Source organism: Methylobacterium sp. 275MFSha3.1 (genome assembly GCF_900108435.1).
Classification (GTDB): Bacteria; Pseudomonadota; Alphaproteobacteria; order Rhizobiales; family Beijerinckiaceae; genus Methylobacterium.
Map to the genome: position 1 here is coordinate 56,353 of NZ_FNWP01000022.1, position 55,358 is coordinate 111,710.

Consider the following 55,358-nt stretch of genomic DNA (forward strand, 5'->3'; position numbering starts at 1 on the left):
GAGGTCGGCAGCCAGCGGCTCTACAACACCTCGCTCTACGAGTACCTGCCGATCCTGCGGCCCGACGCTGAGGGGACGCGGGCCGCCTACGGGGTCGCGCTCGCGGAGCTCGCCCTGTCGGGCGTCACCACCGTCTGCGACCTCGCCCTGCCGAGCGCGGGCTGGCTGGATCTCCTCGGCGCCTCGGGCCTGCGGGTCTGCATCGCCCCGATGTTCCGATCCGGGCGCTGGCTCACCCGCAACGGCCACAGCGTGGACTACGAGTGGGACGCGGCGGCGGGCCAGCGCGGCCTGGAGCAGGCCCTCGCCGAGATCGCGGCGGCGGAGGGGCACCCTAGCGGGCGCCTCTCCGGCATGCTCTGCCCGGCGCAGGTCGACACCTGCACGGCGGAGCTGCTGCGGGACGCCCATTCCGAGGCGGTCGCGCGCGACCTGCGCTTCCACACCCACGCGGCGCAGTCCCTGTCGGAATTCCACGAGATCACCCGCCGCACCGGGATGACGCCGATCGAGTGGCTCGACGATCTCGGCGTGCTCACCGAGCGGACCATCGTGGGCCACGGGATCTTCCTCGATGACCATCCCTGGACCCACTGGCACAGCCGGGGCTCGGACCTGCGCCGCCTGGCGGAGCGCGGCGCCACGGTCGCCCACTGCCCGACGGTCTTCGCCCGGCGCGGCATCGCGCTCCACCATTTCGGGCGCTACCTCCAGGCCGGAGTCAACATGGGGATCGGCACCGACGTCTACCCGCACAACATGCTCGACGAGATGCGCCTCGTCTCGTACCTCGCCCGGGTCGTCGCCGAGAATCCCCGCGACACCCGCGCGGCGGACGTGTTCCACGCCGCCACGGTGGGCGGCGCCAGGGCGCTCGGGCGCGAGGACATCGGCCGGCTCGAACCGGGCTGCAAGGCCGACTTCGTGCTCGTGGACTGCGGGCATCCGGCCATGCGCCCGTGCCGCGATCCCGTGCAGTCGCTGATCTACTCGGCCGGCGACCGCGCGGTTCGGCAGGTCTTCGTCGGCGGCCGCGAGATCGTCCGCGACGGGCGCGCCCTGACGATCGACTACGCCGCCGCCGCGGCCGCGCTGGAGGAGGCGCAGGGCCGCGCGCTCGCGCAGGTCCGGCAGCTCGACTGGGCCGGGCGCGGCCCCGACGCCATCGCGCCGCCGACCTTCCCGAGGCTGTGAGGCCCCGGAACTCGCCCCCTCAGGCGGGCCGGACGTTCCAGAACGTCGGGAACCCGTCGAGGATCCCGGTGAGGCGGGAGCGGTAGGCGGTCGGCTGCAGGTACTGGCCCAGCGGGTAGTAGGGCACGTCCTGCATCGCCTGGAGCTGGATGTCCCGGCACAGGGCGGCACGCGCCGCCTCGTCCGGGGCGGTGAGCCACGCGTCGCGCAGGGACTCGATCCGCGGGGTCGTGGCCCAGCCGGCGTAGCCGCTCTCGCCGGTGCCGCGCAGGGCGATGTAGCCCGCGGGGTTCAGCCAATCCATGCCGGACCAGTTGGTGACGAAGGCGCTCCAGCCGCCCTCCGAGACCGGCCCCTTTCGGTTGCGCCGCTGCAGCATCGCGTTGAACTCGACCGCGTAGACCTCCACCGTCATGCCGACCCGCTGCAGCAGGTCGGCCGCGACCTGGCCGAGCGCCAGCAGCGGCGCCGAGTTCGACGGCACCATCAGCAGCACGGTCTCGCCGCCGTAGCCGGCCGCCTTGAGATCGGCGCGCACCCGCGCCGGATCGCGCGGATCCGTGAGCGGCTGCAACCCGTCCGTCGAGGCCATCGGCGTGCCCGGGCAGAAGAAGCCGAGGGGCACGTGGAACAGGCCGGGATCCTCGACGCCGACGACCCCCTGCATGCACGCGGTCTGGTCGATCCCGCCCCAGAGAGCCCGCCGGATCGCCGGGTTGTTGAAGGGCGGCTGCAGGTGGTTGACCCGCAGCATGGTCACGAAGCCGGTCGGGTCGAGGACGCGGGTGCTCACGCCCTTGGCCGCCTGCAGGAGCGCGATCTGGTCGTGCGAGGCGTATTCCTGCCAGTCCGCCTCGCCGGCGATCAGCGCGGAGGTCGCCGTGGAGGTGTCGCCGATGACGCGCCACTCGACCCGGTCGAAATGGACGACCTTCGGACCCGAGGTCCAGGTCAGCGGGCCGTCCGGGCGCGGCACGTAGTCCTCGAAGCGGGTGTAGACGACGCGGTCGCCGGGCACCCGCTCGTCGGGCTTGAAGCGGAACGGTCCCGAGCCGATGAGCTCCGGCACCTGCTGGAACGGGTCGATGGCGGCGAGGCGCTCCGGCATCATGGCGCAGACCGGGACGGACGCCTTGCCCAGCGCGATTGGCAGCAGCGGGAACGGGTGTTTCAGGCGGAACCGGATCGTCCGGTCGTCGGGCGCGGAGAGTTCGTCGGTCGCCTCCATGAGGGAGCCGCCGAACGGGTCGCGCTTCGCCCAGCGCCGCAGCGACGCGACGCAGTCGCGGGCCAGCACCGGCGTCCCGTCGTGGAAGCGCAGGCCCGCCCGCAGGATCAAGTCCCAGCGGCGCCCGTCCGCCTCGACCCGATGGCCCTCGACCATCTGCGGCGTGGCGCGATAGGCCGCGTCCATGCCGTAGAGCGTGTCGAAGACCATGTAGCCGTGGTTGCGGGTGATGTACGCGAAGGTCGTCACGGGATCGAGGGTGACGAGATCCTGCTGCGGGATGAAGCGCAGGGTCCGGGCCGCCTCCGCGCGGACGAGGGCCGGCGCCGCGACGGCGCCGGCGACGAGGGCGCCGGCTCCCTGCAACAGCGTGCGTCGCTTCATCCGAGACCTCCCGCTCCGCTCCGGCACCACGCACCGGTGGGCCGGGTCCCCGCGGGAAGCCCGGCCCGGCATCGCTTGCAGGAATGGGGCCGGCTCCCGCTCGGCGTCGCCGACCAGTCCGCGACCGCGGGAGCGGTACGGCGGCCCGTCAGTTCAAGCTCCGCTTGTGAAAGCAACGCCTCACCGCACCGACAGGGTGCGCGGCAGGTCGGACAGGGGCTCGACCCCGTCTGCGGTGACGATGACGGTCTCCGAGGCGCCGACCGTCCAGGCGCCGTAGCGGCGCAGGGTGGCCGGCAGGTGGAAGACCATGCCGGGTTCGATCGGCCGGTCCTGTCCGGTGAACAGCGAGAGCAGGGCACCCTCTCCCCAGTCCGGCGCGAAGGCGACGCCCATCGAGTAGCCGATCCGCTTGCGGAAGGCCGGGCCGTAGCCCGCCGCGTCGATCACGGCCTGCGCCGCCGCGTGCGGGGCGGCGCAGGGATGGCCGGGGCGGATCGCGCCGAGCGCCGCGTCGAGGGCGCGCAGGGCGCAGTCCATCATCCGCTGCGCCTCGGCCGGCGGCGGGCCGATCCAGACGCTGCGCATCAGCGCCGCGTGGTAGCGGGCGTGGCTGCCGGCGAGCTCAAGGAAGACCGCGTCGCTCGGCTCCAGCCGGCGGCGCCGCCACGTCATGTGCGGCAGACCGCTGCGCGGTCCCGACGCGACCAGCGGCTCCATCGCCATGGCCTCGGATCCGGCGGCCGTTGCGGCCGCCAGCATGGCGGCGGCGACGGCGTTCTCGTCGGTGCCGGCCGCGCAGGCGTCGAGCCCCGCGGCGAGACCGGCCTGCGCGTACCGGGCGGCGGCCCGGATCGCCGCCAGTTCGGCCGACGACTTCACCGCCCGCAGGGGGGCGAGGAGGCCGGATCCGTCGGGCAGCGGGCCGCTTCCGAGGGCGGCGTCGATCCGCGCCGCGAGCGCCGGCGCGACGAACCAGCCGTCCCGCTCCAGGGCCGGCCGGGCGACCCCGCGCCCGCGCACGAGGGCCGCCAGGGCCGCGGCCGGGTCGGCGCCGTCCGGGTAGGCCCGGATGTCGTCGAGCCACGTGTTGGCGGCCGCGCCCGGCAGTTCGAGCTGCCGGACCAGGAGGGCCGGGTCGCCGTCCACGGGCACGAGGAGTGCCTGGAAGGCGAAGTAGCCCGCCGTCTGGCGGCCGGTCAGCCAGTAGATCGTCTCCGGGCCGGTCACCACGAGGGCGTCGTGGCCGGCACCCGCGATGGCGGCCCGGGCCGCCGCCTGCCGGGCGGCGAACTCCGCCTCCGGGAAGGCCGCCTCGCGGCCGCGCAGCTCCGTGAACTCGTGCATCGCGCCGCCCTCGTCCCAGACTTCGCTCAGACTTCGCTCAGACTTCGCTCAGGCGCTGGATGATGCCCTGCTTGAAATTCTCGAGATGGGCCGCGATCGCGTCCGCCGCCGCCGCCGCGTCCTTGGCCCGCAGGGCGGCGACCACCGCGAGGTGCTCGCGATGGACCGCCTCGAACCGCTCGGGCATCCGGCTTAGGTTGAACATCTGCGTCTTGAGCCGCAGGTCCTTGATCGTCTTGGCGAGGGTCGCGTTCTGGCTGTGCTCCGCGATCAGGTCGTGGAAGCGCCGGTCGACCTCCCAGTTGCCCGGCGCGTCCGGGTCGCCCGCCGCCAAGAGTGCCTCCATCTGACGCTGCAGGTCCGCCAGCACCGCGTCGGCGATGCGGCCGGTGGCCAGCGCGACGCTCTCCCGCTCCAGCAGGCGGCGGACATGCAGGATCTCGATCAGCTCGCGCAGGGAGAATTCCTTGACCACGAGCATCCCGCCGGGTTGCCGCTCGATCAACCCCTCGGTCTCCAGCCGCGACATCGCCTCGCGGGTCGGGGTCCTGGAGATGTCGAGCATCTCGGCGAGGCGGCGCTCGTGCAGCACGGTGCCGGCCGGAAGGTCGCGGCGGACGAGCATGTCGAGCAGGCGGTCGTAGGCCATCTGGCCGAGGCTCTGCTCGCGCCGTGCACTGAGCGCCGTCGTGTACGACGCGGCGTCGAGGGTCTTCATGGTGTCCTCCCGGAGCGGCCGGCTCAGCCGCTCCCCATTCTTGTTCTCGCGCGTCCGCCGTGCCCGCTCACATGGCGGGCGTGCGGATCGGCTCCTTCGGGGCCGGATCATAGCCGATCAGCGGGGTAACGAGCTTGGCGTAGGTACCGTCCGCGACCATCTCGCCGAGCGCCTTGTTGACGGCGGCGTGCAGGTTCGGCTTGCCCTTCTTGATGGCGAAGCCCTTCTGGACCGTGCTCAGCGGGGTCTCGATCATCACCAGGGGCAGCTTGCGCGCCTTGATGGCGTAGTTGCCGGCCACCGCGTCGTTGATCACCGCGTCGATGTTGCCGCCGACGAGGTCCTGCATGGCGTCCGCGGCCGTCTTGTAGCTCTTCAGGGTGGCGCCGTTCTCCTCGGCGAGCTTGCCGAAGGTCGAGGCCGAGAGGGCGCCGACGTTGCGGCCCTTGAGATCCGCCGGCCCCTTGATGCCGGTATCCTTGCGGGTGACGATCCGCGCGCCGGATTCGAGCCACCCGTCCGCGAAGGCGACCTGCTTCTGCCGGGCGGGGGTGATGTCCATCGACTCGCTGGTGATGTCGTACTGGTCGGCCATCAGGCCCACCAGCAGGGCGTCGAACTTGATGTTGACCGGGCTGTACTCGAGCCCGAGCCGGCGGCAGACCTCGCGCATGACCCGGACCTCCAGCCCGTCGAGCTCGCCGCTCGGCGTGCGCATGCTGAAGGGCGCGAAGGTGCTGTCCGTCGCCACGATCAGCTTGCCGGGCTCGATCAGCTCCAGCTTGCCCTCGGCCGCGCGGGTCGCGGGGGCGGCGAGGATCCCTGCGCCGAGGCTGGCGCAGAGGGCGGCGAGGGCGAGGACGTGGCGGCGGTTCATGGTGATCTCCGGTCTCGGGACGGGGCGGGAAGGATCGGCCGCGGCCCGTCCCGCGGCGGGGGGGCTCAGGACAGGCGGGCGTAGCGCCGCTCGAAATAGGCCGAGAGCTGCGACAGGATCGACGTGAGGCCGAGGTAGATCAGCGCCGCCGCGATGTAGAAATCGAACGGCCGGAAGGTCGTGGCGATCATGAGCTGCGCGTAGAGCGTCAGCTCCACCACCGTGATCGTCGACAGCAGCGAGGTATTCTTCACCGCCGAGATCGCCTCGTTGGTCAGCGACGGCAGGATCATGCGGAAGACCTGCGGCAGGACGATGCGCACCATCATGATCCGCGGGTTCATGCCGAGCGCCAGCGCCGACTCGACCTGACCCCGGGGGATCGCCGCGAGGCCGGCCCGGATCGTCTCGGCCACGTAGGCGCCGCTGCTGACACCCAGCGCGATGATGCCGGCGGTCACGGGCGAGAGCTTCACCCCGACCTGCGGCATGCCGAAATACACGATGAAGACCTGCACGAGGGTCGGCGTGCCGCGGATGAACCAGACGTAGAAGCTCGCCAGCGCCCGGAAGGGCGCGAAGGACGAGCGCTTGCCCAGCGCCCCGAGCAGGCCGCAGGCCCAGCTCACCAGGATGCTCGCCACCGTGACGCCGAGCACCACTAGGGTCGCCGAGAGGAAGCCGGGGCCGTAGGTGACGACCTCGTCCGAGAGGGTGAGCCACCACTCCTGCAACGCCGCGACGCTCATCGCTGTCCCTTCTCCCCGGTGATGGGCCGGCGCCTCACGCCGTCTGTCCCGGCGCGGCGGGCTGGTGCAGGACGCGCCGGAGGAACTGGCGCAGCCGCTCGCTCCGGGGCGCGCCGATGATGGCGTCGGGCGGCCCGTCCTCGGCGATCACGCCGCCGTCGAAGAACAGGGTGCGGGTGCCGACATCCCGGGCGAAGGCCATCTCGTGGGTGACGAGCAGCATCGTCATCCCGTCCGCCGCGAGGGAGCCCATCAGCGCCAGCACCTCGCCGACCAGCTCCGGATCGAGGGCCGAGGTCACCTCGTCGAACAGCATCACCTTGGGCGCCATCGCCAGGGCGCGCACGATCGCCACGCGCTGCTGCTGCCCGCCCGAGAGCTTCGACGGGTAGGCGTGCCGCTTCTCGTAGAGGCCGATGCGCTGGAGCAGCGCCTCCGCCTCCGCGACGGCCTGCCGGCGCGGCATCCGACGTACCCGGATCGGCGCCTCGATGACGTTCTCCAGCACGGTCATGTGCGGCCAGAGATTGTAGCTCTGGAAGACCATGCCGATCCGCGCCCGCAACTCGCAGAGCTGCTGCGGCGTCGGCTGGCGGCGGGCGCCCTGCTCGTAGTCGAAGGCGAAGCGCTCGAAATCCATGAAGCCGGAGGTCGGCGTCTCCATGAGGTTCAGGCAGCGCAGGAACGTGCTCTTGCCCGAGCCGCTCGCACCGATGATCGACACGACCTCGCCCTCTCGGATGTCGAGGGAGATGCCCTTCAGGACCTCGTTGGTGCCGTAGCTCTTGTGCAGCTTCCTGATCTTCAGGAGCGGGGGCGCGGCCGTCTCGGTCTGAGCCATCGTTAAACCTGATGTTTTGCAGTCGCTTCGCGGATCGATGCTTAGATCCGCACGCAGATCGCATTATGTTGCTGTTTTATCGTTCATAAAATCTCTCAATATAGAGATTTAATTTTCCATCCGCCGACGTTTTACATTGCCAAATCGGATGGGATGCCTTAGCAGAACCGGTATACCGCCGGCATTCAAGCGGTATTTTTGAGCATGGCTGCCTCCGACATGGTCATCGAACTTCCGGATCCCGGTATTCCCTTCGCGACTGCGCCGGGCGCGTGCCTCATTGTTCAGCCGATGGACCGGGTCGGACCCGCGCGGCAGCCGGCATGACCCGGCTCGCGATCGATCCGGATCTCTGCGCGGGCCTGTTCGCCGAGCTCCTGAGCTTCAGCGAGGACGCGCCGGGCGTGACGCGGGCGGCCTACGGCGTCGGCGAGGAGCGCGCCCACGCCCTGATGCGAGCCACCGGGCTGGCACTCGGGCTCGCCGCCGAGACCGACGCGGCCGGCAACCTGTTCCTGACGATGGCGGGCCGCGACCCGGCACTGGCGCCCTGGATGGTCGGCTCTCACGTCGACACGGTGCCCCACGGGGGCAATTTCGACGGGGCGGCGGGCGTGATCGGCGGCCTCGCGGCCGTGGAGGCCCTGCGCCGGGCTGGGATCGTGCCGGCGCGTCCCGTGACGGTGGCGGTGTTCCGGGCCGAGGAGAGCGTGTGGTTCCCGGCCTCCTACGTCGGCAGCCGGGCCGCGCTCGGCCTGCTGCCGCCGGAGGTGCTCGACCTGCCCCGCGCCGATACCGGCCGGAGCCTGCGCGACCACATGGCCGAACTCGGCCTGCGGCCGGGGGCGGTGGCGCGGGGCGAGCGGCTCCTCGATCCGGCGCGGATCCACGGCTTCGTCGAGATGCACATCGAGCAGGGCCCGGCGCTGGAGGCGGCCGGGCTCCCCGTGGGCTTCGTCACGGCGATCAGCGGCAGCTTCCGCTACCGCAAGGCGGCCTGCTTCGGCCGCTACGGCCATTCCGGCGCCGTGGCGCGGGGCGACCGCAGCGACGCCGTCTTCGCCCTCGCCGACCTGATCACCGGCCTGGACGCGCTCTGGGGCAGGCTGGAGGCGGAGGGCTGCCCGGCCACGATCACGCTGGGCGAGGTCGCCACCGACCCGGTTCAGCACGCCTTCGCCAAGATCCCCGGCGAAGTCCGCTTCTGCCTCGACGTGCGCAGCACCGAGCCGGCCGTTCTCGACCGGGTCGAGGCGGCGCTCGCCGAGCATATCGCCGCCATCGAGGCCGCCCGCTCGGTACGCTTCGTGCTGGGCGAGCGGACCGGCAGCACGCCGGCGCGGATGAGCGCCGCGCTGGTCGAGGCCCTGTCCGGCCACGCGCGCCGGCTCGGGACGCCGTTCCGCACGATGGCGAGCGGGGCGGGGCACGACACCGCGACGCTGGCCGGCCAGGGCGTGCCGAGCACGATGATCTTCATCCGCAACCAGAACGGCAGCCACAACCCGGACGAGGCGATGCGGATCGCGGATCTGTGCGCCGCCGCCACCCTGGTGGCCCACCTGGTCGCCGAAGCCTGACCCCGCGCGAGAGAAGGGATGCACCGATGATCGTCGATCTGAACTGCGACATGGGCGAGGGCTTCGGCGTCTACCGTCTGGGCGACGACGCCGAGATGCTGACCGTGGCGACCTCGGCCAACATCGCCTGCGGCTTCCACGCCGGCGACCCGCTGGTGATGCACGAGACCCTGAGCCGCGCCGCCGCGAACGGCGTGCAAGCGGGCGCCCACCCGAGCTTCCTCGACCTCTGGGGCTTCGGCCGGCGGCCGATCCACGGCGAGCGCCCCGCCGACATCGAGAAGGCGGTGCTCTACCAGGTCGGCGCGCTGCTGGCGCTGGCGCAGGATGCCGGCTGCCCGGTGCGCCACGTGAAGACCCACGGGGCCATGGGCAACATGGCCAACGAGGATGCCGACCTCGCTCTGGCGGTGGCCCGGGCGATCCGCACCCTCGACCGCGACCTGATCTTCGTGGTGATGCCCGGCCTGGAGACCGAGCGGGCCGGCGAGAAGCTCGGGCTGCCGATCGCGCGCGAGATCTACGCCGACCGCGCCTACGCGGATGACGGCACCCTGGTCTCGCGCAAGCTCCCCGGCGCCGTGCTGCACGATCCCGATTCCGTCTCGGAGCGCGTGGCGCGGATGCTGGAGGACGGGGCGATCACCTGCCTGTCCGGGCGGCGCATCCCGACGCGGATCGACACGGTCTGCGTCCACGGCGACACGCCCGGCGCGGTCGCCATGGCGCGCCGCCTGCGCGACGACTGCGCCGCCAAGGGGATCGCCCTGCGCCCGATGGCCGAGGTGCTCGGTGTCTGAGCCCGGCTACCGCCTCCTCGATAGCGGCGACCGGGCGCTCACGGTGGAGCTCGGCCGCGCGGTCGATCCCGCGATCAACGCGCGGGTCATCGCCCTCGACGCGGCGCTCCGTGGCGCCGGGCGCCCGGGCCTCTTGGAGACCGTGCCGACCTACCGCTCGCTCCTCGTCCTCTACGATCCGGACCTGCTGCCCCGGGCCGACCTCGCCGCGCTGATCGCCGCGCACTGGCCGCCGCCGGACGGGGCGGCGGGCTCGCTGCGCCGCTGGCGGGTGCCGGTCCATTACGGCGGCGCGCACGGCGCCGACCTCGACGACCTCGCCGCCGGGGCCGGGCTCAGCCCGGAGGCGGTGATCGCCCTTCATTCCGGCCGCGACTACCGCGTCTACATGATCGGCTTCGCCCCCGGCTTCGCCTATCTGGGCGGCCTCGATCCCCGGCTCTACGCGAGCCGGCGCACCGATCCCCGACCCAGGACCCCGGCGGGCAGCGTCTCGATCGGCGGGAACCAGACCGGCGTCTCGCCGCCCCTGGAGCTGCCGAGCGGCTGGCAGCTCATCGGCCGCACGCCCGCGCGCTCCTACGATCCGGGCCGGGCCGAGCCGTTCCTGTTCGCGGCCGGCGACCTGATCCGGTTCGAGCCGATCGACCGCGCCGCGTTCGACGGCCTCAGCGAGGCCGCCCGCGCCGGCGAGACCGTCGCGACCCTGGAGCGGATCGATGCCTGAGGGCCTGCGCGTCATCGCCCCCGGCGTGGCCTCGACCCTGCAGGATGCCGGGCGGCCGGGCTACCTGCGCTACGGCATCTCGGGGTCCGGCGCGATGGATCCCGACCTGCTGGCCCTGGCCAACGGCCTCGTCGGCAACCCGCTCGACGCCGCGGTGATCGAGATGGCGATGGTCGGTCCGACCCTCGCCTGCGAGACGGATATCTGCCGCGTCGCCCTCGCCGGCGCGCCCTTCGCGATGAGCCTGAACGGCCGCGCCCTCGACCCGTTCACGGCCCACGACCTGCGGCGGGGCGACCGGCTCGTCCTGGGCGGACCGCGGCAGGGCCTGCGCGCCTGCCTCGCGGTCGCCGGGGGCTTCGCCGTCGCGCCGATGCTCGGCAGCGTGGCGACGCACACCCGCACTCGCCTCGGCGGCCTCGACGGTCATCCCCTGGCCGCGGGCGACCTGCTGCCCCTCGCGGCGCCCGCGCCCCGCGACCGTCCGCTGACCCTGCCGCCGGCCCACCGGCCGACCTTCGGTGGCCCGATCCGGGTGGTGCTCGGGCCGCAGGCCGACGGCTTCACCGAGGACGGCCTGCGGACGTTCCTCTCCGAGCCCTACACCCTCACGGCGCGGGCGGACCGGATGGGCTGCCACCTCGACGGGCCGCCGATCGCCCACGCGGACGGTTTCAACATCGTCTCGGACGGGATCGTGAACGGCTCGATCCAGGTGCCCGGACACGGGCGCCCGCTGATCCTGCTGGCCGACCGCCACACCACCGGCGGCTACCCGAAGATCGCCACCGTGATCTCGGCGGATCTCGGCCGCCTCGCGCAGGTGCGGCCGGGGGAGACGATCCGGTTCGCGGCCGTCGCCGTCGCGGAGGCCCAGGTCATCGCCCGCGCCGCGCGAAGCGCTCTGGCCGCGCGGCTGACGGCGCTGGTGCCGGCCGGCGGCGGCGATCTCGACAGCGCGTTCCTGCTGTCCTGCAACCTCGTCGGCGGCGTCGTCTCGGCGCGTGCCCCCGATCCGGCGCCCTGACGGCGCCGCACCTCCTCCATCCAGCAAGAGACCGTCGATGCTCACGCCGTTCCACCTCGCCTACCACGTCACCGACCTCGACGCGGCGCGCCGCTTCTACGGGGGCGTCCTCGGCTGCCAGGAGGGCCGCAGCACCGAGACCTGGGTCGATTTCGACTTCTTCGGCCATCAGCTGTCGCTGCACCTGGGCGAGCCCTTCGCCACCACCCGGAGCGGGAAGGTCGGCGACCACACGGTGATGATGCCGCATCTGGGCGTGGTGCTGCCGCTCGACGCCTGGGAGGCGCTCGCCGGCCGTGTCGAGGCGGCCGGCATCGCCTTCGACATCCCGCCCGTCGTCCGCTTCGCCGGCGAGCCCGGCGAGCAGCGCACGATGTTCTTCTTCGACCCGAGCGGCAATCCGATCGAGATCAAGGGTTTCCGGGATCTGGCCGGCGTCTTCGCGCACTGAGGCGCGTATCCGCGAAGCCGCCCGTCGCCGGAGCGGCGACGGGCGGCCAGGACGCGACGTCCGTCAGGCGCGGCGGGCGTTCCAGAAGACGAACTGGCCGTCGACCACGTCCCGAAGGTCGCGCCGGAAGGCCGTCCGGTAGAAGTACTGGCCGGTCGGCAGGTACGGCACGTCGCGCATCGCGAGAGTTTGCATCCGGGCCGCGATCGCCTTGCGGGCCGCCTGGTCCGGCGCCTCGATCCAGGCCTCCCGCAGGCTCTCCAGCTCCGGCAGGTCCGGCCAGCCGAAGAAACCCTTCTCGCCGCCGCAGCGCAGGACCTGCTCCACGACCGGGTTGGCCATGTCGAGGCCGGTCCAGGTCGTGGTGAAGATGTTCCAGCCGCCCTGGTCGGGGGGCGCCTTGCTGGCGCGGCGGGTGACCAGCGTGCCCCAGTCGGAGACGACGTACTGCACATTCATCCCGAGGCGCTGGAGCAGGTCGTGCATGATCTCGCCGAGGGCGCCGAGCACGGGGTTCTCGCTCGTCGACATGAGCACGACGCGCTCGCCCTTGTAGCCGGCCGCCACGAGGTCGCGCTTGGCCTTGGCGAGATCGCGCGGCCGGGTGAGCACGTCGAGCCCGGCATCGGTGGCCATCGCGGTCCCCGGCGTGAACAGGCCGACATCCTTGCGCCACAGCTTGGGATCGTCGCCGGCGGCCGCCGCCATGAAGTCTGCCTGGGACAGGGCCTCGAGGACCACGCGCCGGACCGCCGGCTTGTCGAAGGGCGGGTGGAGATGATTCATCACGCCGGTGCCGAGATTGCCGAGCGGCGAGGCGAGCTGCGTCGCGATCTGCGGGTGCGCCTGAAGCGTCGGCACGAGATCGCTGATCGGGTTCTCCCACCAGTCGACCTCGCCGTTCTGAAGGGCGGCGGCCGCGGTGCCGGGATCCGGCATGACCTGCCACTCGACCCGCTCGAAATGGACACGCTTCGGCCCCGCCACCCAGGAGACCGGGCCGTTCTCCCGGGGCCGGTAGTCCGGGTTGCGGTCGTAGACCACGCGGGCGCCGACGAGCCGCTCCTTGGTGTTGAACCGGAACGGCCCGGAGCCGATCAGCTCGGGGATCTGCTGGGCCGGGTCGGTGGCGGCTAGGCGCTCGGGCATGATGACGAGGACCGGCGGACCGAGCTTCGCCAGCGTCTCGAGCATCAGCCCGTAGGGCCGCTTCAACCGGATGACGAAGGTGCGGTCGTCCGGCGCCTCCAGGGCGTCCGTGCGCGCCATCAGGGCCTGCCCGAGGCTGTCGCGTTGCGCCCACCGCCGGATCGACGCGACGCAGTCGCGGCCCCGCACCGGCTCGCCGTCGTGGAATCTCAGGCCCTCGCGCAGCCGGAAGGTCCAGCGCCGCCCGTCCTCCTCGACCGTGTGGCCCTCGACCATCTGCGGCTGCGGCGTGAACTGCGCGTCGAGGCCGTAGAGCTGGTCGAACACCATGAGCGCGTGGTTGCGCGTGACGTAGGCCGTGGTCGTCACCGGATCGACGATGGTGAGGTCGGATTGCGGCACGAAGCGCAGGACGCTCGCCCGGCCGCCCTGGGCCAGGGCCGGGCGGGCCGGAAGGAAGGGCGCGGCGGCCGCGACGGCGGCACCGCCGAGGAAGGTTCGTCGCAGCATGGGTCACTCCTGGCGTTCCGGGGCAGGCGGGCGGGGACGGGTGCGCCGGGCGGGATCCCTAGCGAGGATGCCTTCTGCGGGCGCGCATTCCGCAGGAACACAACCTGCAAGCGCCATTCCGCCCGGCACGGTCACGGGACGCGGACGGCCTCTTCGGCCCGCCGGCGCAGGGCCGCGCGGTCGATCTTGCCGGTCGAGGCGAGCGGCAGCGCCTCGACGAACCAGACCCGACGCGGGTGCTGGTAGGCCGGCGCGTGTTCGAGCGCGTAATCCTTGAGAGCGGCCTCGTCGACGGTGGCGCCGGGCCGGCGGACCACGAAGGCGACCGGCTTGGTGCCCTTGATGGCGTCGTCCACCGGCACCACGCAGGCTTGGAGCACCGCGGGGTGGCGCTCCAGCACCAGCTCGACCTCGCCCGGAAAGATGTTCTCGCCGCCGGAGACGAACATGTCGTCGGTCCGCCCGAGGAAGTAGAAGAACCCGTCCGCGTCGCGGCGGAAGACGTCGCCGGTGTCGTAGAACCCGTCCGCGGTGATCGGGACGGGCACGTCCGGCCGGTTGTGGTAGCCGAGCATGATCGCGGGGCTGCGCATCTGCAGGATCCCGGTCTCCGGGGCGTCCGGTCCGACGAGGCGCACCGCCACCTGGGGATGCGGCACGCCGACCGACGCGACCGGCGTCGGCAGGCCGTCCGGATGGTCGCCGAACACGACCGGGCCGCCCTCGGTGGTCCCGTAGGCGTTGAGGATGCGGGCGTTCGGCAGGAGGGCGCGGATCTGCCGGGCGAGGGTGTCGTTGACCGGCGCCGAGCCCATCCGGACCGTCCGCACGCCGGTGAGGTCGGCTTCCGCGAGGAGATCCGGCTCCCGCAGCATCATGGCGATCATCGGCGGCACGGCGGTGAGCCACGTGCAGCGGTACCGGTCGATCGCCGCGATGTAGGCCCGCGCCTCGAATTGCGGCAGCAGCACCATCGTGGCGCCGGCCGCGCAGACGAGGAGCGCCAGGGCGAGCGCGTTCATGTGGTAGAGCGGCGCCGCCACGAGCAGCCGGTCGTCGCGCAGGTCCGTCTCCGCGGCGCGGGTCCGCACCACCCAGAGGTGGCTGGCATGGCTCAGCCGCACGCCCTTCGGCCGGCCCGTCGAGCCGGACGTGTAGAGGAACAGGGCCGCCTCGTCGGGCTCGGGCACGACCGGCACGAACGGACCGGGGTCGAGCCAGGCCGCGAAGCCCTCCGGCCCGTCATCGTCGAACCCGGCGATCCGGATATCGGGGCCGAGATGGGCCAGCAGCGCCCGGCGCGAGCCGTCGCAGAGCACGAGCCGCGCCCCGCAATCGGCGAGCGCGGCGGCGATCGTGGCCGGCGGGAACTTGTGATTGACCGGGACCGGGACCACGCCGGCGCGCATCGCCCCGAGCAGCGCCGCGATCGTGTCGGGCCGGTTGGCCGCGAGGATCGCGACCCGCGCGCCGCGGGCGATCCCGCCGCGCAGCAGGCCGCGCGCGAAGGCGTCGGCCCGGGCGTCGAGGCCGGCGCGGGTCATCACGGCGGGCTCGCCATCGGGGGCGACGCCGATGATCAGCGGCCTGTCCGGCGGCCCGGACCGGTCGACGAGATCGCCGAGATTGGTCGGAGCCGTGGCCGCGCGCGTCATGGGGCCGCCCTGCACGGGAGGTTGAGGTCGAAGGTCGGCAGCGTCAGCGTGGCCGCGCCCGGCCCGTGCCGAACCCAGCCCGCCTCCGGGAGCGCGCCCGCGCGGGCTTCGAGGGCGTCGAGGCTGCGGAAGCGCAGGGTCAGGGTGGCGAAGCGGCCGGCCGGCCCCGGCGCGATCGCGACCCGCGTCTCCCCGAGCCGGAGGGTCCAGCCGTCACCCACGGCCTCGGCCGGCGCACCGCTCGCGGCGGCGTAGAGACGGGCGTCGGCATCCGGTGCCGGGCTCTCGATCTTCAGCGCGTCGATCCCCGTGAAGCCGTTCGGATGGTCGAGCCATTCGGGGCGCCAGACGAGATCCGGGGTCAGGTGCTCACAATGGTAGAGGCGCCCCGCCGGGAACCGGTCGACCGGCACCCGCACCGTGCGGAACCGGGCCGTGTCCTCGCGGCCGTCGACGGTCACGGGGCGCGTGAAGGCGACGGTCGGCCCGGCCGCGAGCCCCGCCGCGGCGAGGCGGGCATGCGTCGCGTCGGCGTCCCGGCTCGCCACGACGAGCCCGTTCAGGCCGAACGGGCTGTCCAGAACGTCCTGCCGCTGCGGACCCGTCTCGGGCAGGCCGACGAGTTCGAGGTAGGGTCCGGCCGTCATCATCAGGTGGTTGATGGAGCCCAGCGAGTGGTGGCCGCGCGGTGTCAGGCGGAAGCCGAGGGCGGCGAACAGCTCCGCCGCCTCGTCCATCCGCCGCAGCACGTTGATCACCACGTGGTCGAGGGCCCCATCCGCCGGGGCGCCGGGGGCCGGTCCGGTCATTTCGGCGGCGCCGTCATGTAGACGCCGCGGCCGCTCGCGAGCAGGCGCCCCTCCGGGTCGAGGATCTGCGCCTCGGCCACCGAGAGCTGGTTGCCGAACTTCACCACCGTGCCGCGGCAGGTGAGATCGCCCTGCATCGCGGCCCGGTGATAATCGACCCGCAGGTCAACGGTGGGGACGCCGCGGCCGGTCTTGGAGACCAGCGCCCAGTCGGCGGTGAGATCCACGAGCGTCGCCAGGATGCCGCCGTGCACGTAGCCGCGCTCGGCGTTGACGACCCATTCCGGCCGCCACGTCGCCTTCAGCTCGATCGTCCCATCGCCGACGGCGACGACGGAGAGGCCGAGCCACTGGTGGAACGGGCCGCGCAGCAGCAGCGCCTCGACCTGCTCCTTGGTGAGGGGGGTGTCGGACATGGCTTGGGGGATCTCCTCGGGCGGTGTCAGGGGGTGACGACGATCTTGCCCATGACCTCGCGGTCGCGGATCATCCGCAGGCCCTCGGCGGCCTCCTCGAGGGGCAGGAGCTTGTCGATGGTCGGCTTCAGCGTGCCGGCCTGGATCATGTCCATCAGGGCCGACAGGTTGTCGTCGTAGAAGCTGTTGGAGCCGATCACCTTGAGCTCGAAGCTCCAGATGTAGCGGAGATCCTCCTTGGGATCGTGCCCCGCGGTGGCCCCGCAGACCAGCAGCGTGCCGCCGCGCTTCAGGCACTTGAGCGAGGGCACCCAGGTGTCGCCGCCGGTGAAGTTGATCACCACGTCGACCCCGCCCTCGTAGGTCCGGCGCTGCGGCTTGCCGTACTGCTGGATCGCCCACTTGGAGAAGTCGGTCTCGCGGTAGTTGACGACGTGGTCGGCCCCGAGGGCCGTCAGCGCCGCCATCTTCTCCGCGCTGCCCGCGCAGGCGATCACCTCGGCGCCGAGCTGCTTGGCCAGCATCACGCAGCCGGTGCCGACGCCGCCGCTGGCGCCGAGGATCAGGACCTTGTCGCCGGCCTTCACGGTGTTGTGGGTGATCAGCATGCGGTGGGCCGTGCCGTAGGCCACCGGCAGGGACGCCGCGTCCGCGTAGCTCACGTCCGGCGGCATCGCGATGAGCTGGCTCGTCGAGACCCGGCAGTACTCGGCCATGCCGCCGTCGAGCATCTCGCCCATCAGGCCCTTGGCCTTGTTGAGCGGGTTGACCAGCACCCGGTCGCCGACGCGCCACTCCGCGACGCCCGCACCGAGCTCGACGACCTGCCCGGCCATGTCGAGGCCGATCACCACCGGCATCGGCACCTTGATGCCGGGCATGCCCTTCACGGTGAACACGTCGTGGTAGTTGAACGAGGACGCGCCGACCCGGATCAGGACCTCGCCCGGGCCGGGGGACGGCCTCGGATAGTCGTTCACCACCTTCAGCGTGTCGATGTCGCCGTGCGCCTCCAGAACGAGCGCCTTCATCGTCTGAGCCATCGTGGAAACCCTCTTCTGCAGGTCGGAAAGGCTACGGGATCGACTTCGACCGCTCGTAGGGGCCGGGGACCAGGGCCGTGTCCGGCAGGCTGCCCTGGACGGCGCCGACCGCCTTGAACACGTCGAATTCCCGCTTCAGCGAGGCGATGTCGGCGGGCTCCAGGCTGACCGTGTAGATGCCGTCCCAGAGGCCCGCGTAGGCCGCGGCGTCGGCGTCGCTCAGGTTCGCGGCCGCCTTCAGGATCTTGGCCACGCCGGGCTTGTCGGCCTGGCCGAACGCGTAGGCCTTGCGCATCGCGGCCACGACCTTGGCGGGCGCGTCCGGATTCTGCGCCATCCAGGCATTGCGCATCAGGCCGACGCCGAGGACCGGCGGCGCGTCCTGCTGGGTGAGGCGCCTCCACTCCTGCCGGAAGGTGCCGAGCCGGCGCAGCTTCACGTCCGGCAGGAGCGCGAGGGTCACGGTGCGCAGGGCCGCGGCGTCGATGTCCTTCTGGACGAGGAATTGCGCCAGCCGGGAATCGTTGCCGGGGACGGCCTGATAGTCGGCGGGCTTGAGGCCGTGATTGGTCTCCAAGATCGCCGCCGCGATGGCGGCGGTGCCGCTGCCGGCCGGCGAGGTGCCGATCTTCCTGCCCCTGAGGTCGGCCATCGTCTTGATCGGCGAGTCCTCCGGGACGACGAAGTCGAGGTCGGCCACCTGGGTCGCCAGGACGATGCTCATCGGCAGCCCGTCGGCGGTGACGCTCAGCGCCGTCCCGGCGCTCGCCGCGATCGCGAAATCGATCGCCCCGGCGGCCATGGCCTTGGTCGGCGCGTTCACGTCCGGGAACTTGACGTACTCGACCGTCAGGCCCTCCTTCTCCATGAACTTCCCGGCCTCCAGCACGGCGCCGAAGCCGAGGCTGATGCCCGAGCTCCAGTAGCCGATGCGCACCGTCTCGGCGCGCGCGAGGCCGGGCAGGCCAACCGCGCAGAGCGCGGCGACGGCGAAGGCGCGGATCCGTTTCAAGGCGTTCTCCAAGAGCTGCAATGGGAGGACGTGCGGCGGGCGTGTCCCCGGCTGGCGCCGGCCGTCACGGCTGCGCCACCTTCTTCCAGGCGAACAGGCGCTGCTCGGCCGGCTTCAGGACGAGCGTCTCGAGCCCGATCATCAGGGCGACGAGGGTGAGGGTCCAGGCGAAGACCTGGTCGGTCTGGACGAGGTCGGCCGCCTGCCGCAGGCGGTAGCCGATGCCGCTGCTCGCCCCGAGCGATTCCGCCACGAGGACGACCCGCGCCCCGAAGCCGATGGCGAGGCGCGCGCCCGCGAAGAAGGCGGGCAGGATCGTCGGCAGGTAGATCTTGGTCAGCACCTTGCGGCGCGGCATCCGGAAGGTGCGGGCGAGCTCGAGATGCTCGGCGCTGACCGTGCGCGTGCCCTGCCAGACGTTGGTCAGGATCAGCGGCATCGCGGTCATGAACACCACGAAGATCGTGGTCCAGTTCGAGAGGCCGAACCAGATCAGCGCGAAGATCGCCCAAATCGCGGAGGAGACGGTGTTGGTCACCGTCAGCACCGGCTCGAAGAAGCGCCCGAGGCGCGGGCTCGCGCCGAGCAGCAGGCCGAGCGGCAGCCCCACGAGGGCCGCGAAGGCGAGGCCGGCGCCGATCCGGCCCAGCGTGATGCCGAGATCAGCGGCGAAGCTCGGCGTGGCGACGAGGCCGAGCCACGTGTGCCAGACCCGCGCGGGGCTCGGCAGGACGAAGCTCGGCGCGTGCAGCGATCCGAGCTGCCACGCGGCCAGCGCTAGGGCGAGCAGGGCGAGCCGCTGGAGCAGCACGCCCGCCCGGCGTCCGGCGCCGGACGTCCGCGTCCGCCGGATCAGGCGCGGCGGGGTCTTCACGAGCATCGCGCGCTCTCGGCGGAGAGGCTGATGCGCAGGCGCCGGACCTCCTCGGCGACCTCCGTCGAGAGCGGGTCGCGGGGGTACGGCAGATCGATGGCCCGGACAGTGCCGATCCGGCCCGGCCGCGGGTGCAGGACAACCACCTGGCTCGCCAGCACCACCGCCTCCTCGACGTCGTGCGTGACGAAGACCAGGGTCATCGCCCGCAGGCCGGCGATGCGCAGCAGCTCCGCGTGCATCTGCGCGCGGATCTCGGGATCGAGCTTCGAGAACGGCTCGTCGAGGAGCAGGATCTTGGGCTCGGTCACGAGGCTGCGCGCGAGCGCCACCCGGCTGCGCATGCCCCCCGACAATTCGTGCGGGTAGGCGTCGCGGAAGGCCTCCAGCCCGACGAGCCGCAGGGTCTCGTCGACCCGCCGCGCCCGCTCCGCCCGGCCCATGCGTCCGGCCTCGAGGCCGAAGGCGACGTTCTGGGCGGCCGTGCGCCAGGGCAGCAGCCGGTCCTCCTGGAACATGTAGGTCATGGCCCGCCAGTCGCGGAAGGCGTGCGACGGGATGCCGTTCAGGAGGACGGCGCCCTGATCGGGCTCGACCAGCCCCGCGATCATGTTGAGGAGGGTACTCTTTCCGCAGCCCGACGCGCCCAGGATCGCGACGATCGCGCGCTGCGGGATCGCGATGTCGACGGTGTCGAGGACGTGGAGCGGCCCGCCCTCGCGCCGGTCGAACCACTTGCTGACATGGTCGAGCTCGACGGCGTTCACGGCTCGCCCCCGTCGACCCGGGCCGGCCGCACCGGCGCCACCACCGCGGTGTCGCGCAGGCTGGCGATGACCTTCTCCAGCGTCATGTCGCGGAACGTCTCGACGTGGCGGCGGGCCACCAGGGCGGCGCTGTCGGCGTCGCCCGCCACCAGATGCTCGATCAGCGCGGTGTGGTCGTTCTCGATGTTCGGCCGCACCCCCTGCACGCCGAAGCCGAGGGCGACGAGGCGGGTCATCTCGTCGAGGAGGCCCGACAGCGTCCGGTACAGGCGCCCGTTCCCCGCGGCCGCGGCGATCGCGAGGTGGAAGCCCCGGTTGGCCTCAAGGAAGAAGTCGATCTGGTTGCCCATCTCCACCGTGATCTTGCGGCGGCAGGCCTGCTCCAGGCGCTCCAGATGCGCCCGGTTCACGCGGCCGGCGGCGCCCCGCGCCGCGAGGGGCTCGAGCTCCATCCGGAGGGCGAAGACCTCGTCGACATCCTTCACGGTCACCGGGCTGACCCGGTAGCCGTGCCGCGGCATCGAGCTGACGAAGCCTTCCTGGGCGAGGCGCTGGAGCGCGATCCGGCAGCTCGCCTTGCCGATCTCGAACCGCTCCATCACCTCGGCCTCGGTGAAGCGCGTACCGGGCAGGAGGCGGCAGGCGACGATCTCGCGGCGCATCAGGTCATAGGCCTGGTTGCCCTTGCGCGTGGCGTCGGGGACGGCGAGCACCGTCGCGGTCGGGCGAGCGGGCCGGGACCTGTCATCGCGGGTCGTCATCGCACCTCGCTGTTCGGGCATTGAGGCTCCCACAGCATGCTGTGAGCTGCCCACCGCACGCAGGACATGTGCCAACCCCGCGCCGGCCCGCCTGCGCGCGGCGCGCATCGGCGGGCGGAACGATTGTCGGGTGCCGGCATTCGTCGCGCTGTGGGAAGCTCAGCTACGACGCGTGATCAGCTCAGCGCGCGCTGTGGGCATTCCATGGCGTATTTATGCGCAACGTCTCCGCGTTGTGTAAATGGAATGCGCGTCCAATTTTCGCGAAGATATTGGAAGAAAGAGCTTTTCGCGGCGCTCCGACGCGGAACGATCTGTGTTTTCTTTGAGCAGTGAGGCGTGCTGCCGGCCGCGTCTGCGACGCCCTACAGGATGTCGGGCTGGTCGCGCCGGTGCTCGTGCCCCGCGATGACGCGGCTCAGGAGCCGGGTCAGGGTGTCCTGCTCCGCCGGGGTGAGGGCCTCGACGGTCGCGGCGTGCGCGGCCCGCGCCGCCGGCTCCATCGCGCCGTGGAGCGCGGCGCCCTCGTCCGTCAGCCGGCAGACCTGCGCGCGGCGGTCGAGGGGCGAGGTCGTGCGGCTCACCAGACCGCGGGCCGCGAGGCGCTTCAGGGCGCCGGTCGTCGTCGTCCGGTCGAGGGCGACCGCGCTCGCGAGCGTCGTCTGATCGGCCTCCCCCAGATCGCGCAGCATCGAGAGCAGGCTGTACTGGAGCGGGGTGACGCGAAACGCGGCACAGCGTTCGGCGAAGAGGCTGACGTGGATCTGGTGCATGCGGCGGGCGAGGAAGCCCGGGCGCTCGGCCAGGGGCCAGTGCCGGGCGTCCGCCGCCCCTGACGCGGTCCCCGCTTCCGCCAATCCCGCCGCGCAGCCGGCATCCGGGACCTCATCCATCGTCCGCCTCCGCAGAACGGTTCCAGCCTTGGCACGAGGTGTGCAACGCCGGAATACGAAGCATGCTTCGCTTTTGGCAAGGGCGAGGCCGGCGCGCGCCGGCCGGGACCACGAGGTCGACATGGACAATCGCCGCTATGATCTGGTTCTGCGGGGTGGGCGGGTCATCTGCCCGGCCTCCGGCATCGACGGCATCCGCGACGTGGCGGTGCGGGACGGGCGCATCGCCGCCGTGGCGGAGACGATCCTGCCCTCGGCCGCTGCCGAGGTGGTCGACGTCGCGGGCAAGCTCGTCCTGCCCGGCATGATCGACACCCACGCCCACGTCTACCAGTACGTCACCGGCCGGTTCGGCCTGAACCCCGACATGGTCGGCGTGCGATCGGGCGTGACCACGGTGGTGGACCAGGGCGGGCCGTCCTGCATGACCCTGCCGGGCTTCCGCCACTTCATCGCCGAGCGCTCCGAGACGCAGGTGCTCGCCTTCCTGTCGGCCTACCTCGTCGGCGGCCTGGAAGGGCATTTCTACCCGAACCTCTACAGCCCGGACGGCGTCGACATCGACGCCACCGTGAAGTCGGCCACCGAGAACCGCGACCTCGTGCGCGGCATCAAGGGCCATGCCGAGATCGGCGGCTTCGCCCGCTGGGGCATCAAGGTGATGGAGATGGCGGCCGAGATCAGCCGGCGCGCCGACCTGCCGCTCTACGTGCATTTCGGCCAGCTCTGGGGCCTGCCGGAATCGGGCGCCAACGGCGAGGATGCCGACACCATCGTCGAGCGGGTCATCCCGCTGCTGCGGCCCGGCGACGTGCTGGCCCATCCCTTCACCCGCCACCCGGGCGGCTTCATCAACGAGCAGGGCGAGGTCCACCACATCATCCGCCGGGCCATGGAGGCCGGGCTGAAGGTCGATGTCGGCCACGGCAGCCACTTCTCCTACCGCGTGGCCCGCGCGTCCCTGCCGGCCGGCGTGATCCCCTACACGCTCGGCGCCGACATGCACGGCTACAACACCGAGATCCCCGAGGTGACGAAGCCCGCCGGCACCCCGGACGAGCACCACGACGACGAGAACCACCCGTTCCTCGGGCAGGCCCGGTTCAGCCTCACCCAGGCGATGAGCTCGATGATGGCGCTGGGCATCCCGCTGGAGGAGGTGGTGCCGATGGTGACCTCGCACCCGGCCGAGATGCTGCGCATGGGCGACCGGATCGGCGCCCTCAAGGTCGGCTACGCGGCCGACGTCTCGGTGCTGCACGACGATCGCGGCCGCTTCCTGCTGCGCGACAACGAGGACACGCGGGTGATCGCCGACCGACTGCTGCGCCCGGCCTTCTGCCTCCGCGCGGGGAAGCGCTTCGAGGCCGACTCGCCGATCCTGCCCCAGGCGATCGCGGCCTGAGGTGGCGCCGGTGCCCGCCTTCGTCCTCGACGACCCGACCCCGCCGGACCCGCGCCGCCGCTGGGACAGCCTGGACTTCGCGGCCCGGGGTGCCTGCTACGACAACAACGCGGGCGTGCCCGACAGCGCCGCGCAGGTCGCGGCCCGCAACGCAGCCTCCGCGGCCTACCGCGCGGCGCACTCGGCCGGGCTCGACATCCCCTACGCCGCCGGCGCGCGCACCGGCTTCGACCTCTACCCGGCGGCGGAGACGGGGGCGCCCTGCCTCGTCTTCGTCCACGGCGGCTACTGGCAGCGCAACGCCCGGGCCGATTTCGCCTGCTTCGCGGAAGGGCTGAACGCCGCCGGCTGGTCGGTGGCGATGCCGGGCTACACCCTGGCGCCCGAGGCGAGCCTCACCGGGATCGTCGCCGAGATCGGGGCCGCCCTCGACTGGCTCGCCGAGCAGGGGGCGGCGCGCGGGATCGGCGGACCGATCGTCCTCGCCGGCTGGTCCGCGGGGGCGCAGCTCGCCGCGCTCCATCTCGGGCATCCCGCCGTGACCGCGGTCCTGGCGATCTCCGGCGTCTACGACCTCGCGCCGATCCGCGAGACCTACCTGAACGAGAAGCTCGGACTGAGCGGGGACGAGATCGGGACGCTGTCGCCCCTGCGCCTGCCCGTCGTGCCCAAGCCCATGACGATCGCCTACGGCAGCCGGGAGTTGCCCGCCCTCGTCCGCGACGCGCGCAACCTCCACGCCCTGCGCGGCGCCGCCCACGCGCCGGGCGCCCTGCTGCCGGTCCCGGGCGCCGACCACTTCTCGATCCTCGACGGATTCCGCCGGCCCGACGGCCTCCTGGTCCGCGCCGCGCAGGACGTTCTCGGAGGCGCCCGATGAGCCGCGAGGGCGTCGGGGCTCCCCTGCCCCGCAAGGAGGACGACCGCCTGATGCGCGGGCGCGGCCAGTATGTCGGCGACCTCCGGCTGCCGGGGATGCAGGACGTCGCCTTCGTGCGCAGCCCGCTCGCCCATGCCCGGATCCGCGCCATCCACGTGCCGAAGGCCCATCGCGACCGCGTCTTCACCGCCGCCGACCTCGACGGCGTGCTGCCGATCCGGGCGGTCTCGGGGCTGCCCGGCTTCAAGGTGTCCGAGCAGCCGGTGCTCGCCACCGGCAAGGTCCGGCAGGTCGGCGAATTGGTGGCGATGTGCGTCGCCCCGACCCGCGCGGAGGCCGAGGACATCGCCGCCGCCGTCGTGCTCGACCTGGAGGAGCTGCCCGCAATCCACGACATGCTGGCTGCCCGCGCGCCGGGCTCCGCCCTCGTCCACGAGCACTGGGGCGACAACGTCTTCCTGGAGACCCTGGTCGATGTCGGCATCGAGAGCGCCCTCGACGCGCCGATCAAGGTGAGCCGCACCATCTCGACGGGGCGGCAATGCATGGCGCCGATCGAGGGCCGCGGCACCGTGGTGAGCCTCGATCACCGCCTGGACCAGCTCGTGGTCCACACCGCGAGCCAGATGCCGCACATCGTGCGCAACGGCCTCTCCGAATGCCTCGGGATCGAGCAGGGCCGCATCCGCATCGTCTCGCCGGATGTCGGCGGCGGGTTCGGCTACAAGGCGATCCTGCTCGCCGAGGACGTGGCGCTGGCGTGGCTCGCGCTCCGCTGCGGCCATCCGGTCCGCTGGCTGGAGGACCGGCGCGAGCACCTGACCGCCAACGCCAATTGCCGCGAGCACCATTACCGCATCACCGCCTACGCGGAGCGGGACGGGACGCTGCGCGGCATCGACTGCGAGGCCACCGTCGATTCCGGCGCCTACTCGGCCTACCCGTTCTCGGCCTGCCTGGAGGCCGCGCAGGTCGCCAGCATCCTGCCGGGGCCCTACGACTTCCCGGCCTATCGCTGCCGCACGTGGTCGGTGGCGACCAACAAGTGCCCGATCCTGCCCTACCGGGGGGTGGCGCGCACCGGAGTCTGCTTCGCCCTGGAGCTCGTCCTCGACGCCGTCGCCCGCGCGGCCGGGATCCCGCCCGAGGCGGTGCGCGAGAAGAATCTCGTGCGGCCCGGGCAGATGCCGTTCGAGAACATCACGAAGAAGCACTTCGACAGCGGCGACTACCCGGAGGCGCTCGCCCGCGCGCTGAAGGCCGTCGACGTGGCGGCGGTCCGCGCCCGCCAGCGTGAGGGCGAGCCGGACGGGCGCCGGATCGGCCTCGGCCTCGCGATCTACTGCGAGCAGGCCGCGCACGGCACCTCGGTCTATTCCGGCTGGGGCATCCCGATGGTCCCCGGCCACGAGCAGGCGAGCGCCCGCCTCACCCCGGACGGCGGCCTGGAATTGCGGATCGGCGCCCATTCCCACGGCCAGGGCCTGGAGACGACGCTGGCCCAGGTCGCCCACGAGATCCTGGGCGTCCCGGTGGCGCGCACCCGCCTCGTCCACGGCGACACCGCCATGACCCCCTACTCCACCGGCTCCTGGGGCTCCCGCGTGATGGTGATGGCGGGCGGCGCGGTGGCGGCGGCCTGCGAGGAACTGCGGGCCCGGGCCGTGCGGATCGGCGCCCACCTGCTCCAGGCGCGGCCCGAGGAATGCCGGTTCGAAGGTGGCCACGTCGTCGGCCCCACGGGCGATGTCCCGCTCGAGGCGATCGCCCGCACCTGGTACCGCCGCCCGCAGGACCTCGCGCCCGACACCGATCCCTGCGGGCTCGAAGTCACCGCCGGCTACAAGCCGGTGCGCGATTCCGGCACCTTCTCGTACGCGGCGCACGCGGCCGTGGTGGCGGTCGATCCCGATCTCGGGGCGGTGGAGATTCTCGACTACGTCATCGTCGAGGACGGCGGCACGCTGGTGAATCCCCTCGTGGTCGACGGCCAGATCTACGGCGGCCTCGCGCAGGGGATCGGTACGGCCCTGTTCGAGGAGATGCGCTTCGACGCCCGCGGCCAGCCGCTGGCCTCGACGTTGGCCGACTACCTCCTGCCCGGCGCCGCCGACGTGCCGATTGCGCGCATCGACCACATGGAGACGCCCTCGCCCTACACGCGCTTCGGCCAGAAGGGCATCGGCGAGGGCGGCGCGATCGCGCCGCCGGCGGCGCTCGCCAACGCCGTGAACGACGCCCTCGCGCCGCTGGGCGTCGAGCTGCTGCACTCGCCCCTCACCCCCCGGCGGATCGTGGAGGCGGTGCTCGCCGCCCGTGATCCCGCCGAGACCGCGCGGGAGGCCGCATGAAGCCCGCCGCCTTCGCCTGGGAGCGCCCCGACAGCCTGCCGGCGCTGCTGGCACGCCTCGCCGAAGCCCCCGCGGGCGTGAAGCTGATCGCGGGCGGCCAGTCCCTCGGGCCGATGCTGAACCTGCGCCTCGTCGAGCCCACCCTGATCCTCGACATCACCGGCGTGCCCGAGCTCCGGACCGCGCGGGTCGAGGGCGACACGCTCGTGCTCGGGGCCTGCGTGACCCACGCCGACGTCGAGGACGGGCGCGTCCCGGACCTCACCGGCGGCGCGCTGCGGCGGGTCGCGGCCGCCATCGCCTACCGGCCGGTGCGCAACCGCGGCACGATCGGCGGCAGCCTCGTCCACGCCGACCCGGCCGCCGACTGGGTGAGCGCCCTGACCGCCCTCGGCGCCGAGGTCGAGATCGCGGGGCGCAACGGCCGCCGCACCCTGCCGGTGGAGCATTTCGTGACCGGCGCCCTCGAAGTGGCGCTCGGCGCGGACGAGATCCTGGTCGCGGTGCGCGTCCCGGCGCTGCCGGCGGGCGCGGCCTGGGGCTACGTCAAGCACTGCGCGAAGATCGGCGAGTTCGCCCACGCCATCGGGGCCGTGCGCCTCGAGCCCGGCGCGGGCCGGGGCCGGGCCGTGATCGGCGCGGTCGAGGGGCCGCCCGTGCTCCTGGCCGATGCCCGCCCTCTCTTCGGCGGCCGCATCGGCGCCGACTTCGCCGCGCGCTTCGACCTTCGGGCCGCCGACCTCGCGCTGCGGGAGGCCGGGATGGCCGACGCGGTCGAGCGGCACATCCACGTCACCGTCCTGAGCCGCGCGGTGGCCGCGGCGGCTGCGCCCGATCCCCGATCCGACACCCTTCCGGAGGCCGCATGAGCGCCGCGCTGGTCGAACCCGGGCCGTCGCGCATGGCCCTGGCGCTGACGGTGAACGGCCGGGCCGTGCGGGTCGCGGCCGAGCCGCGCAGCCACCTCGGCGACGTGCTGCGCGACGGGCTCGACCTCACCGGCACGCATCTGGGCTGCGAGCACGGCGTCTGCGGCGCCTGCACGGTCCTGCTCGACGGCGAGCCGGCCCGCGCCTGCCTCACCTACGCGGGGGCCTGCGCGGGCGCCGCGGTCACGACGATCGAGGGCCTCGACGCGGACGCGATCGCGGGCGAGCTGCGGGCCGCCTTCAACCGCGAGCACGCGCTCCAGTGCGGCTACTGCACGCCCGGGATGCTGGTGGCCGCCCGCGACCTGGTCCTGCGGCTGCCCGAGGCCGACGAGCGGCGGATCCGCGTCGGCCTGTCGGGCAACCTGTGCCGCTGCACCGGCTATACCGGCATCGTCCGGGCCGTGATGGCGGTGATCGCGGAAAGGCGTGGGCGCGGCATCCCCCCCGAGACCAGCGCGGCGCGGCCGCTCGGCCCGGTCGGCGCCCGGATCGGCGACGCGGCTTTCGCGCCCCTGGAACCGCCGGCGGATCGGATCGCCCCGGCGGCGCCCGCGGCCGTCGCGGACCTGTCCGACGCGTTCACCCCGGCCCACGGCTTCACGCAGGTGCTCGACCTCCTCCACCCGCCGGAGGCCGTCTTCGCCCTGCTGGGCGACCTCGCGGCGGTCGCCGCCTGCCTGCCGGGCGCGGTGCTGACGGCGCGGCCCACCCCCGACACGGTCGAGGGCGGCCTGCAGGTGCGGATCGGGCCGATCGCCGCGACGTTCCGCGGCCGCGCCCGCCTCGCGCGGGACGAGGCCGCCCGGACCGGCGCGGTCCACGGGGCCGGCACCGACGCGGGCGGCCGCTCGGCGACCGAGGGCCGGATCCGCTACCGGGTCGAGGCCGGGCCGACGCCCGGCACCGCCCGGGTCGAACTCGACGTCGGCTACACCCTGACCGGGCCGCTCGCGCAGTTCGGCCGGCCCGGCCTCGTGCGCGACCTCGCCGGCCGCATCGCCGCGGAGTTCACCCGCAACCTCGATGCCCGGCTCTCGGGCGTCGCGGCGCCGGCGCCCGCCGGCCTCAACCCGCTCCGCCTGCTCCTCGGCCTCGCGCGCGCGCGCCTCGCCGCGTGGTTCGGCCGCGCCTGATCCCATCCCGCCCCAACGCACCGGAGACACGCGAATGCTAGGCAGGTTCACCCTCACGACCGCGATCCTGCTGGCGCTGACGGCCACCGGCGCACGGGCGGAGGCGATCCGCATCGGCGTCAACGAGCCGCTGACCGGGCCGTTCGCGGCCTCGGGCACCTACGTGGTCAACGGCGCCAAGATCGCCGCCGACGAGATCAACGCCAAGGGCGGCGTCCTCGGGAAGAAGCTCGAACTCGTGATCGAGGACAACAAGAGCAACCCGACCGAGGCCGCCGCGGTCGCCGAGAAGCTGATCACCAGCGATAAGACCCCGGTGATGATGGGCGCTTGGGGCTCCAGCCTGACGCTGGCTGTGATGCCCAAGCTCGCGGATTACGAGACGCCGATGCTGGTCGAGACCTCCTCGTCCGGCAAGATCACGACCTCCGGCAACCCCTACGTGTTCCGGATCTCGCCGCCCTCGTCGCTCGAGGCCGAGACCTTCGCGCCCATGGTCGGCCGCCTCGGGCTGAAGAAGGTCGACTTCCTCGTCCTCAACAACGATTTCGGCCGCGGCGCCGCGACCGATTTCGGCAAGATGCTCAAGGACAAGGGCGTGACGGTCGGCCTCGTCGAGACCATGGACCAGGGCGCGCAGGACATGAGCGCCCAGCTCGCCAAGCTGAAGGCGTCGGATTCCGACACGATCATGATCACGAGCTCGGTCGATCAGCTCGTGCTGCTGTTCAAGCAGATGGCGGCGCTCGGCCTGAAGAAGCGGGTCATCACCACCGGCGGATCCCAGAACCCGGACCAGATCATCGCCCAGGCTGGCGCGGCCGCCGACGGCACGATGCACCTGACGACCTTCCTGCCCTGGTCGCCCGACAAGACGCCGGACCCGAAGGCTACCGAGGCCTTCATCGCCGCGTGGAAGACGCGCGGCTTCGACTTCGCCGGCGTCACCGAGAGCTTCCGCGGCTACGACGGCATCCGCGCGATCGCCCACGCCATCGAGAAGGCGGGTTCGGCCGATCCGTCCGCGATCACCAAGGCCTTCTGGTCGGTCGACTTCGTCGGGCTCAACGGGCCGATCCGCTTCGCCAAGGCCGGCCCCGCCGGGAAGGAGAGCGGCCAGAGCAAGCCCGACGTCTACCTCATCGAGATCAAGAACGGGACGGTGATCGTGCCGGCGCTGTGAGCGCCCCTGAGCCGGCGCTCTGATGCCGGCCCCCTCGCCCGTCCGCCGGCCCCCGGGCCGGGGCGCACCCTCGGAGGCCGCCCGTGAACGAACTGATCCAGCACCTCGTCAACGCCCTCATCCTCGGCGGCACCTACGCGCTGCTGGGGATCGGCCTTACGCTGATCTTCGGGATCATGAATGTCGTGAACTTCACCCACGGCGCGCTCTACACGGTCGGCGCCTACGTCATGTACCTCGCGGTCGCCGCGCTGGGACTGAACTTCTTCCTGGCGCTTCCTGTGGCGATCCTCGGCGGGCTCCTGCTCGGGGCCGCGATCGAGTTGCTGCTGCTGCGCCCGTTCCGAGGTTCGGACATCGACACCACCATGCTGGTGATGATCGGCGCCGGCATCGTCCTGCAATCGGGCACGCTCTGGACCTTCGGCGGCGTCGCCAAGGCGATCCCCGCGCCCTTTCCCGAGGCGCCGCTCCAGGTCGGCCCGGTCTCGGTGTCGTGGCTGCGGCTGTTCGTGCTCGGGGCGGCGCTGACGCTGATCGCCCTCACCTACGCGCTGATCAACCGGACCAAGCTCGGTCTCGCCATGCGCGCCGCGTTCCAGGATTCCGACACGGCGGCGCTGCTGGGCGTCGACGTCCGCCGGATCTACACCGCGACCTTCGCGCTCGGCTCGTCGCTCGCCGCGGCCGCCGGCGCGCTCCTCGGTCCGGTCTACGTCGTGTTCCCGCAGATGGGCGGCCTCGCCGAGCTCAAGGCCTTCGCCATCGTCATCCTGGGCGGGCTCGGCAACGTCACCGGCGCGGCGATCGGCGGCTTCATCCTGGCGCTCGCCGAGGAGCTGGGCGCCGGCTACGTCTCCTCCGGCTACCGGGACGCGATGGGCTTCCTGATCATCATCGCGGTCCTGCTCTGCAGGCCGACCGGGTTGTTCGCCAAGGCGGAGCGCATCGGATGAACCGGCTCCTCCCCCTCGCCCTGCTCGCCGGCCTCGTCGCCCTGCCCCTGGGGCTCGGCGCCAACCCCTACCTCCTCAACGCGCTGATCGTGACCGGCATCCTGACGATCGGCGCCATGAGCCTGAACCTGCTCCTCGGCTTCACCGGGCAGCTCAGCCTCGGCCACATCGCGTTCTTCGGGATCGGCGCCTATGTGAGCGCGCTGACCAGCCTCGGCTTCGACGTGGATCTCGGCTTCGGCATCCGTGCGGTCCACGAGCCCTGGCCGGCGGTGGTCGGCCTCCTGCTGGCGACGGCGGCGGCGGGCGGCTGCGGCTACCTGATCGGGCGGCTCTCCTTCCGGGTGCGGGGCGCCTACTTCGTGATCGTGACGATCTCGTTCGCCGAGGTCGTGCGGCTCGTGGCGCTTAACTGGGTGGAGCTGACGCAGGGGCCGCTGGCGCTCACCAACATCCCCGCCATCACCCTCGGCCTGCCGGGCCTCGGGATGTGGACCCTCAAGACCAAGCTCCAGAACTACTACCTCGTGCTGGCCGTGGGGACGCTCTGCTACGCCGTGATCGCCCGCTTGGTCGGCGGGCGCTTCGGCCGGGCGATGCGGGGCCTCAAGGAGAACGAGCCGCTGGCGCTCTCGGTCGGCATCAACGCCACGCGCACGCTGACGGTGGCGGCGGTGATCTCGGCCGCCATGGCCGGCGCGGCCGGCAGCCTCTACGCCCATTACCTGCGGATCATCGATCCCGACGTGTTCCTGTTCGCCACCACGGTCACCATGGTCATCATGGTGGTGGCGGGCGGCAAGGGCACCCTGCTGGGCCCGGTCGTCGGCGGCCTGATCTTCGGCCTGCTGCCGGTGGCGCTCCGCCCGGTCATGGCGCCGGAGGCGCAGTGGATCGTCTACGGCCTCGTGCTGATCGTGATCCTGTTCGTGATGCCGCGGGGCATCGTGCCGGGATTGGCGGCGCTGCTGGGCCGCCGGCCGGCCCCGGCCGCGCCCGTCCTCGAGGCCAACCCGGCGGTGCAGCGATGAGCGCGATCCTCTCCGTCGAGCATGTCGGCGTCCGCTTCGGGGGCCTCGTCGCCATCGCGGACCTGCATTTCGACGTCCGGGCCGGCGAGATCGTCAGCCTGATCGGCCCGAACGGGGCCGGCAAGACGACGGCCTTCAACGTGATGACGGGCTTCCTCAAGCCCAGCCAGGGCGCGGTCCGCTTCCGCGGCACGTCCCTGAAGGGCCTGCCGCCGCACGCGATCACGCGGCTCGGCCTCGCCCGCACCTTCCAGCGCACCAGCGTCTTCCCGGACGACACGGTGTTCGACAACGTGATGATCGGCCTGCACCAGATGGGCGCCGCGGCGGGCCGCGCGCCCGTTCTGGACGCGCTTCTCGGCCGCGCGGGGGCTGGCGAGAGGCAGCTGCGCGCCCGGGCCGCGGCGCTCCTCGACTGGGTCGGGCTCGCCGGGCGGGCGCAGGAGAAGGCCGGCGCCCTCGCCTACGGGGAGCAGCGCCTCGTCGGCGTGGCGCTGGCGCTCGCCACCGAGCCCGCCATGCTGCTTCTCGACGAGCCGGTCTCGGGGATGAACGCTTCCGAGACGCGGGTCTTCGTGCGCCTGATCCGGCAGATCCGGGAGCGCGGCGTCACCATCCTGCTCGTCGAGCACGACATGCCGATGGTGATGGAGGTCTCCGACCGCATCGTCGTCCTCAACTACGGGCGCCTGATCGCCGAGGGGCCGCCGGACCGGATCCGCAGCGACCCGGCGGTGATCGAGGCCTATCTCGGCCAGGGCAGCGCCGCCCGGCAGGCCGCCGCGGCTGCCGCGCAGGAGGCGGTCCATGCTTGAGATCCGCGACCTCGTCTGCGGCTACGGCCACGTCACGGCGCTGAAGGGGCTCACGATCGACGTGCGCGCGGGCCAGCTCGTGGCCCTCGTCGGCGCCAACGGCGCCGGCAAGTCCACGACGCTCCGGGCGATCTCCGGCCTCGTCCCGCCGCGCTCCGGCGCGATCCGGTTCGCCGGCCGGGACATCGCGGGGGCGGAGCCCCGCCGGATTTTGGCGGCGGGCATCGCCCATTGCCCGGAGGGCCGGCGCGTCTTCCCGCAGATGACGGTCGCCGAGAACCTCGCCATGGGCGCCTACCTGCGCCGCGACCGGGCGGCGGTCGCGGCGGACCTAGCGCGCATCTACGGGGAGTTCCCGCGCCTCGCGGAGCGGCGCGACCAGGCCGCCGGCACGCTGTCGGGCGGCGAGCAGCAGATGCTGGCGATCGGCCGCGCGCTGATGGGGCGCCCGAAGCTCGTGCTGTTCGACGAGCCGTCCCTGGGGCTCGCCCCCAACATCGTCGAGCGGATGTTCGCGGTGATCGGCGCGATCCGCGACGCCGGCACGACCGTGCTCCTCGTCGAGCAGAACGCCTTCGCGGCCCTCGAACTCTGCGACTACGCCTACCTCCTCGAAGCCGGCCGCATCGTCCTCGAGGGGCGCGGGCAGGACCTCATCGCCGACCCCCACGTGCGGGACGCCTATCTCGGTGGCTGAGCGGGATCTGCCGGGCCGGATCCGCCTCGGCCCGGTCGACCTTCTCGGCGACCGGGACCTGCTCCCCGTCACCGCGGGCGGCCGCCGCCTGCTCCTCGTCCGGGACGGCGCGCGGATCGTGGCCGCCGAGCGCGCCTGCCCGCACGAGGGGGCCGACCTCGCACTCGGCCGCTGCGTCGCGGGCCGGCTGCACTGCCCCCGGCACCAGGCCTCGTTCGACCTCCGGGACGGTGCCGTCTCGCCGGGCTGGTCGTTCCGGGCCCTGCGCCTGTCCGCGGTCGAGGCGGCGCCGGACGGGCTCTGGCTCAGGACCGGCTCCGGCCTTCTCGCGCCGGACACCGCGCCGCCGGGCGGCCGCGGATTCCCGGCCGGCCCGGAGATCCGACGGTAGAGCGATCGAGATCAGCCGATCCGTCTCGCTCTACGGCAGCGAGGTCGGGATCGCGGCGCTCACCGCCTGTCTCGTGCGGACGAACGGCCCGCACGCGCGCCTGCTCGCGCGGGGACGCATCGCGAGGACGGTCGCGGGTCCCACCGGCCGCTGAGGATCGGCGCTGATCGCCCGTCCGAAGGTGTCGGCCCAGGACAGCCTCGTCACGTTGTCCGGGGTCGGAGCGGGCGGAGCTTCCCGGTCGGCCGCCCGGCCGCGCTTGCGGGCCGCGGCACCGATCCACCGCACGATCAGGGGACCCTTCGCGTCGAACGTCGGATCGGACGCGGTCCGGCCGATGCCTCGTCTCTGACGGCGATGAATCATGGACTTCCCTCGAGTCGACTTGGGAGGGCCGCGCGCGCGGTCCGACGGACGTCACCGCCCGCGATCACCGGACCGTCGCCGCGACGGCAGCGGTGTGAAGCGCAGGCCGCGCGGGATGGCGGACGCCCTCGCCCAGCATCCGATCCCGTCCGCGTGGTCTCCAGCTGCATGTCCGGGCGCGCGCGATCGAATTCCTCGACCCGTGGCTTAGCCGATCGGGATGGCTTCGTGGACCAGTCCACATGGACTGGTCCACGACCCGTGACGGCGCCTGTGCGGTTGCTCTAGACAGGATCCGCATGGCGCAGGAAGCAATCCTCATCATCGATGACCACGCGCTGTTCCGGTCCGGCATCGTCTCGATGCTGTCGACGGCGTTCGATGAGATCCCGGTTCTCGACAGCCCATCGCTGCACGAGGCGCTCGCCATCGTGGCCGTCGTCCCGACGATCGTCCTCCTCGACATCCAGTTGCCGGGCATCGGCGGGCTCGAGGGGATGGGCCTGCTCCAGCAACGCTGGCCGGCCGCCCGGATCGTCGTCGTGTCCGGCCTGGATCTGCCCGATACCGTCAGCACGGCGCTGGCGCAGGGCGCCTGCGCGTTCCTGTCCAAGACCGACCGCCCCGAGCGGATGATGACGGTCCTGCGCGAGATGCTCGCCCGGTCGTCCGCGGTCCCGCGGGTCGGGGGCGCCCTCTGCCCGACGCTCACGCCGCGGCAGGCCGAGGTGCTGACCCTCGTCGGGCGCGGATTGTCCAACAAGATGATCGGACGCAATCTCGGTCTGTCGGAACACACGGTCCGCGGCCACGTGCAGGGTCTGCTGTCGGTCCTGGGGGTGACCCGGCGCGCCGAGGCGGTGTTCAAGGCGCAGCAGTTCGGCCTGATCCGATGAGCCCGTCGCAGGAGGAGCGGATCGCGGCCGAGCAGTTGCGCCTCGTCCTGGACGGCGTCACGCAGTCGGTCGCCGTCGGTTTCCTCGTCTCGACGCTCATGCTGGCCGTGCTGTGGAGCCTGGTGCCCCACGCCGTCCTGCTGAGCCGGTACGGCGCGTTCCTCGTCGAGCGGTTCGGGGCGGCCGCCTACGCGCGTCGTGTCCGCGCCGCGATCGGCGAGCCCGACCGCGCCCGCCGGGTCGAACGGGTCATCTTCCTGAGCAAGATCGTCGAGGGCGCGATCCTGGGATCGCTGATCTGGATCGCGCTGCCGCTCCAGGTCCCGGCGGTGAGCATCCTGACCATGTCGCTGCTGGGCGCGACCTGCAGCAACGGCGTCTCGCTCCTGGCGCCGCGGCGGCACCTCTACCTCGCCCTCGTCGTGCCCGTCGCCGTCCTGGCCGCGGGAACCCTCTGGTCGCTCGGCGGCGCGCCCTACCGCGCCCTGGCAATCTGCTCGATCCTCTTCGTGGTCGGGCAGTACGGTCAGGTCGTGCTCGCCAGCCGCCGCGTGCGGGAATCGATCGAGCTCCGCTTCGAGAACGCGGCCCTCGTGGAGCAGCTGCGCGCGGAGACCGCCGCGGCGCACCGGGCCCGCCGCGACGCCGAGCACGCCAACACCGCGAAGTCGCAGTTCCTCGCGGCGGCCAGCCACGACCTGCGCCAGCCGGTCCACGCCCAGGGCCTCTTCCTCCAGGCGCTGAGCCAGACGGATCTCGCCGCGCCGCAGCGGCGGATCCTGCAGAACGCCCAGACCGCGAACGTCGCGTCGACCGACATGCTCAACACGCTTCTGGACTTCTCGCGCCTGGAGGCCGGAGTCATCACGCCGCGGCCCCGCGCCTTCGAGCTCCAGCCGCTCCTCGACAAGATCGAGAACGAGCTGGCGCCGCTGGCCGACGCCAAGCGCCTGATCTATCGGACGCCCCAGACGGACCTGGCGATCGTCTCGGACCCGGCCCTGCTGGAGCTGGTCCTGCGCAATCTCGTCCTCAACGCCATCCGGTACACCGAGCGCGGCGGCGTCCTCATCGGCTGCCGGCGCCGGCGCGCGGGCGTGTCGATCGAAGTCTACGACACCGGGATCGGCATCCCGGTCGACAAGCGCGAGGACATCTTCCGGGAGTTCTACCAGCTCGGGAATCCGGAGCGCGATCGTCACAAGGGTCTGGGGCTGGGACTCGCGATCGCGCGCGGGATCGCCGCCTCGCTCGATCACCCGCTCTCCCTCTCATCGAAGGTGGGGAGCGGCAGCGTCTTCCGCATCCTCGTCCCCCGGACGCTCGATGCCGGGCGGGACGCGAGGCTCGACGACGCGCCCGCGGCCGCCAGCGCGGAGAGCGGCCGCCTGGTCGGCGCCCGCATCCTGATCGTCGACGACGATGCCATCGTCCGCGACGCGATGGTGGCGCTCCTCTCCGGCTGGGGTTGCCTGTGCTGGGCCTTCGAGGACCCGACCGACGTCACCGAACGGCCGCCGCAGGGGCCGCCGCCGGACGCGCTGATCTGCGACTACCGCCTGCGCAGGGGCCAGACCGGCGCCGAAGCCATCGCGACGCTGCGGCAGCATTGGGGACGGCCGATCCCGGCGATCCTCATCACCGGCGACACCGCGCCCGTCCGCATGCGGGAGGCCTTGGACAGCGGGGTCCCTCTGATTCACAAGCCGGTCCGGCCCGACCTTCTCCAGAAGGCGCTCGCCGCGCTGATCCTGCCGGGCCGGCCACCCGTCGGTCCCGTGGGCGCGGAGGTTCGGCGCGGACCGGAGACGACGGATCTCGTCCGCGCGGAGGGATAGCGGGCGCCTCACGCGGCGCCGCGGACCCTCGAACGCCCGCCGCGCCGCCGTCGCGGTCTCGCCGCGCGGCCGGCGCGAGCGTCAGCGGGACGGCTCGGCGGCAGCCTCGGTCCAGCTCGGAAGCGGGAAGGTTCGATCGTAGGCGAGATTGAACACGAAAGCGTAGGCCACGTAGAAGGCCGCGATCGCCAGATCCATGAAGAAGGCCTCCACGAGGCCGATGCCGAGATACCACGCGATCGGCGGCAGCAGGATCAGGAGCAGCCCCGCCTCGAACAGCACCGCGTGGGCGACCCGCAGGACGAGGCTCTTGCGCGTGTGCCCGGCGAGCCGCTGCATCGTTCGGTCGAAGCCGAGATTGTAGACGTAGTTCCAGCTCGTCGCGACGAGGGCGCTGCCGATTCCGATCACGCCCATGTCGGCGGCGTGCAGGCCGAAGGCCGCGGTCCCGAGCGGGACGATGAGGAGCAGCCCGATCACCTCGAACAGGATGGCGTGGCGAATGCGGTCGCGGGTGGTGCGCATGGTCTCGCTCTCGAGAGGCGGATTGGTCGGCCGCTCTCTCTATCTGCGATAAGGCGATCCACAAGTTAGGAAGTATCGGGTAATCAGATAGATGGCGGTCTCGCTCGACCAGCTCCAGGCTTTCGTGGCGGCGGCCGAGGCCGGGTCGTTCTCGGGCGCGGCGCGGGTGCTGCGGAAGGCGCAGTCGGCCGTCAGCACGCAGGTGGCCAACCTCGAGACGGATCTGGGGCTGGCGCTGTTCAGCCGCGCGGGCCGGAACCCGGTGCTGACCCCGGCGGGCGAGCGGCTGCTGCTGGAGGCGCGCGTGGTGCTCGACCGGCGGGAGCACCTGATCGGTGTGGCGAGCAGCCTGGAGCAGGGCGTCGAGAACCGGCTGGTGGTCGCCATCGACGAGCTCTACCCCGAGCACGCCCTCGGCGCCCTCTTCGCCAGCTTCGCCCAGCGCTTCCCCTTCGTGGAGCTCGAGCTGCTCTTCCCGCTGATGGAGGATGTCAGCCGCATGGTCCGGTCGGGCGCCGCCGACCTGGGCGTGATGTGGCGCCAGGAGGGGCTCCCGACGGAGCTCGGGTTCCGGACCATCGGCTGGGTGCCGCTCAAGCTGGTCTGCGGCCGCGATCACCCGCTCGCGAAGGAGCGGGTGGCGTGGGAGGAGCTGAAGCGCCACCGCCAGATCCTCGTGGCCGCCCGCGGCGACGGGGCGGAGAAGCGCCGTCTGCGGGTCGCCGCCGAGGTGTGGTGGGTGGAGAGCCACTGGGTCATCCTGGAGATGGTGAAGCACGGGATCGGCTGGGCCTTCGTCACCGACCACGTCATCGCCGCGTCCCTCACGGCGCCGTACCTCGTGACGCCCGACCTCCAGTTCGATGAGGGCGACTGGCCGATCGCCCTGGAACTGGTCTGGCACAAGCAGCGGCCCTGCGGCCCCGCCGCGGCCTGGCTCCGCGAGCGTTTCGCCGCGGAGCGCGTCGGGATCCACCCGGGCGGGACCTGAGCGCGGTGCGGGACGGACGCCTGCCGGGCCCCGCCTCGGCGACACGCCGCTGTCGACGGTCCTGACGGGCCGGCGAGATCCCGGCCGTCGAGGACGTCCACCCCGCGAGTCTAGACGCAAAAGACCTTCCGTGCTTCTATCCATTCGAAATTCCTATGGGTCGGCCCATGGAACTCCGGCATCTTCGCTACTTCGCCGCGGTGGCGGAGCATCTCAGCTTCACCGCCGCCGCCCAGAGCCTGGGCGTGTCGCAGCCGCCGCTGAGCCAGCAGATCCGCGATCTCGAGGTGGAGATCGGCGTCAACCTGTTCGAGCGCTCGAGCCGGCGCGTCGTCCTGACCGCGGCGGGCGAGGATTTCCTCGGGAACGCGCGGGCGGTCCTCGCGCAGGTCGCCGACGCCGTCGACCGGGCGCGGACGATCGGCACCGGAACGGCCGGCATCCTCAACATCGGCATGACGAGTTCCGTCCTCGCGGGGCCGGCCGGTTGCCTGATCCGGGCCTTCGAGCAGCGCTTCCGGGCGGTGGACGTGCGCATCCACGAGATGGCGCCGGCCGACCAGATCGCGGCCCTGAAGGCGAACCGGACGGATCTCAGCTTCCTCCGCAGCCCCCCCGAGGATCCGGATCTCGTCGCCCACCTGGCGTGGCCGGAGCGGCTCTGCGTGGCCGTGCCGCGCGAGCACACCCTCGCCGCCGGTCGCAGTGTCGCGATCGACGTCTTCCGCAGCGAGCCGCTGATCTCGCTCGGCCTCGAGAGCTCGCGCTTCGCGGCGGATATCTACCAAGCCTGCATCGCGCGCGGGTTCACGCCGAGCATCTCGCAGCAGGTCCGCGAGGCCTCGTCGCTGATCAACCTAGTCGCGGCGGGCTTCGGTCTCGCCATCATCCCAGAATTCGTCGGCCGACCGAGGCATCCGGACGTCGTCGTCCTGCCGATCAAGCCGCCGTTCCTGTCGGCGGACGTCTACGCGCTGCATCATCAGCGCCGGAACCCGGTGATCGACAATTTTCTCGGGCTGATCCGCGAGGAGGCCCCGGGCTTGATCGCGCGCTTCCAGAGGCGGTGACGCCCTTCGTCTCCGCACCCGCTCGCCGGCGCCGTCCGCGACCGTCTCCGAGGCAGCGTCCTGCGCGCAGGCGCCACCCCGAAGCCACCCCGAAGCCACCCCGAAAGCCAACGCGAAACCACGCGGTAGCCCGCAGCGGCGTTCCCGGTGGCGTCCGCGGCGCCTGTCTCAATCCTCGACGAGCCGGCGCAGCCGGGTCCGATGCAGGCACACCTGTCGGCCGCCGTCGCGTCGCAACACCCCGTCCTCCTCCAGCTGCGAGAGGGTGCGCGATACGGTCTCGATGGTCAGGCCGAGGTAGTCGGCGATGTCGCGGCGGGTCATCGGCAGCGCGAAGGTGCCGGCGGAGCCGAGGCGGTCATCGACTTCCAGCAGGAAGGCAGCGACCCGCTCCTGGGCCGAGCGCCGTCCGAGCAGGAGCGCCAGGTCCTGCGCATGTCGCAGGTCGCTCGTGGCCATGCTCCAGAGTCGGCAGGCGACCTCGGCCCGCCCGGTCGCGGCGCGCTCGACCTGTCGTCGCTTGAAGATCAGCACCTTGGTGCTGGTGAGGGCCTCGGCGGTCTGGCGATTGGTCTCGCCCTGCCCGAGCCCGAACAGGTCGCCGGGCAGGTGGAAGCCCGTGATCTGGCGGCGCCCGTCGCTCAGGACCCGGTGGGTGCGCACCGCGCCGCTGAGGACCTTGTAGACGAACTCGGCCTCCTCGCCCTCTCCGTAGATCTCCTCCTCGCGGGCGTAGGAGAACGGTGTCCCGACGACGTCGGGGCATCCCGCGAACAGGGTGCTCCCCTCGATCTCCGGGACGGGAGCGGGACGGGCTGCGGGCCCCTCCGGTGCTGTCCGTGCCGTGAACTCGGTGCTCATCGCTGCGCTCCTCGCCTGCGTCGGTCGGGACGAGATTGGCAGCGGGCGGGAGGCGGAGAAATTCCGGTCGGAGCCTTAAGGCGCGCCCCTTAAGGGCAATCCCGTAGTCGCGGGTGCCGGCCGGATGCCCGCGGCCGCGGCGGCGACGGGCGCGCCTCAGACGGAGCGCGCCTGGGGCGACACGAAGAGCCGCCACAGCGCGTACGCGGCCAGGGCGGCCACGGCGAGCCCGGTCAGGCCGTGCACCCACACGGGTGCCGTCGCGTCGGCGAAGCCGAGAACCCAGGGCGCCATGGCCGCCCAGAGCCCGAGGGCGACGTTGAGGTATTCCTCCCAGGCGCAGGTCACGCCGAGGGCCAGGAGTGCGACCACGGTGATGGCGCCCCCGGTCACGAAGGCGTTGCGCGCGGCGGCCGTCTCGTAGCCCAGATTCAAGTACCACGGTGCGAGGAGGAGCGCGACGCCGAGGAGCATGTTGAGCGCGTTCGGGACCATATCCGCCGTTCGGTTCTCGATCGTTCTCACCGGATTCCCCGCGCGGGCTGACGGCATCGGCGGCCCGATGTCCGGGCACCCGAGCCCTGAGCGACAGACGACCTGCCATCTTTCACGGCCCGAGCATCCGGTATCCGTGCAGCCGATCATTGATCTGGCTCAAGTCGATCGCGGCCTTGCCCGCGTGTCGGGATCCGGCAAGCTTGGCGCGCCGCGGATTTGCTGCGCGCTGTGGGTGGCAGACTCGATTCTCGAGATTGTCGTCGCCGACGGGACGCGCGCGTCGGCGAGATCCGCGTCCTCCCGTCGGACCGGGCGGACGCGGATCTCGGGCGTGGCGACCTCAGGCGGCCCGGACGGTGGCGAGGAAGCGGGCGACCTCGGCGCCGAGATGCTCGGATTGCCGCGACAGCTCCGAGGCCGCCGACAGGACCTGCGAGGCCGCCGCCCCCGTCTCCTCCGAGGCCTGCGCCACGCCGGCGATGTTGCCCGTCACTTCGTTCGTCCCCGCCGAGGCCTGGGCCACGTTGCGCACGATCTCCTGGGTCGCCGCGCCCTGCTCCTCGACGGCCGCCGCGATCGAAGTCGCCACGCTGTCGATCTCCCGGATCCGGCCCGTGATCCCGCCGATCGCCGTCACCGCCTGCGCGGTCACCCCCTGGACCTCGCCGATCTGGCGCGCGATCTCCTCGGTCGCCTTGGCGGTCTGCTCGGCCAGCGCCTTCACCTCGGAGGCCACCACCGCGAAGCCCCGCCCGGCCGCGCCGGCGCGGGCCGCCTCGATCGTGGCGTTGAGCGCCAGCAGGTTGGTCTGGCCGGCGATGCCGGAGATCATCCCGACCATGTCGCCGATCCGCGCGGCGTTCTGGCTGAGCGCCTGGACGAGGTGGGCGGTCTGGTCAGCCTCGCCGACCGCGGCCTGGGCGAGGTGGGCCGAGCCGGTCACCTGCCGGCCGATCTCCTGCACGGAGGAGCCGAGCTCCTCGGCGGCGGCCGCGACCGTGTTGACGTTGGTCGACGCCTCCTCGGCGGCCGCGGCCACGGTGGTCGACTGGGATGCGGTCTCCTGGGCGGTGGCGGTCATCTGCTGGGCGGTGGCCTGGAGCTCGGTGGCCGAGGACGAGACCAGGCCGACGATGCCGCCGACGGCGCGCTCGAAGCCGTCGGCGAGCTCGACCATGGTGCGCTTGCGCTCGGCGGCGGCGGCCGCGTCGGCGCGGCGCCGGACCTCGGCCTCCTCGGCGGCCTTGCGGGCGACCATGGTCTTGATCCCCTCGACGGCCTGGCCGACGGCCCCGATCTCGTCGCCGCGGGTGGCCTCGCGGATCTCGGCATCGACCTCGCCGCGGGCCATCCGCTGCAGGACGCCCACGAGGCTGCCCAGCGGCCGGGTGACCTGGACCACGATCACGTACACGCCGTAGGCGATGCTGAGCGCGGCGAGCGCGAGCGCGGCCAGGAGCGCGAGGCGCGACCAGCCGGCAATCGTCTCCGAGCGCCGGAACTCCGCCTCGGCTTCCCGGACCTGCAACGCGGTCAGCTTGCTCAGCGTGGCGTTGGTGGCCTGCATGCTCTTCAGCAGGTCCGTGTGGGTGGCCTCGAAATCCGAGGCCGCGCCGGCGGCGACGCGCTTGAGGATCTCGGCCGCGATGGCGTCGTTCCGATCGACGCGCACCTGCAGCTCCTTGGCGAGGGCCTCCTCCTCCGGGGTCAGGTAGGTCGCCAGATAGGCCGACCACTCCTTGTGGAGCTTCGACAGATCGCGCTCGATCTTGTCCTTGGCCTCTGCCGGCTCGATCTGCTTGCCGCGCAGCTGGCGCGAGGCGTCGAGCAGGTCATCGTAGGCGTCGCGGATGATGCTGAACTGCCGGAGACAGACGACGCGATCGTCGAAGACGGTCTTCAGGCTCTGATGGCTCCAGTGGAGCGAGAGATTTCCGAGCGCCGCCGTGGCGAGCAGCACCAAGCCGAGTCCGCCGAGCAGCGAGACGAGTCGCAGTTTGATGGTCATTTTCATGAGGCGGATGTCCAGGCGACGGAACCCAGGGCTGCGAACGCGTCAGCCAGGCTGAGCAGTCATGATCGGGTTGCGTAAAATATACGCAAACTGATTAAGATTTATTCTGAAGAGTTTCCCGTTACGGGGTCTGTCATTCGGTCTCCGGCTCGCGATATCGTGCGTGCAAAGGCGTTTCTTCAACTTCAAGATGAGGAATCGGAGCTGAATCAATCGGAAAGGGCCTCCGGGGCGGACAGGAGCGTCACCGCCCAACGTGTCGGATCGCCGCACAGCGGGCGGCGCGGGAGCCGGGATCGACCGGGGCAGGAACGTCGCCGGTCTCGGGATGGGGGGCCAGCACGGACGCGGTCCCGGTCTTGAGGCAGGTCAAGGTCGGCCGCCGCGGACCACCCCTAAGCTCGGCACCATGACCTCACTGGACGCCACGCTCCCGGCGAACGCCACGCTGTCCGCCGCGTCGAGCCTCATCTACGTCGTGGACGATGACCCGGCCATCCTGCACTCGACCCGCTTCCTCTTGGAGAGCGAGGGCCACCGGGTGGAGACCTTCGCCGACGGACGCGCGCTGCTGGCCGCCTTCCCCGGCCCGCACCCGACCTTCGTCCTGCTGGACCACGTCATGCCGGGGATGGACGGGCTCGCGGTGTGGGGCCGGCTGCGGGACCTCGCTGCCGGCGTGCCGGTGATCCTGATCACCGGCCACCCCGATCCGGGCATCCGGAGCCGCGCCCGCGCCGCCGGCATACCCCTGGTCGAGAAGCCGCTGGCGTTCGACGCCCTGATGGGCATGCTCGCCGCCGGCCCGATCCCCGCCAGCCGCGCCCGTTAGGGGCCGCGGTGCCCGCTCGGGACGCCCGACCGTCGGGCCGCCGACGTGGCGGCGCGTGAGGTCGTCGACCCGGCACGGGCAGGTTCCGCCGGCTCGACGACAGGCCGGTGGCGATCCGCCCGACGGCGCTCCGACACTCAGATCAATGATCGCACCATCTAAACGCGCAACCTATCAATCAAGCCGAACAAGATATTGGACCAACGGTCGGCCGTGCGTCTATCTCGCGTCGGAGCGAGGGATCACGCCATGTTCGACCTCGACCAGGACTATCCCCGCGACATGGTCGGATACGGCCGGCATCGACCGGACCCGGCCTGGCCCGGGGGCAAGCGCGTCGCCGTCCAGTGCGTCATCAACTACGAGGAGGGCGGCGAGAACTGCATCCTCCACGGTGACGCGGCGTCCGAGGCCTTCCTCTCCGAGATCGTCGGGGCCCTGCCCTGGCCGGGGAAGCGCCACGCCAACATGGAGTCGATCTACGAGTACGGCGCCCGCGCCGGCTTCTGGCGCCTCTGGCGCGCGTTCACGCGCCGCAACCTCCCGGTCACGGTCTTCGGCGTCGCCTCGGCGATGCAGCGCAACCCCGAGGCCGTCGCCGCGATGGTCGAGTCCGGCTGGGAGATCGCCAGCCACGGCCTGCGCTGGATCGACTACCGCGACCACAGCCCGGAGGCCGAGCGCGCCGACATCGACGCCGCCGTCGCGCTGCAGGCATCGCTGACGGGCAGCAGGCCCCTCGGCCTGTACCAGGGGCGCACCTCCGCGAACACGCTCGCCATCGGCGCCGCCGAGGGCGGATTCCTGTACCTCGCCGATTCCTACGCCGACGACCTGCCCTACTGGCTGCGGATCGGGGGGCTTCAGCAGCTCGTCGTCCCCTACACCCTCGACGCCAACGACATGCGGTTCGCCACCGCCCAGGGCTTCAACAACGGCGACCAGTTCTTCGGCTACCTCAAGGACACGTTCGACGTCCTGTACCGCGAGGGCGAGGCGGGACGGGGCGGCATCATGTCGGTGGGGCTGCACTGCCGCCTGGTCGGGCGTCCGGGGCGGATGGCCGCGCTGGAGCGGTTCCTCGACTACGTGGGCGATCACCCCGACGCCTGGGTGACCACGCGGCTGGACATCGCCCGTCACTGGATCGCGGCCCACCCGCCGCGCGGCGGCTACCGGCCGACCTGCATGGGCCGCGCCCTGTTCGGCGCGGTCTTCGGCCCGGTCTGCGCCGGGCTGGCCGACGCGTCGCCCGCGGCGGGCGTGGCGATGGCGGAGCGGGTCCACGCGGCCGGACTCCCCGCGGAGGCGGACGACCCGTCCGGCCTGGCCCGGCTCCTCGCGGAGGCCGCGGGCGCCCCGGCCGACGCGGGCGGCCTCCGGACCCGCCTCGCGGCGGTCGTCGCGGGATAGACAAGTCGACGTCACGACCGGGACTTGAAGATCCGAACTCGGTCGTGATCTGTATTCAGGTCGTGTTTTCAGAAGTCAGGAGACGGAGAGTTCCAGGTTTTGCATGGCGGTCCCAGCGGGTCGTCAGCGTCACGGAAAAAGCCCGGCAACAGGGCTGCGCCAGTCAGGGAGAAACGCCATGTACGCACAGGTTGAGGCCGCCGGCATCAGCACGGCCGTGTCGGACGAACGGGAAGCCGTCGTCATCAAGCCGAGCTACGATCCAGATCTCGTGAACAAGGATCTGGCCCCGCTGCGCAAGCAGACCTGGGGCACCTACAACATCTTCGCCTTCTGGATGTCTGACGTCCACAGCGTCGGCGGATACGTGACCGCCGGCTCCCTGTTCTCGCTGGGCCTCGTGAGCTGGCAGGTGCTGATCGCCCTGCTCGTCGGCATCGTGATCGTCCAGATCTTCTGCAACCTCGTCGCCAAGCCGAGCCAGCAGACCGGCACGCCCTATCCGGTGATCTGCCGCGCCTCCTTCGGGGTCAAGGGCGCCAACATCCCGGCGATCATCCGCGGGCTGATCGCGGTCGCGTGGTACGGCATCCAGACCTACCTCGCCTCGGCGGCGCTGACGGTGGTGGCGCTCCGCTTCTACCCCGAACTCGCCGTCTACGCCGACGTCAAGCAGTACGGCTTCGCCGGCCTGTCGGGTCTGGGCTGGGCCGCCTTCATGACGCTCTGGGTCCTGCAGGCGCTGGTCTTCTGGCGCGGCATGGAGGCGATCCGCGTGTTCATCGACTGGGCGGGGCCGGCGGTCTACGTGGTGATGATCGCGCTCGCCGCGTACCTCGTCGCCAAGGCCGGGATCGGCGAGATCGGGCTGACCCTGGGCACCGTGAAGTATACCGGCTGGGACGCCCTGCCGGTGATGATCAACGCCGTCGCCCTCGTGGTCTCCTACTTCTCCGGGCCGATGCTGAACTTCGGCGACTTCTCGCGCTACGGCGCGAGCTTCGAGGCGGTGAGGAAGGGTAACTTCTGGGGTCTCCCGGTGAACTTCCTCGGGTTCTCGCTCCTGACGGTCGTCACCGCCTCGGCGACGGTTCCGGTCTTCGGCCACCTGATCACCGACCCGGTGGAGACGGTGAGCCGCATCGACAGCACCTTCGCGGTCGTGCTCGGCGCCTTCACCTTCATGACCGCGACCATCGGGATCAACATCGTCGCGAACTTCGTCTCGCCCGCGTTCGACTTCTCGAACGTGTCGCCGCGGCGGATCTCGTGGCGCATGGGCGGGATGATCGCGGCCGTCGGCTCGATCTTCATCACGCCCTGGAACCTCTACAACAATCCCGCGGTGATCCACTACACGCTCGACGTCCTCGGCGCGTTCATCGGCCCGCTGTTCGGGATCCTGATCGCCGACTTCTACTTCGTGAAGAAGCAGAAGGTGGTCCTCGACGACCTCTACACGATGAGCCCCGCCGGGACGTACTGGTACAGTGGCGGATACAACCGCGCCGCGGTGACCGCCATGATCCCCTCGGCCCTCATCCCCGTGCTCTGCGTGATCCTGCCGGGCCTGGAGGGCGTGGCGAACTTCACGTGGTTCATCGGGTGCGCCCTGGGCTTCGCGATCTACACCGCCCTCATGCGCCGCCCCGCGGGCGCGGCCCGTCCTGCCTGAGGCCGTCCTGCCTGAGGCCGTCCGGACCTGGACCCGCCCCGGTCCGGACCTGGACCCGCCCCGGTCCGGATCGGAGACACGAACGGCCCGGCGGCGCGGCCTGACCCGCGCCGCCGGGCCCCCCGACCTCCCCATCCCCGGCCGGCTGCGTGCGGGCCTCTGCCCGGCCATCCGGCCGGCTCCCGCCACCCGAGGGCGCCATGCGGATCCTGCTGCTCAATCCGAACACCAGCACGTCTGTGACCGACCTCCTGGCCGGGCAGGTCGGGACGATGGCGGGCGCGACTGCGACCTTCGTCCCGGCCACGGCGCGGTTCGGCGCCGCCTACATCGCCAGCCGGGCGGCCCTGGCCATCGCCGGCCACGCCGCCCTCGACGCCTTCGCGGAGCACGGCCGGGACTGCGACGCGGTCTTCCTCGCCTGCTTCGGCGATCCCGGGCTGCTGGCCCTGCGCGAGGTCTCACCGGTCCCGGTGGTGGGGATGCTCGAAGCGTCGTGCCGCGAGGCCCAGCGGGTCGCCGGGCGCTACGCCATCGTGACCGGCGGGGCCCTGTGGAAGCCCATGCTCCGCGAGTGCGTCGCGAGCCTCGGCGTCGGTGACGGCCTCGCGGGCATCCGAACGATCGCGCGCACCGGCAGCGAGATCGCCAAGGACCCGGAGGCGGCGCTGTCCGACCTCGCGGCCGCCTGCCGGGCCTGCGCCGAGGAGGATCGCGCCGAGGCGGTGATCCTCGGCGGCGCCGCCCTGGTCGGCCTCGCGGCCCGCCTGCAGCCGCACGTGCCGGTCCCGGTCCTGTGCTCGGTCACGTCGGGGGTGAAGGCGGTCGTCGCCGCCGCGGCCGCGCCCTACCGGCGCCCGCCCGCCGTCGCCGCGGACAATGTCGGCCTCGGCCACGCCCTCGCGACGCTGCTCGCGCCGCGCGAAGCCATCGGCTGAGACGGGGCGGGCGGCCGCCGGCGCGAGACTGGCAGCCGTCCTGCATCGCTCGGAATTCCAACGCCCCGTTCCGGATGGGGCAACCCTGTGGGGCCAGCCATGACGATCCAGGCGCACCACGCGACCGACATGCCGGCCCTCGCGGCGCCCGCGCGCCTGGACGACGCCTACCGCCGGATCACGTGGCGGCTGCTGCCATTCCTGATGGTCCTGTGGATCCTGTCCTGGATCGACCGGGTCAACATCGGCTTCGCCAAGCTGCAGATGCTGGCCGAGCTCCGGTTCAGCGAGACCGTCTACGGCATCGGCGCGGGGATCTTCTTCATCGGCTACTTCCTGTGCGAGGTGCCGAGCAACCTGCTGCTGGAGCATATCGGCGCCCGGAAGACGATCGCGCGGATCACCCTGCTGTGGGGGCTCTGCTGCGTGGCGATGATGTTCGTGACCACGCCGGCGTTCTTCTACGTCCTGCGCTTCCTGCTCGGTGTCTTCGAGGCCGGATTCTATCCAGGGGTCATCTTGTACCTGACCTACTGGTATCCGAGCGAGCGCCGGGCCAAGGTGTTCGGGCTGTTCATGTCGGCCTCGGCGCTGGCCGGCGTCATCGGGGGGCCGCTCGCGGGCGCGATCATGTCGGGGATGCACGGCGTCAACGGCTGGTCCGGCTGGCAGTGGGTGTTCCTGCTCGAGGGTATCCCGTCGATCCTGGCCGGGATCGTCACGCTGTTCTACCTCACGGACCGGCCCGCCAAGGCCGGCTGGCTGACGGCGGAGCAGAAGGCGCTGGTCGAGGCCGACCTCGCGCGCGACGCTGCGGCCCTCGGCCACCGCGAGCACCGCATCCTCGCCTCGCTGAAGGACGCGCGCGTCTGGCAGTGCATCGCGATCTTCTTCTGCATCGTCACGGCGAACTCGGCCCTGACCTTCTTCGGCCCGAGCGTGGTGCGCGACGCCGGCTTCACCGACCCGCTGACGGTCGGCTGGATCATGTCGGCGGCCTATCTCTGCGGCGGCGCCGGGATGATCCTGAACGGCCGCCACTCGGACCGGACCGGCGAGGCGCGGCTGCATTGCGGGGTCCCGGCCTTCGTCGGGGCACTGGCCATCGCGCTCACCGGCGTCTTCATCGCGGGCGCGCCGGTCCTCGCGCTGCTCATGCTCGGGGTGGCGATCGTCGGCACGATGAGCGCGATCCCGGTCTTCTGGCAGATCCCCGGCCGCTTCCTCGCCGGGTCGGCGGCCGCGGCCGGCATCGCGCTCATCAACTCGGTGGCCAATCTCGCGGGCTTCGGAGCGCCGGCGGCGATGGGTTACCTGCGCGAGCAGACCGGCTCGGTCGCGACCGGCCTCTGGCTGGTCGCCGCCGTCGAGGCCGCGGCGCTCGTCCTGATCCTGGCCTTCGTCCCGCCGGCGACGCCGGAGATGGGTCGGCGCGCCCGGGCCCGCGCGGCGCACGAGCCGGCGTGAACCGCAGCACGAGAGGGAGGCTTTCTTGGAACACGGACCCGAACGACACGCTCTGACGCGGCGCGGCCTCGTCGCGACGGGGCTCGGCGCCGCGGCCGCGGTCTCCGCGGGCCCGGCGCTGGCCCAGGGCACGCCCGCTCCGGCGGCGGCTCCGGCCAATGCTCCGGCCGGTTCCCCGACCAAGCCCGGCACGCTGAACACCGCGCCCGTGTCGCAGGCCGGCCTCTCGCCGCGGCTGACCCTGCACGCCATCGACAATTTCCACGGCACGCCCGGTGCCGGGATGGTCTGCGACCTCGCGATGCACGACGGCACCGGCTACCGTCCGATCCGGACGGTCACCACCGCGCCGAACGGCCGGACCGCCGAGCCGCTCCTGGTCGACGAGGCTTTCAAGGCGGGCCGCTACGAGCTGGTGCTGCACGTCGAGGCGTATTTCGCGAACCTGGGCGTGAAGCTCCCGACCCCGAACTTCCTCGGCCTCGTGCCGATCCGGTTCCGGATCCGCGACGCGAGCCAGCGCCACCACCTGCCGGTGCTGTTCACGCCCTGGGGCTATTCCTACTACCGCGGCAGCTGACCCGTCCGATCCCCGACGCGACAAGGAGACCCGGCATGGCGGGCATCACCACACACGTCCTCGACACCGATCGCGGCCGCCCCGTCGCGGGGGTCCGGATCGACTTCTCCGTCCTCGAGAACGGCCAGTGGCGGCTCGTGAAGAGCGTCGTCACCAACGCCGACGGCCGGACCGACGCGCCGATCCTCCCGGCCGACAAGGCCGAGACCGGCCAGTACCAGCTGGAATTCTTCGTCGACCCTTATTTCCAGGGCCGGGCCGGCACCGCGGAGGCCGACATCTTCATCGACAACCCGGTCGTGCGGTTCGCCGTCGCCGACGCCAAGCAGCACTACCACGTGCCGATGCTGTGCGCCCCGTCGAGCTTCACCACCTACCGCGGAAGCTGAGCGGCATGATCGACCTCGACCGCCTCAACGCCCTCGAGCGCGACGCCTTCGTCGCGTATCTCGGCGGCGTCTTCGAGCACGCGCCCTGGGTCGCCCGGGCCGCCCACGGCGGGGCGCCCTTCGCCGACCTCGCCGCTCTCCACGGGGCGATGATGGCGGCCGTGCGCGCGGCGCCGCCGGACGTGCGCCTGGCCTTCCTCAACGGCCATCCCGAACTCGCCGGCCCGGAAGCCCGGGCCCGGGCGATGACCGCCGATTCCGCGCAGGAGCAGGGCAGCGCCGGCCTCGACCGGCTGACGGAGGCGGACGCGGCGGCGTTCGACCGGCTGAACGCCGCCTACCGGCACCGGTTCAACTTCCCGTTCATCGTCGCCGTGCGCGGCCGGGACCTGCGCGAGATCCGCGCGCTGTTCGAGGAGCGCCTCGCGCGCGCGGTCGCGGACGAGGAGGCGACGGCCCTGGAGGAGATCGGCGCGATCACCCGGATGCGGCTCGACCGGCTGGTGCGGCCGGTCTAGCGCGGCGCCCCGCGGCGATTTCGATCTTGGCCGGCCGGCCGGGCGCGTCCATGCTGGGCGCGGTCGGGACCGCCGTCCCGGTTCGAGGGCTGCATGAAGCGACTGGACGTGGCCGTCATCGGCGGCTCGATCGCCGGACTGACCACGGCGTGCCTGCTCGCGCGGAGCGGCCACGCCGTCACGGTGTTCGAGCGGTCGGCGGCCGCGCTCACGGGCCGCGGGGCGGGGATCGTCACGCATCCCGGCCTCCGGGCGGTGCTGGCGCGCTGCGGTGCTCCGGCCGGGGCGGGCGATCTCGGCGTCACCGTCGAGGGCCGCCGGGTCCTCGACCGGGACGGGACCGTGATCGCGGAGCGGAGCCTGCCGCAGGTGCTGGCGAGCTGGGGACGGCTCTACGGCCTTCTCCTGGACGCCGTGCCCCCGGACAGCGTCCGCTACGGCGCGGCGCTCGCCGCGGTCGAATCCGACGGCGCGCGCGTCGTCGCCTTCTTCGAGGACGGCCGCCGGATCTCCGCGGATCTCCTCGTCGGCGCCGACGGGCAGTTCTCGACGGTGCGGTCCCGGTTCCTGAGCGGTGTCGCGCCGCGCTACGCCGGCTACGTGGCGTGGCGCGCCGTCGTCGACGCGGCGGCCCTCGCGCCGGCGACCCGGGAGGCGATCGGCGGCCATTTCGCGTTCTGCCTGCCTCCGGGCGAGCAGATCCTCGGCTATCCCGTGCCCGGGCGCGCGGACGAGGCCGCCGGGCTGTGCTTCAACGCGGTCTGGTACAGGCCGACCGAGGAGGCCGCGCTCGCCGCGCTGCTGACCGATACCGGCGGCGTCCGCCACGCCCTCTCCATCCCGCCGGGCCGCATCAAGGCCGCGGTGCTGGAGGCGATGCGCGCCGACGCGGCGCGGATCCTGGCGCCCCCCTTCGCCGAGGTCATGCTGCGCGCCGAGCAGCCGTTCCTGCAGGCGATCCTGGACATCGAGACGCCGACCATGATCCCGGACCGCGGCGTCGCGCTGATCGGCGACGCCGCCTTCGTGGCCCGGCCCCATGTCGGGATGGGCGCAACCAAGGCCATGGAGGACGCCGCCGCCCTCGCGGACGCCCTGGACGCGGCCGGCGCCGACGTGGACGCGGCGCTCACGGCCTTCGAGGCGCGCCGACGCGCCTACGGCGCGGCCGTCGTGGCGCGGGGACGCGATCTCGGCGCGTACCTGCAGGCGCAGCAGCGCGGCGCGGCCGAGCGGGCGGCGGCGGAGCGGTTCCGCAGCCCCGAGGCGGTGATGGCCGGGACGGCGGTGCCGCCCGATATCCCCCGCGCTTAGGCCGCGCGGCGGGTCGCCTCCGCGCGCACGGCGGCCGGGAGCGCGAGGGGCGGGTTCGCGCTGTCCAGGAACTCGACGGTGGTGAAGATCAGCTCCGTGTCGCCGATATTGGCGAGGTCGTGGGTCATCGACTCGCCCGGCCCGAACGACAGGTGCTGGATGTCGCCCGCGCGGTAATCGACCTCCGCGACCCGCCCGTCGCCGTAATGCGAGCGGGCCCGCCCCGCCGTCACCGCGGTCCAGAAATAGTCGAGCACGTGCGTGTGGAAGCCGATCCGCGCGCCGGGCGCCAGGACGATGGTCCAGACCCGGGAGCGGTCATCCTCCGAGAGCAGCCGGGTGCCGACGCAGCCGTTGTCCCGCGCCGCCGCGTATTCCTGTGCCAAGTGGGGCGGCAGCGCCGCCGGTTCCGTTCCCTGGGTCATGGCGTTCCTCCGGCCCGCGAGGCTAACGCAGTTCCCGCGAAAGTCATCGCCGCGGCGGCCCGCTCCGGTGACGCGGGCGGGCCGGACCGGCGCCTCCCGTGATCCGGGGATCCCGGGATGGCCCTACAGCGCGTCGGACGACCGCGCCGCCGTCACCACCCGGCGGTGGGTGGCGAGCAGCCCCGGAAGCGCGGCGTCGAGCATGGCGGCCCGGACCGCGTCGCGGTCCGCCGTGCCGTCCATGCCGTAGACCCGCGAGCGCAGGCCGACGTAGACCAGCGCGCCGTGGATGCCGAACAGGAGCTCGAACTCGTCCGCGGCGAGCGGCTGAACCTCCGGGTCCGGCAGGTTCGACTCGGCGCGCATCCCGGCGAGCAGCGGCGCGAAGATGCGCGCGCGGACCATGCCGAGGTAGCGGCTCGGCAGATCGAACCCCTTGAGGCCGGCCGACACGAAGATCCGCAGCCACGCGTAGTCGTCGATCCGGCGCTGGTAGTCGATCTCGAAGCGCCGGAAGCGCTCAAGGACGGGGAGCGCGGTGTCGCGCACCGTCGCCTCCCAGCCGGGATCCCAGCGCCTGAGATAGACCTCCTCGTAGATGCGCTCGATCAGCGCCGCCTTGGTCGGGAAGTAGCGGAACAGCAGCGGCTGCGTGATGCCCAGCCGGCGGGCGAGCTCCCGGGTGTGCCCGTCGAGGCCGACCTCGGCGAAGTAGGCGACCGCGCCCTCGACGATCTGGCGCTCGCGGGCCTCCGGCGTCAGCCGCCGGCCGGTCGGCACCCGACCGTCACTGTCCGCCGGCCTGCTTGACGCCATCTCGGTTTCGCCTTCTATTGAGCGAACGATCAATAAGGGCCTCCAGCCTGTCCCATCGGGGCGGTCATGGGCAAGCCCATCGGGAGGAGGACAAGGGCTTGAAGGCGCCCGACTTCGCCTACGCGCGTCCGGCCTCGCTCGACGCGGCGCTGGCCCTGCTCGCTGAGCACGGGGAGGACGCCGTTCCGCTGGCGGGCGGCCAGAGCCTCGTCACGGCCCTCAACATGCGGCTCTCGGCGCCCGGCCTGCTGGTCGACCTCAACGCGATCCCCGAACTCACCGGTGTCTCGGAGGCCGGCGGCGAGGCCGGCGGCATTGTTCGGATCGGCGCGATGACGCGTCACCGCGATGTCGGGACCGCGGCACTCGTGCGCGAGCGCCTGCCGCTGCTCGCCGCCGCCCTGCCCCACATCGCCCATCCGGCGATCCGCAACCGCGGCACGATCGGCGGCTCGGTGGCGCTGGCCGACCCGGCCACCGAGTGGCCCGCCTGCTGCCTCGCCGCGGGCGCCTCGATCGTGGTGCGCGGGCCCGGGGCCGAGCGGCGCGTCCTGGCGGACGATTTCTTCCAGGGCCTCTACACGACGGCCCTGGAGCCCGGCGAGATCGTCACGGCGATCGAGTTCCCGGTTCCGGGGGCCGACGCGGTCTGGGGCTTCGAGGAGTTGTCGCGCCGCCACGGCGACTACGCCCTCGTCGGCCTCGCGGCGACCGGGCGGCGATCCGCGGGCGGCCTGTCGGACCTGCGCCTCGCCTTCTTCGGCGTCGCCGACCGGCCGGTGCTCGCCCGCGCCGCCGCGGCGGCCCTGGAGGCCGGCGACCTCGCGGGCGCCCAGGCGGCGCTCGCCGGTGAGCTCGACCCGCCGGACGACCCGACGACCAAGGCCGCGACGCGGCTCCACCTCGCCCGCGTGATCCTCGGCCGCGTGGCGGCCCGGATGCGCGGCGGCAGCGCGCAGGAGGGCGGCCCCGATGGCGTCTGAGAGCCCGGACCGCGCGCACGCGGTCGCCTTCACGCTGAACGGCGAGGCCGTGCGGGCGCATGTCCCGGCCCGGATGCATCTCGGCGACCTGCTGCGCCAGTCCTTCGGCCTCACCGGCGTGCATCTCGGCTGCGAGCACGGCGTGTGCGGCGCCTGCACGATCCTGGTCGACGGCCGGGCGGTGCGCGCCTGCCTGATGCTCGGCGTGCAGGCCGACGGCGCCACCGTCGAGACCGTGGAGGGGCTGACGGAGAGCGGGCGCATCCGCGACCTGCAGGACGCCTTCCACGCCCGCAACGCCCTGCAATGCGGCTACTGTACCCCCGGCATGCTGGTGACGGCCGCCGAGCTCCTGGACGACGCGGACGCGGCCACCTCGCGCGAGGCGATCCGCGCGGCGATCGCGGGCAATTACTGCCGCTGCACCGGCTACCACGCCATCGTCGACGCCATCGCGGCGACCGCCGAGGCGCGCGGGCAAGGTCGCCGGGATGCCGGCAGGGATGCCGGCCTGGAGGCCGCCGAATGAGCGCGGATCCGGGCGGCCTCACCTTCCTCGACCGGCCGAACAGCTATATCGGCCGCTCGGTCCCGCGGCCGAACGCGCGGCGCCTGCTCGAGGGACGGGGCGTCTACGTGGACGACGTGGCCGTCGCCCGCCTCGGCCACGTCGCCTTCCTGCGCAGCCCCCACGCCCACGCCCGCATCGTCGCCCTGGACACCGCGGACGCCAAAACGATGCCCGGCGTGATCGCCGTGGTGACGGGGCCCGAACTGGCGGCCGTGTGCACGCCGTGGGTCGGCGTGCTCGGCCACTTCAAGGGCCTGCGCTCGGCGGCCCAGCACGCCCTGGCCCTCGACCGGGTGACCTGGGTCGGCGAGCCGTTCTGCGCGGTCGTCGCGCACGGCCGGGCCGAGGCCGAGGACGCGCTCGCGGCGATCACGGTCGAGTTCGACCCGCTCCCCGCCGTCGTCGACATGGAGACGGCGCTCGATCCCGCGACGCCCGCGATCCACGCCGAATTCGGCGACAACCTCGCCTTCGAGCGCGTCCTCGACGTCGGCGACGTCGACGCGGCCTTCCGCGACGCGGCCCTGGTGGTCGAGGAGACCTTCCAGTTCGGCCGGCACACGGGCGTGTGCCTGGAGCCGCGGGCGATCCTGGCCGACTGGGCGGCGGCGGACGGGATGCTCACCGTCCACCACTCCTTCCAGGCGCCGCACATGATGCAGGACATCCTGTGCAAGCACCTCGCCCTCCCCGAGGGGGCGGTGCGGGTGATCTGCAAGGATGTCGGCGGGTCCTTCGGGATCAAGGTCCACATCTACCCCGACGAGATGGCGACCTGCGCGCTGGCGCTGA

General features: G+C 72.4%; 55 protein-coding genes (2 of these 55 only partly in view). 33 read left to right on the plus strand and 22 right to left on the minus strand.

The features are described from left to right. A protein-coding gene (locus tag BLW78_RS23265; protein WP_056527005.1) for an amidohydrolase family protein crosses the window boundary here: on the plus strand, positions 1-1,194 show its 3' portion. It extends 273 nt beyond the left edge of the window; only the last 1,194 of its 1,467 coding nucleotides appear in the window; its start codon lies off the left edge, out of view; it ends in the stop codon at positions 1,192-1,194. A gap of 19 nt (positions 1,195-1,213) precedes the next feature. On the opposite strand, the gene BLW78_RS23270 is transcribed toward BLW78_RS23265, so the two are convergent. From BLW78_RS23270 to BLW78_RS23295, 6 genes are all read right to left on the minus strand, one after another. After that, entirely contained in the window at positions 1,214-2,806 is a 1,593-nt protein-coding gene (locus BLW78_RS23270) for an ABC transporter substrate-binding protein (protein WP_091682415.1), read from the minus strand. Between the two features lie 180 nt (positions 2,807-2,986). Beyond that, the gene (locus BLW78_RS23275; protein ID WP_056527011.1) at positions 2,987-4,153 is read right to left on the minus strand and encodes a M24 family metallopeptidase; all 1,167 of its coding nucleotides are present in this window, start codon (positions 4,151-4,153) and stop codon (positions 2,987-2,989) included. 37 nt (positions 4,154-4,190) lie between these two features. Then, positions 4,191-4,871 (minus strand): GntR family transcriptional regulator, encoded by a 681-nt coding sequence (locus BLW78_RS23280; RefSeq protein ID WP_020094492.1) that lies wholly within the window; start codon positions 4,869-4,871, stop codon positions 4,191-4,193. A gap of 67 nt (positions 4,872-4,938) precedes the next feature. Then, positions 4,939-5,748 carry a transporter substrate-binding domain-containing protein gene (locus tag BLW78_RS23285; protein WP_020094491.1) on the minus strand — a complete coding sequence of 270 codons (810 nt, stop codon included), beginning with the start codon at positions 5,746-5,748 and terminating at the stop codon, positions 4,939-4,941. Positions 5,749-5,813: 65 nt separating this feature from the next. Continuing rightward, entirely contained in the window at positions 5,814-6,497 is a 684-nt protein-coding gene (locus BLW78_RS23290) for an amino acid ABC transporter permease (protein ID WP_020094490.1), read from the minus strand. Between the two features lie 34 nt (positions 6,498-6,531). Then, positions 6,532-7,338: an amino acid ABC transporter ATP-binding protein gene (locus tag BLW78_RS23295; protein WP_056527014.1), complete on the minus strand. Its 807-nt coding sequence runs from the start codon at positions 7,336-7,338 to the stop codon at positions 6,532-6,534. Between the two features lie 323 nt (positions 7,339-7,661). Here BLW78_RS23295 and BLW78_RS23300 point away from each other — a divergent pair, with 323 nt between their 5' ends. From BLW78_RS23300 to BLW78_RS23320, 5 genes are read left to right on the plus strand one after another with little or no spacing between them, the layout of a single operon-like run. Further along, a complete protein-coding gene (locus BLW78_RS23300; RefSeq protein WP_091682417.1) occupies positions 7,662-8,918 on the plus strand; it encodes a Zn-dependent hydrolase in 1,257 nt (418 codons plus the stop codon). A gap of 26 nt (positions 8,919-8,944) precedes the next feature. After that, complete coding sequence (locus BLW78_RS23305) at positions 8,945-9,718, plus strand: LamB/YcsF family protein (protein ID WP_056527019.1); 774 nt, start codon at positions 8,945-8,947, stop codon at positions 9,716-9,718. Then, positions 9,711-10,445, plus strand: a complete 735-nt coding sequence (gene pxpB, locus BLW78_RS23310; protein WP_056527022.1) for a 5-oxoprolinase subunit PxpB — start codon at positions 9,711-9,713, stop codon at positions 10,443-10,445. The genes BLW78_RS23305 and pxpB overlap by 8 nt, the downstream gene beginning before the upstream one ends. After that, the gene (locus tag BLW78_RS23315; protein WP_056527025.1) at positions 10,438-11,472 is read left to right on the plus strand and encodes a 5-oxoprolinase subunit C family protein; all 1,035 of its coding nucleotides are present in this window, start codon (positions 10,438-10,440) and stop codon (positions 11,470-11,472) included. The genes pxpB and BLW78_RS23315 overlap by 8 nt, the downstream gene beginning before the upstream one ends. A 37-nt stretch (positions 11,473-11,509) precedes the next feature. Next, the gene (locus tag BLW78_RS23320; protein WP_012329553.1) at positions 11,510-11,923 is read left to right on the plus strand and encodes a VOC family protein; all 414 of its coding nucleotides are present in this window, start codon (positions 11,510-11,512) and stop codon (positions 11,921-11,923) included. 63 nt (positions 11,924-11,986) lie between these two features. Here the strand turns inward: BLW78_RS23320 and BLW78_RS23325 are convergent, their stop codons facing one another. The 10 genes from BLW78_RS23325 to BLW78_RS23370 all read right to left on the minus strand — a co-directional run bounded on the left by BLW78_RS23325 (position 11,987) and on the right by BLW78_RS23370 (position 21,812). Further along, positions 11,987-13,582 carry an ABC transporter substrate-binding protein gene (locus BLW78_RS23325; RefSeq protein ID WP_056527028.1) on the minus strand — a complete coding sequence of 532 codons (1,596 nt, stop codon included), beginning with the start codon at positions 13,580-13,582 and terminating at the stop codon, positions 11,987-11,989. A gap of 131 nt (positions 13,583-13,713) precedes the next feature. Further along, a complete protein-coding gene (locus BLW78_RS23330) occupies positions 13,714-15,237 on the minus strand; it encodes a class I adenylate-forming enzyme family protein (protein WP_091682447.1) in 1,524 nt (507 codons plus the stop codon). After that, a complete protein-coding gene (locus tag BLW78_RS23335; protein ID WP_020094481.1) occupies positions 15,234-16,046 on the minus strand; it encodes a VOC family protein in 813 nt (270 codons plus the stop codon). The genes BLW78_RS23330 and BLW78_RS23335 overlap by 4 nt, the downstream gene beginning before the upstream one ends. Continuing rightward, positions 16,043-16,462 (minus strand): PaaI family thioesterase, encoded by a 420-nt coding sequence (locus BLW78_RS23340; protein ID WP_020094480.1) that lies wholly within the window; start codon positions 16,460-16,462, stop codon positions 16,043-16,045. The genes BLW78_RS23335 and BLW78_RS23340 overlap by 4 nt, the downstream gene beginning before the upstream one ends. Before the next feature lie 26 nt (positions 16,463-16,488). Further along, positions 16,489-17,505 carry a zinc-binding dehydrogenase gene (locus BLW78_RS23345; protein WP_091682419.1) on the minus strand — a complete coding sequence of 339 codons (1,017 nt, stop codon included), beginning with the start codon at positions 17,503-17,505 and terminating at the stop codon, positions 16,489-16,491. 31 nt (positions 17,506-17,536) lie between these two features. After that, positions 17,537-18,517 carry an ABC transporter substrate-binding protein gene (locus BLW78_RS23350; protein WP_091682420.1) on the minus strand — a complete coding sequence of 327 codons (981 nt, stop codon included), beginning with the start codon at positions 18,515-18,517 and terminating at the stop codon, positions 17,537-17,539. Positions 18,518-18,581: 64 nt separating this feature from the next. After that, the gene (locus tag BLW78_RS23355) at positions 18,582-19,397 is read right to left on the minus strand and encodes an ABC transporter permease (protein ID WP_020094477.1); all 816 of its coding nucleotides are present in this window, start codon (positions 19,395-19,397) and stop codon (positions 18,582-18,584) included. Next, on the minus strand, positions 19,388-20,158 hold the full coding sequence (locus BLW78_RS23360) for an ABC transporter ATP-binding protein (RefSeq protein WP_091682422.1): 771 nt from the start codon (positions 20,156-20,158) through the stop codon (positions 19,388-19,390). Before BLW78_RS23360 ends, BLW78_RS23355 begins: the two co-directional genes overlap by 10 nt. Beyond that, positions 20,155-20,919, minus strand: coding sequence for a GntR family transcriptional regulator (locus BLW78_RS23365; RefSeq protein ID WP_056527037.1), 765 nt, complete (start codon positions 20,917-20,919; stop codon positions 20,155-20,157). Before BLW78_RS23365 ends, BLW78_RS23360 begins: the two co-directional genes overlap by 4 nt. A gap of 365 nt (positions 20,920-21,284) precedes the next feature. Beyond that, entirely contained in the window at positions 21,285-21,812 is a 528-nt protein-coding gene (locus BLW78_RS23370; protein WP_244527034.1) for a MarR family winged helix-turn-helix transcriptional regulator, read from the minus strand. A gap of 121 nt (positions 21,813-21,933) precedes the next feature. Between BLW78_RS23370 and BLW78_RS23375 the strand changes: the two genes are divergently transcribed. From BLW78_RS23375 to BLW78_RS23440, 13 genes are all read left to right on the plus strand, one after another. Further along, a complete protein-coding gene (locus BLW78_RS23375) occupies positions 21,934-23,217 on the plus strand; it encodes an amidohydrolase/deacetylase family metallohydrolase (protein ID WP_091682424.1) in 1,284 nt (427 codons plus the stop codon). Between the two features lie 10 nt (positions 23,218-23,227). After that, positions 23,228-24,097 (plus strand): alpha/beta hydrolase, encoded by an 870-nt coding sequence (locus BLW78_RS23380; protein ID WP_091682450.1) that lies wholly within the window; start codon positions 23,228-23,230, stop codon positions 24,095-24,097. Beyond that, positions 24,094-26,448: a xanthine dehydrogenase family protein molybdopterin-binding subunit gene (locus BLW78_RS23385; RefSeq protein ID WP_091682426.1), complete on the plus strand. Its 2,355-nt coding sequence runs from the start codon at positions 24,094-24,096 to the stop codon at positions 26,446-26,448. The genes BLW78_RS23380 and BLW78_RS23385 overlap by 4 nt, the downstream gene beginning before the upstream one ends. Continuing rightward, positions 26,445-27,317 (plus strand): FAD binding domain-containing protein, encoded by an 873-nt coding sequence (locus BLW78_RS23390; RefSeq protein ID WP_056527050.1) that lies wholly within the window; start codon positions 26,445-26,447, stop codon positions 27,315-27,317. The genes BLW78_RS23385 and BLW78_RS23390 overlap by 4 nt, the downstream gene beginning before the upstream one ends. Continuing rightward, positions 27,314-28,513: a xanthine dehydrogenase family Fe-S subunit gene (locus tag BLW78_RS23395; RefSeq protein WP_056527053.1), complete on the plus strand. Its 1,200-nt coding sequence runs from the start codon at positions 27,314-27,316 to the stop codon at positions 28,511-28,513. Before BLW78_RS23390 ends, BLW78_RS23395 begins: the two co-directional genes overlap by 4 nt. A 34-nt stretch (positions 28,514-28,547) precedes the next feature. Beyond that, entirely contained in the window at positions 28,548-29,696 is a 1,149-nt protein-coding gene (locus BLW78_RS23400) for an ABC transporter substrate-binding protein (protein ID WP_020094468.1), read from the plus strand. 83 nt (positions 29,697-29,779) lie between these two features. Continuing rightward, complete coding sequence (locus tag BLW78_RS23405) at positions 29,780-30,652, plus strand: branched-chain amino acid ABC transporter permease (RefSeq protein ID WP_056527058.1); 873 nt, start codon at positions 29,780-29,782, stop codon at positions 30,650-30,652. Continuing rightward, the gene (locus BLW78_RS23410) at positions 30,649-31,683 is read left to right on the plus strand and encodes a branched-chain amino acid ABC transporter permease (protein WP_056527061.1); all 1,035 of its coding nucleotides are present in this window, start codon (positions 30,649-30,651) and stop codon (positions 31,681-31,683) included. The genes BLW78_RS23405 and BLW78_RS23410 overlap by 4 nt, the downstream gene beginning before the upstream one ends. Further along, positions 31,680-32,498 (plus strand): ABC transporter ATP-binding protein, encoded by an 819-nt coding sequence (locus tag BLW78_RS23415; protein WP_056527063.1) that lies wholly within the window; start codon positions 31,680-31,682, stop codon positions 32,496-32,498. The genes BLW78_RS23410 and BLW78_RS23415 overlap by 4 nt, the downstream gene beginning before the upstream one ends. After that, positions 32,491-33,195: an ABC transporter ATP-binding protein gene (locus BLW78_RS23420; RefSeq protein WP_056527068.1), complete on the plus strand. Its 705-nt coding sequence runs from the start codon at positions 32,491-32,493 to the stop codon at positions 33,193-33,195. Before BLW78_RS23415 ends, BLW78_RS23420 begins: the two co-directional genes overlap by 8 nt. Continuing rightward, positions 33,188-33,586, plus strand: coding sequence for a Rieske (2Fe-2S) protein (locus BLW78_RS23425; RefSeq protein ID WP_056527071.1), 399 nt, complete (start codon positions 33,188-33,190; stop codon positions 33,584-33,586). Before BLW78_RS23420 ends, BLW78_RS23425 begins: the two co-directional genes overlap by 8 nt. Before the next feature lie 665 nt (positions 33,587-34,251). After that, positions 34,252-34,848, plus strand: a complete 597-nt coding sequence (locus tag BLW78_RS23435; protein WP_056527077.1) for a response regulator — start codon at positions 34,252-34,254, stop codon at positions 34,846-34,848. Next, positions 34,845-36,686: an ATP-binding response regulator gene (locus BLW78_RS23440; protein WP_091682429.1), complete on the plus strand. Its 1,842-nt coding sequence runs from the start codon at positions 34,845-34,847 to the stop codon at positions 36,684-36,686. Before BLW78_RS23435 ends, BLW78_RS23440 begins: the two co-directional genes overlap by 4 nt. Positions 36,687-36,767: 81 nt before the next feature. On the opposite strand, the gene BLW78_RS23445 is transcribed toward BLW78_RS23440, so the two are convergent. Beyond that, entirely contained in the window at positions 36,768-37,211 is a 444-nt protein-coding gene (locus tag BLW78_RS23445) for a PACE efflux transporter (RefSeq protein WP_020094459.1), read from the minus strand. A gap of 91 nt (positions 37,212-37,302) precedes the next feature. On the opposite strand from BLW78_RS23445, the gene BLW78_RS23450 reads away from it, so the two are divergent. After that, a complete protein-coding gene (locus BLW78_RS23450) occupies positions 37,303-38,202 on the plus strand; it encodes a LysR family transcriptional regulator (RefSeq protein ID WP_091682430.1) in 900 nt (299 codons plus the stop codon). Positions 38,203-38,369: 167 nt separating this feature from the next. Continuing rightward, positions 38,370-39,272, plus strand: a complete 903-nt coding sequence (locus tag BLW78_RS23455; protein WP_020094457.1) for a LysR family transcriptional regulator — start codon at positions 38,370-38,372, stop codon at positions 39,270-39,272. A 168-nt stretch (positions 39,273-39,440) separates the two neighbouring features. On the opposite strand, the gene BLW78_RS23460 is transcribed toward BLW78_RS23455, so the two are convergent. From BLW78_RS23460 to BLW78_RS23470, 3 genes are all read right to left on the minus strand, one after another. Further along, entirely contained in the window at positions 39,441-40,133 is a 693-nt protein-coding gene (locus BLW78_RS23460) for a helix-turn-helix domain-containing protein (RefSeq protein WP_056527092.1), read from the minus strand. Positions 40,134-40,289: 156 nt separating this feature from the next. Next, positions 40,290-40,628: an SPW repeat domain-containing protein gene (locus BLW78_RS23465; RefSeq protein ID WP_082557873.1), complete on the minus strand. Its 339-nt coding sequence runs from the start codon at positions 40,626-40,628 to the stop codon at positions 40,290-40,292. Positions 40,629-40,971: 343 nt separating this feature from the next. Further along, positions 40,972-42,645: a methyl-accepting chemotaxis protein gene (locus BLW78_RS23470; RefSeq protein ID WP_244527035.1), complete on the minus strand. Its 1,674-nt coding sequence runs from the start codon at positions 42,643-42,645 to the stop codon at positions 40,972-40,974. A gap of 409 nt (positions 42,646-43,054) precedes the next feature. Between BLW78_RS23470 and BLW78_RS23475 the strand changes: the two genes are divergently transcribed. The 9 genes from BLW78_RS23475 (at position 43,055) to BLW78_RS23515 (ending at position 51,771) form a co-directional block, all read left to right on the plus strand. Beyond that, a complete protein-coding gene (locus BLW78_RS23475; RefSeq protein ID WP_056527098.1) occupies positions 43,055-43,477 on the plus strand; it encodes a response regulator transcription factor in 423 nt (140 codons plus the stop codon). A 249-nt stretch (positions 43,478-43,726) separates the two neighbouring features. After that, positions 43,727-44,890 carry an allantoinase PuuE gene (puuE, locus tag BLW78_RS23480; protein WP_056527101.1) on the plus strand — a complete coding sequence of 388 codons (1,164 nt, stop codon included), beginning with the start codon at positions 43,727-43,729 and terminating at the stop codon, positions 44,888-44,890. A 178-nt stretch (positions 44,891-45,068) separates the two neighbouring features. Next, entirely contained in the window at positions 45,069-46,565 is a 1,497-nt protein-coding gene (locus BLW78_RS23485; protein WP_020094451.1) for an NCS1 family nucleobase:cation symporter-1, read from the plus strand. Between the two features lie 200 nt (positions 46,566-46,765). Further along, a complete protein-coding gene (locus BLW78_RS23490; RefSeq protein ID WP_091682433.1) occupies positions 46,766-47,503 on the plus strand; it encodes an aspartate/glutamate racemase family protein in 738 nt (245 codons plus the stop codon). Between the two features lie 99 nt (positions 47,504-47,602). Next, positions 47,603-48,970 carry an MFS transporter gene (locus BLW78_RS23495; protein WP_091682436.1) on the plus strand — a complete coding sequence of 456 codons (1,368 nt, stop codon included), beginning with the start codon at positions 47,603-47,605 and terminating at the stop codon, positions 48,968-48,970. Positions 48,971-48,995: 25 nt separating this feature from the next. Next, entirely contained in the window at positions 48,996-49,550 is a 555-nt protein-coding gene (gene uraH, locus BLW78_RS23500; protein ID WP_056527111.1) for a hydroxyisourate hydrolase, read from the plus strand. Positions 49,551-49,585: 35 nt separating this feature from the next. Beyond that, complete coding sequence (gene uraH, locus BLW78_RS23505; RefSeq protein ID WP_056527114.1) at positions 49,586-49,939, plus strand: hydroxyisourate hydrolase; 354 nt, start codon at positions 49,586-49,588, stop codon at positions 49,937-49,939. Between the two features lie 5 nt (positions 49,940-49,944). Further along, entirely contained in the window at positions 49,945-50,457 is a 513-nt protein-coding gene (gene uraD, locus BLW78_RS23510; protein WP_056527116.1) for a 2-oxo-4-hydroxy-4-carboxy-5-ureidoimidazoline decarboxylase, read from the plus strand. A gap of 93 nt (positions 50,458-50,550) precedes the next feature. Next, positions 50,551-51,771, plus strand: a complete 1,221-nt coding sequence (locus BLW78_RS23515) for an FAD binding domain-containing protein (RefSeq protein ID WP_056527118.1) — start codon at positions 50,551-50,553, stop codon at positions 51,769-51,771. Here the strand turns inward: BLW78_RS23515 and BLW78_RS23520 are convergent. Continuing rightward, positions 51,768-52,196 (minus strand): cupin domain-containing protein, encoded by a 429-nt coding sequence (locus tag BLW78_RS23520; RefSeq protein WP_020094444.1) that lies wholly within the window; start codon positions 52,194-52,196, stop codon positions 51,768-51,770. The two genes, BLW78_RS23515 and BLW78_RS23520, sit on opposite strands and share 4 nt — an antisense overlap. A 123-nt stretch (positions 52,197-52,319) precedes the next feature. After that, a complete protein-coding gene (locus tag BLW78_RS23525; RefSeq protein ID WP_056527120.1) occupies positions 52,320-53,012 on the minus strand; it encodes a TetR/AcrR family transcriptional regulator in 693 nt (230 codons plus the stop codon). 98 nt (positions 53,013-53,110) lie between these two features. Here BLW78_RS23525 and BLW78_RS23530 point away from each other — a divergent pair, with 98 nt between their 5' ends. The 3 genes in view from BLW78_RS23530 to BLW78_RS23540 are tightly spaced (each overlapping or abutting the next) and all read left to right on the plus strand, a layout consistent with a single transcriptional unit that may run on beyond the window. Further along, positions 53,111-53,995 (plus strand): FAD binding domain-containing protein, encoded by an 885-nt coding sequence (locus tag BLW78_RS23530; RefSeq protein WP_056527123.1) that lies wholly within the window; start codon positions 53,111-53,113, stop codon positions 53,993-53,995. After that, positions 53,985-54,524 carry a (2Fe-2S)-binding protein gene (locus BLW78_RS23535; protein ID WP_056527126.1) on the plus strand — a complete coding sequence of 180 codons (540 nt, stop codon included), beginning with the start codon at positions 53,985-53,987 and terminating at the stop codon, positions 54,522-54,524. The genes BLW78_RS23530 and BLW78_RS23535 overlap by 11 nt, the downstream gene beginning before the upstream one ends. Further along, positions 54,521-55,358: the 5' end (the start) of a xanthine dehydrogenase family protein molybdopterin-binding subunit gene (locus tag BLW78_RS23540; protein WP_091682438.1), read on the plus strand. The gene runs 1,547 nt beyond the window's last position; the window shows 838 of its 2,385 coding nt (coding positions 1-838); the start codon lies at positions 54,521-54,523; the stop codon falls past the right edge of the window. Before BLW78_RS23535 ends, BLW78_RS23540 begins: the two co-directional genes overlap by 4 nt.

What these genes read in the sequence shown, in the direction of transcription:
- BLW78_RS23290 (WP_020094490.1), bottom strand. Translation starts at nt 6,497, where the DNA reads ATGAGCGTCGCGGCGTTGCAGGAGTGGTGGCTCACCCTCTCGGACGAG.
- BLW78_RS23495 (WP_091682436.1), top strand. Translation starts at nt 47,603, where the DNA reads ATGACGATCCAGGCGCACCACGCGACCGACATGCCGGCCCTCGCGGCG.
- BLW78_RS23455 (WP_020094457.1), top strand. Translation starts at nt 38,370, where the DNA reads ATGGAACTCCGGCATCTTCGCTACTTCGCCGCGGTGGCGGAGCATCTC.
- BLW78_RS23400 (WP_020094468.1), top strand. Translation starts at nt 28,548, where the DNA reads ATGCTAGGCAGGTTCACCCTCACGACCGCGATCCTGCTGGCGCTGACG.
- BLW78_RS23285 (WP_020094491.1), bottom strand. Translation starts at nt 5,748, where the DNA reads ATGAACCGCCGCCACGTCCTCGCCCTCGCCGCCCTCTGCGCCAGCCTC.
- BLW78_RS23450 (WP_091682430.1), top strand. Translation starts at nt 37,303, where the DNA reads ATGGCGGTCTCGCTCGACCAGCTCCAGGCTTTCGTGGCGGCGGCCGAG.
- BLW78_RS23460 (WP_056527092.1), bottom strand. Translation starts at nt 40,133, where the DNA reads ATGAGCACCGAGTTCACGGCACGGACAGCACCGGAGGGGCCCGCAGCC.
- BLW78_RS23335 (WP_020094481.1), bottom strand. Translation starts at nt 16,046, where the DNA reads ATGACCGGACCGGCCCCCGGCGCCCCGGCGGATGGGGCCCTCGACCAC.
- BLW78_RS23515 (WP_056527118.1), top strand. Translation starts at nt 50,551, where the DNA reads ATGAAGCGACTGGACGTGGCCGTCATCGGCGGCTCGATCGCCGGACTG.
- BLW78_RS23270 (WP_091682415.1), bottom strand. Translation starts at nt 2,806, where the DNA reads ATGAAGCGACGCACGCTGTTGCAGGGAGCCGGCGCCCTCGTCGCCGGC.
- BLW78_RS23485 (WP_020094451.1), top strand. Translation starts at nt 45,069, where the DNA reads ATGTACGCACAGGTTGAGGCCGCCGGCATCAGCACGGCCGTGTCGGAC.
- BLW78_RS23275 (WP_056527011.1), bottom strand. Translation starts at nt 4,153, where the DNA reads ATGCACGAGTTCACGGAGCTGCGCGGCCGCGAGGCGGCCTTCCCGGAG.
- uraH (WP_056527114.1), top strand. Translation starts at nt 49,586, where the DNA reads ATGGCGGGCATCACCACACACGTCCTCGACACCGATCGCGGCCGCCCC.
- BLW78_RS23330 (WP_091682447.1), bottom strand. Translation starts at nt 15,237, where the DNA reads ATGACGCGCGCGGCCACGGCTCCGACCAATCTCGGCGATCTCGTCGAC.
- BLW78_RS23390 (WP_056527050.1), top strand. Translation starts at nt 26,445, where the DNA reads ATGAAGCCCGCCGCCTTCGCCTGGGAGCGCCCCGACAGCCTGCCGGCG.
- BLW78_RS23320 (WP_012329553.1), top strand. Translation starts at nt 11,510, where the DNA reads ATGCTCACGCCGTTCCACCTCGCCTACCACGTCACCGACCTCGACGCG.
- BLW78_RS23470 (WP_244527035.1), bottom strand. Translation starts at nt 42,645, where the DNA reads ATGAAAATGACCATCAAACTGCGACTCGTCTCGCTGCTCGGCGGACTC.
- BLW78_RS23415 (WP_056527063.1), top strand. Translation starts at nt 31,680, where the DNA reads ATGAGCGCGATCCTCTCCGTCGAGCATGTCGGCGTCCGCTTCGGGGGC.
- BLW78_RS23345 (WP_091682419.1), bottom strand. Translation starts at nt 17,505, where the DNA reads ATGGCTCAGACGATGAAGGCGCTCGTTCTGGAGGCGCACGGCGACATC.
- BLW78_RS23490 (WP_091682433.1), top strand. Translation starts at nt 46,766, where the DNA reads ATGCGGATCCTGCTGCTCAATCCGAACACCAGCACGTCTGTGACCGAC.
- BLW78_RS23465 (WP_082557873.1), bottom strand. Translation starts at nt 40,628, where the DNA reads ATGGTCCCGAACGCGCTCAACATGCTCCTCGGCGTCGCGCTCCTCCTC.
- BLW78_RS23365 (WP_056527037.1), bottom strand. Translation starts at nt 20,919, where the DNA reads ATGACGACCCGCGATGACAGGTCCCGGCCCGCTCGCCCGACCGCGACG.
- BLW78_RS23525 (WP_056527120.1), bottom strand. Translation starts at nt 53,012, where the DNA reads ATGGCGTCAAGCAGGCCGGCGGACAGTGACGGTCGGGTGCCGACCGGC.
- BLW78_RS23445 (WP_020094459.1), bottom strand. Translation starts at nt 37,211, where the DNA reads ATGCGCACCACCCGCGACCGCATTCGCCACGCCATCCTGTTCGAGGTG.
- BLW78_RS23315 (WP_056527025.1), top strand. Translation starts at nt 10,438, where the DNA reads ATGCCTGAGGGCCTGCGCGTCATCGCCCCCGGCGTGGCCTCGACCCTG.
- BLW78_RS23375 (WP_091682424.1), top strand. Translation starts at nt 21,934, where the DNA reads ATGGACAATCGCCGCTATGATCTGGTTCTGCGGGGTGGGCGGGTCATC.
- BLW78_RS23475 (WP_056527098.1), top strand. Translation starts at nt 43,055, where the DNA reads ATGACCTCACTGGACGCCACGCTCCCGGCGAACGCCACGCTGTCCGCC.
- BLW78_RS23385 (WP_091682426.1), top strand. Translation starts at nt 24,094, where the DNA reads ATGAGCCGCGAGGGCGTCGGGGCTCCCCTGCCCCGCAAGGAGGACGAC.
- BLW78_RS23325 (WP_056527028.1), bottom strand. Translation starts at nt 13,582, where the DNA reads ATGCTGCGACGAACCTTCCTCGGCGGTGCCGCCGTCGCGGCCGCCGCG.
- BLW78_RS23410 (WP_056527061.1), top strand. Translation starts at nt 30,649, where the DNA reads ATGAACCGGCTCCTCCCCCTCGCCCTGCTCGCCGGCCTCGTCGCCCTG.
- BLW78_RS23305 (WP_056527019.1), top strand. Translation starts at nt 8,945, where the DNA reads ATGATCGTCGATCTGAACTGCGACATGGGCGAGGGCTTCGGCGTCTAC.
- BLW78_RS23420 (WP_056527068.1), top strand. Translation starts at nt 32,491, where the DNA reads ATGCTTGAGATCCGCGACCTCGTCTGCGGCTACGGCCACGTCACGGCG.
- BLW78_RS23440 (WP_091682429.1), top strand. Translation starts at nt 34,845, where the DNA reads ATGAGCCCGTCGCAGGAGGAGCGGATCGCGGCCGAGCAGTTGCGCCTC.
- BLW78_RS23280 (WP_020094492.1), bottom strand. Translation starts at nt 4,871, where the DNA reads ATGAAGACCCTCGACGCCGCGTCGTACACGACGGCGCTCAGTGCACGG.
- BLW78_RS23435 (WP_056527077.1), top strand. Translation starts at nt 34,252, where the DNA reads ATGGCGCAGGAAGCAATCCTCATCATCGATGACCACGCGCTGTTCCGG.
- BLW78_RS23395 (WP_056527053.1), top strand. Translation starts at nt 27,314, where the DNA reads ATGAGCGCCGCGCTGGTCGAACCCGGGCCGTCGCGCATGGCCCTGGCG.
- BLW78_RS23340 (WP_020094480.1), bottom strand. Translation starts at nt 16,462, where the DNA reads ATGTCCGACACCCCCCTCACCAAGGAGCAGGTCGAGGCGCTGCTGCTG.
- uraD (WP_056527116.1), top strand. Translation starts at nt 49,945, where the DNA reads ATGATCGACCTCGACCGCCTCAACGCCCTCGAGCGCGACGCCTTCGTC.
- BLW78_RS23370 (WP_244527034.1), bottom strand. Translation starts at nt 21,812, where the DNA reads ATGGATGAGGTCCCGGATGCCGGCTGCGCGGCGGGATTGGCGGAAGCG.
- BLW78_RS23535 (WP_056527126.1), top strand. Translation starts at nt 53,985, where the DNA reads ATGGCGTCTGAGAGCCCGGACCGCGCGCACGCGGTCGCCTTCACGCTG.
- BLW78_RS23300 (WP_091682417.1), top strand. Translation starts at nt 7,662, where the DNA reads ATGACCCGGCTCGCGATCGATCCGGATCTCTGCGCGGGCCTGTTCGCC.
- puuE (WP_056527101.1), top strand. Translation starts at nt 43,727, where the DNA reads ATGTTCGACCTCGACCAGGACTATCCCCGCGACATGGTCGGATACGGC.
- BLW78_RS23520 (WP_020094444.1), bottom strand. Translation starts at nt 52,196, where the DNA reads ATGACCCAGGGAACGGAACCGGCGGCGCTGCCGCCCCACTTGGCACAG.
- BLW78_RS23295 (WP_056527014.1), bottom strand. Translation starts at nt 7,338, where the DNA reads ATGGCTCAGACCGAGACGGCCGCGCCCCCGCTCCTGAAGATCAGGAAG.
- BLW78_RS23355 (WP_020094477.1), bottom strand. Translation starts at nt 19,397, where the DNA reads ATGCTCGTGAAGACCCCGCCGCGCCTGATCCGGCGGACGCGGACGTCC.